Source organism: Streptomyces sp. NPDC048411 (assembly GCF_040704695.1).
Classification (GTDB): Bacteria; Actinomycetota; Actinomycetes; order Streptomycetales; family Streptomycetaceae; genus Streptomyces.
The window spans coordinates 1-57,121 of record NZ_JBEZKL010000036.1; the positions used below are offsets into that span (position 1 = coordinate 1).

51 protein-coding genes, 5 tRNA genes and 1 pseudogene (1 of these 57 cut by a window edge) are annotated in these 57,121 nt (G+C 69.8%); 17 read left to right on the top strand and 40 right to left on the bottom strand.

Annotated features, from left to right (window positions below):
• Positions 1-992 (bottom strand): aminoacyl--tRNA ligase-related protein (locus AB0915_RS15450; protein ID WP_366691572.1); only part of this gene is annotated, 992 nt, incomplete at its 3' end.
• Positions 993-1,221: 229 nt separating this feature from the next.
• On the opposite strand from AB0915_RS15450, the gene AB0915_RS15455 reads away from it, so the two are divergent.
• Positions 1,222-2,091 carry a methyltransferase domain-containing protein gene (locus tag AB0915_RS15455; protein WP_366691573.1) on the top strand — a complete coding sequence of 290 codons (870 nt, stop codon included), beginning with the start codon at positions 1,222-1,224 and terminating at the stop codon, positions 2,089-2,091.
• A 27-nt stretch (positions 2,092-2,118) separates the two neighbouring features.
• Here the strand turns inward: AB0915_RS15455 and ftsH are convergent, their stop codons facing one another.
• From ftsH to AB0915_RS15485, 6 genes are all read right to left on the bottom strand, one after another.
• Entirely contained in the window at positions 2,119-4,032 is a 1,914-nt protein-coding gene (gene ftsH / locus AB0915_RS15460) for an ATP-dependent zinc metalloprotease FtsH (protein ID WP_366691574.1), read from the bottom strand.
• A 179-nt stretch (positions 4,033-4,211) separates the two neighbouring features.
• Complete coding sequence (ffh, locus tag AB0915_RS15465; protein ID WP_366691575.1) at positions 4,212-5,762, bottom strand: signal recognition particle protein; 1,551 nt, start codon at positions 5,760-5,762, stop codon at positions 4,212-4,214.
• A 134-nt stretch (positions 5,763-5,896) separates the two neighbouring features.
• Positions 5,897-8,350 carry a [protein-PII] uridylyltransferase gene (locus AB0915_RS15470; RefSeq protein ID WP_366691576.1) on the bottom strand — a complete coding sequence of 818 codons (2,454 nt, stop codon included), beginning with the start codon at positions 8,348-8,350 and terminating at the stop codon, positions 5,897-5,899.
• Between the two features lie 31 nt (positions 8,351-8,381).
• The gene (locus tag AB0915_RS15475; RefSeq protein ID WP_358860104.1) at positions 8,382-8,720 is read right to left on the bottom strand and encodes a P-II family nitrogen regulator; all 339 of its coding nucleotides are present in this window, start codon (positions 8,718-8,720) and stop codon (positions 8,382-8,384) included.
• Positions 8,717-10,072, bottom strand: a complete 1,356-nt coding sequence (locus tag AB0915_RS15480; protein ID WP_366691577.1) for an ammonium transporter — start codon at positions 10,070-10,072, stop codon at positions 8,717-8,719. Before AB0915_RS15480 ends, AB0915_RS15475 begins: the two co-directional genes overlap by 4 nt.
• A 407-nt stretch (positions 10,073-10,479) precedes the next feature.
• Positions 10,480-11,955, bottom strand: a complete 1,476-nt coding sequence (locus tag AB0915_RS15485; protein ID WP_366691578.1) for a hypothetical protein — start codon at positions 11,953-11,955, stop codon at positions 10,480-10,482.
• Between the two features lie 424 nt (positions 11,956-12,379).
• On the opposite strand from AB0915_RS15485, the gene AB0915_RS15490 reads away from it, so the two are divergent.
• A complete protein-coding gene (locus tag AB0915_RS15490; protein WP_366691579.1) occupies positions 12,380-13,045 on the top strand; it encodes a bifunctional DNA primase/polymerase in 666 nt (221 codons plus the stop codon).
• Positions 13,046-13,488: 443 nt separating this feature from the next.
• Here the strand turns inward: AB0915_RS15490 and ftsY are convergent, their stop codons facing one another.
• Complete coding sequence (gene ftsY, locus AB0915_RS15495; protein WP_366691580.1) at positions 13,489-14,700, bottom strand: signal recognition particle-docking protein FtsY; 1,212 nt, start codon at positions 14,698-14,700, stop codon at positions 13,489-13,491.
• A gap of 289 nt (positions 14,701-14,989) precedes the next feature.
• On the opposite strand from ftsY, the gene AB0915_RS15500 reads away from it, so the two are divergent.
• Complete coding sequence (locus AB0915_RS15500) at positions 14,990-15,193, top strand: hypothetical protein (protein WP_366691581.1); 204 nt, start codon at positions 14,990-14,992, stop codon at positions 15,191-15,193.
• A 498-nt stretch (positions 15,194-15,691) separates the two neighbouring features.
• A complete protein-coding gene (locus AB0915_RS15505; protein ID WP_366691582.1) occupies positions 15,692-16,651 on the top strand; it encodes an LLM class flavin-dependent oxidoreductase in 960 nt (319 codons plus the stop codon).
• Between the two features lie 79 nt (positions 16,652-16,730).
• Here AB0915_RS15505 and AB0915_RS15510 read toward each other — a convergent pair whose 3' ends face one another.
• The 4 genes from AB0915_RS15510 to AB0915_RS15525 all read right to left on the bottom strand — a co-directional run bounded on the left by AB0915_RS15510 (position 16,731) and on the right by AB0915_RS15525 (position 23,635).
• Positions 16,731-18,149 carry a sugar porter family MFS transporter gene (locus AB0915_RS15510; RefSeq protein WP_366691583.1) on the bottom strand — a complete coding sequence of 473 codons (1,419 nt, stop codon included), beginning with the start codon at positions 18,147-18,149 and terminating at the stop codon, positions 16,731-16,733.
• A 204-nt stretch (positions 18,150-18,353) separates the two neighbouring features.
• The gene (locus tag AB0915_RS15515; RefSeq protein WP_366691584.1) at positions 18,354-22,199 is read right to left on the bottom strand and encodes an AAA family ATPase; all 3,846 of its coding nucleotides are present in this window, start codon (positions 22,197-22,199) and stop codon (positions 18,354-18,356) included.
• 504 nt (positions 22,200-22,703) lie between these two features.
• Positions 22,704-22,916: a hypothetical protein gene (locus tag AB0915_RS15520; protein ID WP_018551753.1), complete on the bottom strand. Its 213-nt coding sequence runs from the start codon at positions 22,914-22,916 to the stop codon at positions 22,704-22,706.
• 437 nt (positions 22,917-23,353) lie between these two features.
• Positions 23,354-23,635, bottom strand: coding sequence for an acylphosphatase (locus tag AB0915_RS15525; RefSeq protein ID WP_358861072.1), 282 nt, complete (start codon positions 23,633-23,635; stop codon positions 23,354-23,356).
• Positions 23,636-23,783: 148 nt separating this feature from the next.
• Here AB0915_RS15525 and AB0915_RS15530 point away from each other — a divergent pair, with 148 nt between their 5' ends.
• Entirely contained in the window at positions 23,784-24,716 is a 933-nt protein-coding gene (locus AB0915_RS15530) for a CAP domain-containing protein (RefSeq protein WP_366691585.1), read from the top strand.
• A 117-nt stretch (positions 24,717-24,833) separates the two neighbouring features.
• Complete coding sequence (locus AB0915_RS15535) at positions 24,834-25,253, top strand: helix-turn-helix domain-containing protein (protein WP_366691586.1); 420 nt, start codon at positions 24,834-24,836, stop codon at positions 25,251-25,253.
• On the opposite strand, the gene mutM is transcribed toward AB0915_RS15535, so the two are convergent.
• From mutM to AB0915_RS15580, 9 genes are all read right to left on the bottom strand, one after another.
• The gene (gene mutM / locus AB0915_RS15540) at positions 25,246-26,112 is read right to left on the bottom strand and encodes a bifunctional DNA-formamidopyrimidine glycosylase/DNA-(apurinic or apyrimidinic site) lyase (protein WP_366691587.1); all 867 of its coding nucleotides are present in this window, start codon (positions 26,110-26,112) and stop codon (positions 25,246-25,248) included. The genes AB0915_RS15535 and mutM overlap by 8 nt on opposite strands.
• Positions 26,113-26,257: 145 nt before the next feature.
• Complete coding sequence (gene rnc / locus AB0915_RS15545; protein ID WP_366691588.1) at positions 26,258-27,082, bottom strand: ribonuclease III; 825 nt, start codon at positions 27,080-27,082, stop codon at positions 26,258-26,260.
• Positions 27,083-27,101: 19 nt separating this feature from the next.
• Positions 27,102-27,275 carry a 50S ribosomal protein L32 gene (gene rpmF, locus AB0915_RS15550; protein WP_003965982.1) on the bottom strand — a complete coding sequence of 58 codons (174 nt, stop codon included), beginning with the start codon at positions 27,273-27,275 and terminating at the stop codon, positions 27,102-27,104.
• Between the two features lie 2 nt (positions 27,276-27,277).
• Positions 27,278-27,946, bottom strand: coding sequence for a DUF177 domain-containing protein (locus AB0915_RS15555; RefSeq protein WP_366691589.1), 669 nt, complete (start codon positions 27,944-27,946; stop codon positions 27,278-27,280).
• Between the two features lie 189 nt (positions 27,947-28,135).
• Positions 28,136-29,206 (bottom strand): cell division initiation protein, encoded by a 1,071-nt coding sequence (locus AB0915_RS15560; RefSeq protein ID WP_366691590.1) that lies wholly within the window; start codon positions 29,204-29,206, stop codon positions 28,136-28,138.
• Positions 29,207-29,304: 98 nt separating this feature from the next.
• Positions 29,305-29,784: a pantetheine-phosphate adenylyltransferase gene (gene coaD, locus AB0915_RS15565; protein WP_366691614.1), complete on the bottom strand. Its 480-nt coding sequence runs from the start codon at positions 29,782-29,784 to the stop codon at positions 29,305-29,307.
• A gap of 26 nt (positions 29,785-29,810) precedes the next feature.
• Positions 29,811-30,395, bottom strand: coding sequence for a 16S rRNA (guanine(966)-N(2))-methyltransferase RsmD (gene rsmD / locus AB0915_RS15570; RefSeq protein ID WP_366691591.1), 585 nt, complete (start codon positions 30,393-30,395; stop codon positions 29,811-29,813).
• A gap of 137 nt (positions 30,396-30,532) precedes the next feature.
• Entirely contained in the window at positions 30,533-32,752 is a 2,220-nt protein-coding gene (recG, locus tag AB0915_RS15575; RefSeq protein WP_366691592.1) for an ATP-dependent DNA helicase RecG, read from the bottom strand.
• Positions 32,753-32,876: 124 nt separating this feature from the next.
• Positions 32,877-34,514 carry a DAK2 domain-containing protein gene (locus AB0915_RS15580; protein ID WP_366691593.1) on the bottom strand — a complete coding sequence of 546 codons (1,638 nt, stop codon included), beginning with the start codon at positions 34,512-34,514 and terminating at the stop codon, positions 32,877-32,879.
• A 257-nt stretch (positions 34,515-34,771) separates the two neighbouring features.
• Between AB0915_RS15580 and rpmB the strand changes: the two genes are divergently transcribed.
• Positions 34,772-34,957, top strand: coding sequence for a 50S ribosomal protein L28 (gene rpmB / locus AB0915_RS15585; protein ID WP_030928661.1), 186 nt, complete (start codon positions 34,772-34,774; stop codon positions 34,955-34,957).
• Between the two features lie 103 nt (positions 34,958-35,060).
• Here the strand turns inward: rpmB and thiD are convergent, their stop codons facing one another.
• Positions 35,061-35,876: a bifunctional hydroxymethylpyrimidine kinase/phosphomethylpyrimidine kinase gene (gene thiD, locus AB0915_RS15590; protein WP_366691594.1), complete on the bottom strand. Its 816-nt coding sequence runs from the start codon at positions 35,874-35,876 to the stop codon at positions 35,061-35,063.
• 10 nt (positions 35,877-35,886) lie between these two features.
• Positions 35,887-36,858 carry a thiamine-phosphate kinase gene (locus tag AB0915_RS15595; RefSeq protein WP_366134382.1) on the bottom strand — a complete coding sequence of 324 codons (972 nt, stop codon included), beginning with the start codon at positions 36,856-36,858 and terminating at the stop codon, positions 35,887-35,889.
• Positions 36,859-37,178: 320 nt separating this feature from the next.
• Between AB0915_RS15595 and AB0915_RS15600 the strand changes: the two genes are divergently transcribed.
• Together AB0915_RS15600 and AB0915_RS15605 are read left to right on the top strand one after the other, a co-directional pair.
• Positions 37,179-37,412 carry an Lrp/AsnC ligand binding domain-containing protein gene (locus AB0915_RS15600; RefSeq protein WP_358861084.1) on the top strand — a complete coding sequence of 78 codons (234 nt, stop codon included), beginning with the start codon at positions 37,179-37,181 and terminating at the stop codon, positions 37,410-37,412.
• A 20-nt stretch (positions 37,413-37,432) separates the two neighbouring features.
• Positions 37,433-37,921: a DUF3515 domain-containing protein gene (locus tag AB0915_RS15605; RefSeq protein ID WP_366691595.1), complete on the top strand. Its 489-nt coding sequence runs from the start codon at positions 37,433-37,435 to the stop codon at positions 37,919-37,921.
• A 7-nt stretch (positions 37,922-37,928) separates the two neighbouring features.
• On the opposite strand, the gene AB0915_RS15610 is transcribed toward AB0915_RS15605, so the two are convergent.
• The 3 genes from AB0915_RS15610 to AB0915_RS15620 are packed head-to-tail and all read right to left on the bottom strand — an operon-like array spanning position 37,929 to position 40,906.
• On the bottom strand, positions 37,929-39,086 hold the full coding sequence (locus AB0915_RS15610) for a D-alanine--D-alanine ligase family protein (protein WP_366691596.1): 1,158 nt from the start codon (positions 39,084-39,086) through the stop codon (positions 37,929-37,931).
• Positions 39,087-39,146: 60 nt separating this feature from the next.
• Positions 39,147-40,157 (bottom strand): NAD(P)H-dependent glycerol-3-phosphate dehydrogenase, encoded by a 1,011-nt coding sequence (locus tag AB0915_RS15615; protein ID WP_366691597.1) that lies wholly within the window; start codon positions 40,155-40,157, stop codon positions 39,147-39,149.
• Positions 40,154-40,906 carry a lysophospholipid acyltransferase family protein gene (locus tag AB0915_RS15620; protein ID WP_366691598.1) on the bottom strand — a complete coding sequence of 251 codons (753 nt, stop codon included), beginning with the start codon at positions 40,904-40,906 and terminating at the stop codon, positions 40,154-40,156. Before AB0915_RS15620 ends, AB0915_RS15615 begins: the two co-directional genes overlap by 4 nt.
• 163 nt (positions 40,907-41,069) lie before the next feature.
• On the opposite strand from AB0915_RS15620, the gene cofC reads away from it, so the two are divergent.
• Both cofC and AB0915_RS15630 read left to right on the top strand, forming a co-directional pair.
• Positions 41,070-41,753, top strand: a complete 684-nt coding sequence (cofC, locus tag AB0915_RS15625) for a 2-phospho-L-lactate guanylyltransferase (RefSeq protein ID WP_366691599.1) — start codon at positions 41,070-41,072, stop codon at positions 41,751-41,753.
• A 10-nt stretch (positions 41,754-41,763) separates the two neighbouring features.
• A complete protein-coding gene (locus AB0915_RS15630; RefSeq protein WP_326792733.1) occupies positions 41,764-41,967 on the top strand; it encodes a hypothetical protein in 204 nt (67 codons plus the stop codon).
• 121 nt (positions 41,968-42,088) lie between these two features.
• Here the strand turns inward: AB0915_RS15630 and AB0915_RS15635 are convergent, their stop codons facing one another.
• From AB0915_RS15635 to leuC, 4 genes are all read right to left on the bottom strand, one after another.
• On the bottom strand, positions 42,089-42,751 hold the full coding sequence (locus AB0915_RS15635; RefSeq protein ID WP_366691600.1) for an HU family DNA-binding protein: 663 nt from the start codon (positions 42,749-42,751) through the stop codon (positions 42,089-42,091).
• A gap of 144 nt (positions 42,752-42,895) precedes the next feature.
• Complete coding sequence (locus AB0915_RS15640) at positions 42,896-43,123, bottom strand: hypothetical protein (protein WP_072487271.1); 228 nt, start codon at positions 43,121-43,123, stop codon at positions 42,896-42,898.
• A 104-nt stretch (positions 43,124-43,227) separates the two neighbouring features.
• Entirely contained in the window at positions 43,228-43,821 is a 594-nt protein-coding gene (gene leuD / locus AB0915_RS15645) for a 3-isopropylmalate dehydratase small subunit (protein WP_366691601.1), read from the bottom strand.
• Positions 43,822-43,826: 5 nt separating this feature from the next.
• Entirely contained in the window at positions 43,827-45,251 is a 1,425-nt protein-coding gene (gene leuC / locus AB0915_RS15650) for a 3-isopropylmalate dehydratase large subunit (RefSeq protein WP_366691602.1), read from the bottom strand.
• A gap of 175 nt (positions 45,252-45,426) precedes the next feature.
• On the opposite strand from leuC, the gene ndgR reads away from it, so the two are divergent.
• Positions 45,427-46,143, top strand: coding sequence for an IclR family transcriptional regulator NdgR (gene ndgR / locus AB0915_RS15655; RefSeq protein WP_366691603.1), 717 nt, complete (start codon positions 45,427-45,429; stop codon positions 46,141-46,143).
• A 117-nt stretch (positions 46,144-46,260) separates the two neighbouring features.
• Here ndgR and AB0915_RS15660 read toward each other — a convergent pair whose 3' ends face one another.
• Positions 46,261-46,767 (bottom strand): DUF4188 domain-containing protein, encoded by a 507-nt coding sequence (locus AB0915_RS15660; RefSeq protein WP_366691604.1) that lies wholly within the window; start codon positions 46,765-46,767, stop codon positions 46,261-46,263.
• Between the two features lie 93 nt (positions 46,768-46,860).
• Here AB0915_RS15660 and AB0915_RS15665 point away from each other — a divergent pair.
• Positions 46,861-47,502, top strand: a pseudogene (locus AB0915_RS15665) (MerR family transcriptional regulator).
• 87 nt (positions 47,503-47,589) lie between these two features.
• Here AB0915_RS15665 and AB0915_RS15670 read toward each other — a convergent pair.
• The 6 genes from AB0915_RS15670 to AB0915_RS15695 all read right to left on the bottom strand — a co-directional run bounded on the left by AB0915_RS15670 (position 47,590) and on the right by AB0915_RS15695 (position 48,874).
• Positions 47,590-47,662: transfer RNA gene (locus AB0915_RS15670), tRNA-Glu, on the bottom strand.
• 19 nt (positions 47,663-47,681) lie between these two features.
• A tRNA-Gln gene (locus tag AB0915_RS15675) sits at positions 47,682-47,753 on the bottom strand.
• A gap of 12 nt (positions 47,754-47,765) precedes the next feature.
• Positions 47,766-47,838, bottom strand: a tRNA-Glu gene (locus tag AB0915_RS15680).
• Positions 47,839-47,898: 60 nt separating this feature from the next.
• A tRNA-Glu gene (locus AB0915_RS15685) sits at positions 47,899-47,971 on the bottom strand.
• 24 nt (positions 47,972-47,995) lie between these two features.
• Positions 47,996-48,067 (bottom strand) — tRNA-Gln (locus tag AB0915_RS15690).
• A gap of 87 nt (positions 48,068-48,154) precedes the next feature.
• Positions 48,155-48,874 carry an HAD family hydrolase gene (locus tag AB0915_RS15695; protein ID WP_366691605.1) on the bottom strand — a complete coding sequence of 240 codons (720 nt, stop codon included), beginning with the start codon at positions 48,872-48,874 and terminating at the stop codon, positions 48,155-48,157.
• Positions 48,875-48,959: 85 nt separating this feature from the next.
• On the opposite strand from AB0915_RS15695, the gene AB0915_RS15700 reads away from it, so the two are divergent.
• A complete protein-coding gene (locus AB0915_RS15700; protein WP_366691606.1) occupies positions 48,960-49,460 on the top strand; it encodes a tetratricopeptide repeat protein in 501 nt (166 codons plus the stop codon).
• A gap of 65 nt (positions 49,461-49,525) precedes the next feature.
• On the opposite strand, the gene gltX is transcribed toward AB0915_RS15700, so the two are convergent.
• The 3 genes from gltX to AB0915_RS15715 all read right to left on the bottom strand — a co-directional run bounded on the left by gltX (position 49,526) and on the right by AB0915_RS15715 (position 52,092).
• Positions 49,526-51,037: a glutamate--tRNA ligase gene (gene gltX, locus AB0915_RS15705; protein ID WP_366691607.1), complete on the bottom strand. Its 1,512-nt coding sequence runs from the start codon at positions 51,035-51,037 to the stop codon at positions 49,526-49,528.
• Complete coding sequence (locus tag AB0915_RS15710) at positions 51,030-51,815, bottom strand: fumarylacetoacetate hydrolase family protein (RefSeq protein ID WP_366691608.1); 786 nt, start codon at positions 51,813-51,815, stop codon at positions 51,030-51,032. Before AB0915_RS15710 ends, gltX begins: the two co-directional genes overlap by 8 nt.
• Positions 51,816-51,897: 82 nt before the next feature.
• On the bottom strand, positions 51,898-52,092 hold the full coding sequence (locus AB0915_RS15715) for a hypothetical protein (RefSeq protein ID WP_366691609.1): 195 nt from the start codon (positions 52,090-52,092) through the stop codon (positions 51,898-51,900).
• A 578-nt stretch (positions 52,093-52,670) separates the two neighbouring features.
• On the opposite strand from AB0915_RS15715, the gene AB0915_RS15720 reads away from it, so the two are divergent.
• From AB0915_RS15720 to AB0915_RS15730, 3 genes are all read left to right on the top strand, one after another.
• A complete protein-coding gene (locus AB0915_RS15720; RefSeq protein WP_366691610.1) occupies positions 52,671-56,531 on the top strand; it encodes a nitrate- and nitrite sensing domain-containing protein in 3,861 nt (1,286 codons plus the stop codon).
• Positions 56,532-56,540: 9 nt separating this feature from the next.
• The gene (locus AB0915_RS15725; protein ID WP_006127850.1) at positions 56,541-56,954 is read left to right on the top strand and encodes a roadblock/LC7 domain-containing protein; all 414 of its coding nucleotides are present in this window, start codon (positions 56,541-56,543) and stop codon (positions 56,952-56,954) included.
• Positions 56,955-57,087: 133 nt separating this feature from the next.
• On the top strand, positions 57,088-57,121 hold the 5' end (the start) of the coding sequence (locus AB0915_RS15730) for a DUF742 domain-containing protein (protein ID WP_266981123.1). The gene runs 374 nt beyond the window's last position; 34 of the gene's 408 nt are visible here — the first part of the coding sequence; it begins with the start codon at positions 57,088-57,090; its stop codon lies off the right edge, out of view.

Genomic DNA, 57,121 nt, shown 5'->3' on the forward strand with positions numbered 1-57,121 from the left:
CCGAACGGGGTGTCGGTGCGGTCGTCGATCCGGACCCTGATCCCGGCCTCCCGCAGCCGATCGCCGATCTCGCGGACCGCGGTCAGCACCGCGGCGTCCTCCTTGATCGCGAGGACGACCGCCTGCACGGCGGCGAGCCGCGGCGGGACCCGGAGTCCCCGGTCGTCACCGTGGGACATGATCAGGCCGCCGACCATCCGGGTCGAGGTGCCCCAGGAGGTCTGCCAGACCAGCTCCTGCCTGCCCTCCCGGGACAGATACTCGGTGTGGAACGCCTTGGCGAAGTTGGTGCCGAGTTCATGGCTCGTACCCATCTGCAGGGCCTTGCCGTCGCCCATCATCGATTCGAGCGTGAGGGTGTTGATGGCGCCCGCGAACCGTTCGCTCGGGGGCTTGCGGCCGAGCACCACATCGATGCCGAGGACCTGGGTCATGAAGTCCGCGTAGACGTCCCGGTGGATGTACGCGGCGTAGTCGCGGGCGTCCTCGTAGGTCGCGTGGGCCGTGTGGCCCTCCTGCCAGAGGAATTCGGTCGTACGGAGAAACACCCGCGGTCGCATCTCCCAGCGGACGACGTTTGCCCACTGGTTGATCAGCAGGGGCAGATCCCGGTAGCTCTGCACCCATTTCGAGAAATACTCATTGATGATCGTTTCGGACGTCGGCCGCACCACCACGGGCTCTTCGAGGTCCTTCCCGCCGCCGTGGGTGACGACGGCCAGCTCGGGTTCGAAGCCCTCGACGTGCTCGGCCTCGCGTGTCAGGTAAGACTGGGGGATGAAGAGCGGGAAGTAGGCGTTCTGGGCGCCCGCGCGCTTGATGCGGGCATCCATCTCCTGCTGCATCCGCTCCCACAGGGCGTATCCGTACGGTCGGATGACCATGGTGCCGCGCACCGGGCCGTTGTCCGCGAGTTCGGCCTTGTTGATCAGATCCTGGTACCAGCGGGGAAAGTCCTCGGCCTGGGGTGTGAGAACGGGTGCCTTTGCCATGGCGCGCATCGTACGGCGACATCGCCTTTCCCACGGAGTGACGGGACCGGTCACGGCCGACTGTCTGCGGGGGCGCACCACCGAGGCGCACAAGCATTGCCCTCCGCCCTCTGGACGCGGCCGCGGATGCGCAGTTCTCTGACATACGGGGGGAGTGTGGGACACGCACACACGGGGGCCGTCCATCACTCGGGAACGACCTACCTCTCGGCGGATTGGGGCGCTTTCCATGACACCAACGCTCGTCCGGCACCACGGGCAGACGGATCCGTCCGCCCCGGTGGACCCCGCAACCCGTGCTCGTGACTGGGCCGAGATCCAGGAGCGGATGCTCGCGCCGCTGTACGAAGCGGTGTACGACCGGCTCGAAGTCGGAGCCGGTGCGCGGATGCTCTCCCTCGGCTGCGGCTCCGGGCTCGCGCTGCTGATCGCGGCCGCCCGCGGGGCTCGCGTCACCGGCGTCGACACCGACCGTGAACGCCTTGACCTGGCCCGCGAACGGCTGCTGCCAGAAGCGGCGTGGGACGGCGGTCCCGATCCGGTCCCGGCCCGGCCGCCCCGGCTCTTCGCCGGTGATCCGTCCGCCGCCGCACCGGCCGACGGTGTCCCGTACAACCTGCTCACCGCGTTCACCCCGATCGGTTGCTCGGCGGGCGACTCCGAAGGGCTGCTGCCTTCCCTGAAGTCCGCCCTGCCGCTGCTCGCCCGGGGCAGTTCGGTGGTGCTGACCGGCTGGGGTCCCCCCGAGCGGTGCGCGACCGCGGCGGTGCTCCGGGTGGCGGCCCGGCTCACCGACGGGGCGCGGCCGCCCCGCGCGGGCGGCTGGCGCCCGGCGCGCAGGGACGATCTCGAGGACGTGGCGTTCCGGGCCGGACTGAATCCGAACGGCTCGGGGCGGGTGGCGTGCCCGTTCGGCTATGCGGACCTCGACAGCGCGGTGCGCGGGCTGCTGTCGACGCGGCTGTTCGATGCGGCGGTGCGGGCGACGGACCGCTCCCAGGTGGCGAAGGAGGTCGCGGAGGCACTGCACCCGCACCGGCGCCAGGACGGCACGGTGTGGATGCCGAATGTCTTCCGCTATCTCGTCTGCACCTCCTGAAGCAGGTGTCAGCGCGATGGGGCGGTCCTACTTGGCCAGGCGCGGGATGCCGGCCGCCCGGTAGGCCGCCTCCTCGTCCAGCGTCTCGTTCTGCAGCAGCGCCGACGCCAGCGCGTCCAGCTTCTCCCGGTGCTCGCGCAGCAGCCGTTGCGCCTCGATGTAGCACTCGTCGACGATCCGCCGCATCTCGTCGTCCACGGCGTCCAGCGTGGCCGGCGCCGCCGAGAGCCCGTACGCCTGCTGGACGTCGCCCGGGATAGCCGTCAGCCTGCCGACCTTGCTGCTCATCCCCCAGCGTCCGACCATTCCGCGCGCCAGAAGAGTGACCTGTTCCAGGTCACTCTCCGAACCCGTGGTGACCACGTCGTAGACCAGCTGTTCCGCGGCCATGCCGCCGAGGGCGCCGATGATGCGGCCGCGCAGATACTGCTCGGTGTACGCGTACCTGTCGGCGTCCGGCGTCGAAAGAGTGACGCCGAGAGCCCGGCCGCGCGGCACGATGGTCACCTTGCGCACGGGGTCGGCGCCCGGCTGGACCATGCCGAGCAGAGCGTGGCCGCTCTCGTGGTACGCGGTCCTGCGCCGCTCCTCCTCCGGCATGACGAGCGGTCGTTCGGCTCCGAGCTGGACCTTCTCCAAGGCGTCCGACAGGTCGGTCTGGCTGACCTCGGACTGCTTGCGCTTGACGGCGAGAAGCGCGGCTTCGTTGGCGAGGTTGGCGAGGTCGGCACCGGTCATGCCGGGGGTCGTTTGCGCCACCTGGCCAAGACTCACGTCGTCGGAGAGCGGGATCTGCCGGGTGTGGATCTTCAGGATGGCCTCCCGGCCGGTCCGGTCGGGAGGGCTCACATGGACGATCCGGTCGAAGCGGCCGGGCCGGGTGAGGGCGGGGTCGAGAACGTCGGCGCGGTTGGTCGCGGCGAGGACGACGACGCCTTCCGATCCGGAGAAGCCGTCCATCTCGGTGAGGATCTGGTTCAGCGTCTGTTCGCGCTCGTCATGGCCGCCCATGCCGGAGCCGCCGCCGCGGGCCCGGCCGATGGTGTCGATCTCGTCGATGAAGATGATGGCGGGGGCGACTTTGCGGGCCTCCGCGAACAGTTCCCGTACCCGGCCGGCACCGACGCCGACGATCATCTCGATGAACTCGGAGGCGGAGGCGGAGAAGAACGGCACGCCCGCCTCGCCGGCGACGGCCCGCGCCAGGAGTGTCTTGCCGGTGCCGGGCGGACCCGCGAGCAGCACTCCCCCAGGCATCCGGGCGCCCATCCTCCGGTACTGCTGCGGGTTCTTCAGGAAGTCGACGACGTCGTTGAGTTCGCCCTCGACCTCGTCGATGCCGGCCACATCCTCGAAGGTGGTGCGCTTGCCCTCCTCCAGTTCGACCGGTTTGGGCGGGGCCTTGCGGCCGAAGCCGCCCATCCCGCCGCCCATGCCCCGGGACATCCGCCGGGCGATGACCACCCAGAGCACGACGAGCAGCAGCATCGGCGCCAGCGAGATCAGCAGGTTGGCGAGGAAACTGCGTTCCTTGACGACCGGCTCGGCGGTGACGGTGACGTCTTCCTTGACCAGCTCGCCCCAGAGGTTGTCGTCGGCGAACGCGGGCCGCTGGGTGACGAACTTCGTGTACGTGTGGTCGGTGCCCGGGAGCTTCGCCTCCTTCCTGAGCTGCCCCTGAATGGAATCGCCCTTGGAGTAGATCTTGGAAACGTTGCCCGCCGTGACCTGCTTGCTGAACTCCGTGTACGCGATGGTCGGCTCGTGCCTGCCGTTGAAGAAGGACAGCACCAGGTTGGCGATCAGATAGACGGCCAGCGCGGTCAGCAGCAGTCGGCCCCAGCCGCCCGGCATCTTCCGGCCCTGCGGCGCGGGCGGTGGGGCACCTTCGGAGCGCCACGGCTGGTCGGTCCGATCGCGTGGCGGTACGGAATTGGTCACGCGCGCTCCTTTGCCGACAGCCGTTGAGCCGACATTAAAGGAGAAATACGATCAAAGCCCTCGGAGGAGCTGTCCACTGGGCCCGTGGAGGGACGCCGACGCGATACGGGCGGCAGGGGTAAGGGGCACCCGCCCATGGCGAATGCCCCTTGCCTGTGTGCCCCTGAGGGCGTCGGGTGTCAGCCCGTGAACTTCTTGAACGCGTCGGGAAGCTCGAAGTTCTGGCCCTCCTGCGCCGGAAGGCCGAACGCGCCACCCTGCGCCGCCGCCTGCTCGCGACGGGCGGCCGCAGCCTGCTCCTCGGCCTTCCGCTTCATCGGGTTGCCGCTCTTGCGCTTGCCCTTGGCCTGCTTGACCTGCTTCTTCTGCCGGCCCGCGCCGCCACCCATGCCCGGAATACCGGGCATGCCGGGCATGCCGCCGCCCTGCGCCATCTTCGACATCATCTTGCGCGCCTCGAAGAACCGCTCCACCAGGTTCTTCACGGCGGACACCTCGACACCGGAGCCCTTGGCGATACGGGCCCGGCGCGAGCCGTTGATGATCGTCGGTTCCTGGCGCTCGTGCGGCGTCATCGACTTGATGATCGCGGCGGTACGGTCCACGTCGCGCTCGTCGATGTTGTTGATCTGATCCTTGATCTGCCCCATGCCGGGCAGCATGCCGAGCAGCTTGGAGATGGAGCCCATCTTCCTGACCTGCTCCATCTGGGCCAGGAAGTCGTCGAGCGTGAAGTCCTTGCCCTTGCTGGACGCCAGCTTGGAGGCCATTTTGGCGGCCTCTTCCTGGCTGAAGGTCTTCTCCGCCTGCTCGATCAGGGTGAGCAGGTCACCCATGTCGAGGATGCGGGACGCCATGCGGTCGGGGTGGAAGGCGTCGAAGTCCTCGAGCTTCTCACCGTTCGACGCGAACATGATCTGCTTGCCCGTGACGTGGGCGATCGACAGGGCCGCACCACCGCGTGCGTCACCGTCGAGCTTGGAGAGCACCACGCCGTCGAAGCCGACGCCGTCGCGGAAGGCCTCGGCGGTGTTGACCGCGTCCTGGCCGATCATCGCGTCGACGACGAAGAGGATCTCGTCGGGGCTGACGGCATCGCGGATGTCCGCGGCCTGCTGCATCAGCTCCTCGTCGATACCGAGGCGGCCGGCGGTGTCGACGACGACCACGTCGTACTGCTTGGAGCGGGCGTGCTCGATGGAGTCCTTGGCGACCTGGACCGGGTCACCGACGCCGTTGCCCGGCTGGGGGGCGTAGACCGCCACACCGGCGCGGTCGGCGACGACGCTCAGCTGGTTGACGGCGTTGGGGCGCTGGAGGTCACAGGCGACGAGCAGCGGGGAGTGGCCCTGGCCCTTGAGCCAGAGCCCGAGCTTTCCAGCGAGGGTGGTCTTACCGGCACCCTGCAGACCCGCGAGCATGATCACGGTGGGCGGGTTCTTGGCGAACCGCAGCCGCCGGGTCTCGCCACCGAGGATGCCGACAAGCTCCTCGTTGACGATCTTGACGACCTGCTGGGCGGGGTTCAGCGCCTGGGAGACCTCGACGCCGCGCGCCCGCTCCTTGACGTTGGCGATGAAAGCGCGCACGACGGGAAGCGCGACATCGGCCTCGAGCAGGGCGATACGGATCTCGCGGGCCGTGGCGTCGATGTCCGCCTCGGACAAGCGGCCCTTGCCCCTGAGGTTCTTGAAAGTCGCGCTAAGGCGGTCGGAGAGAGTATCGAACACGGCGCTCGTCGGTCCTCAGGGTCGGGGTCGGGTGCAGGTCAGTCGTCCCCAAGGGTATCCGGACGCCGGGAAACGCAAAGCCCTCGCCCGGTTTCTCGTGACGGACGAGGGCCCTTCCGCGTGGCGTGCGGGAGTCAGCCCAGGGCCCGCTCGACCTCTCGGGCCAGCTCTGTTGCGCGTGCGTCGGACAGCGGCTCCCCGTCCGTCCCTGTGACGTAGAAGGCATCCACCGCGTTGGCGCCGAGCGTCGACACGTGCGCGCTGCGCACCCGTACCGCGCTCTGTTCCAGCGCCCGCCCGATCCGGTGCAGCAGCCCGGGGGCGTCCTGGGCGCGCACCTCGATCACGGTCGCCAGCCGCGAGCCCGCCGCCGCCACCGTCACCCGAGGTGGTGGCGCCTTCACCCCGCGGCGCCGCGGGTAGGCGGCTTCGCGTTCGGCGAGACGGGCCGGGACGTCGAGGGAACCGTCCAGGGCGCGTACGAGATCGGCGCGGAGCCGGGCTGCCTGCGGCAGGGATCCGTACTCCGCCGCCACCCGCCAGCTGAGCAGCAGCACGTCGGCGCACTCGCCGAGCTCGGTGGGGAGTTCGACGGCGCGCAGCTCGGCCGCGCGGACGGTCAGACGGTGCAGGGCGAGGACTCCGGCGGCGGCGGGCAGGACGCCCGGGCGGTCGGGGAGCGCGATGAGGAGTTCGACACCGACGGGTTCCGGTTCGCCGTCCTCGTGCGGGGTCTCGGCCTGGGCGTGCAGGGCGAGGACGGGTTCGCCGGTGCGCAGCGCCTCGATGGCCAGCCGTTCCTGTTCGGCACCGGGTTCGACGGGTTCCGGTTCGGTGGTTGCCTCGCCGGCGAGGACCGCGGCGACACGTTTGACGAGGTCGGCGACGAGGGAGGCACGCCAGGTGGACCAGGCGGCGGGCCCGGTGGCGAGCGCGTCGGCCTCGGTGAGGGCGTGCAGGAGTTCCAGCGTGGACGCGCTGCCGACGGCGGTGGCGACGGAGCGGACGGTGGCCGGGTCGTCGAGGTCACGTCGGGTGGCGGTCTCGACGAGCAGCAGATGGTGGCGTACGAGGGTGGCGATGACGCCCACGTCGTGCTGGTCGAAGCCGATCCGGGCGGCGACGTCGCGGGCGATGACCTCCCCGGCGGCGGAGTGGTCGCCTGGCCAGCCCTTGCCGATGTCGTGGAGCAGGGCGGCGACGAGCAGGAGGTCGGGGCGGCCGACGCGGCGGGTGAGCGAGGACGCGCGGACGGCCGCTTCGACGAGGTGACGGTCGACGGTCCAGGTGTGGACGGGGTTGCGCTGCGGGCGGCAGTGGACGCGTTCCCAGTCGGGCAGCAGCCGGGTGATCAGCCCTTCCGCTTCGAGGGCCTCCCAGACGGGGATGGTGGCCTCGCCCGCGCCGAGCAGGGTGACGAGTTCCTCACGGGCCTCGGCGGGCCAGGGCACGGGCAGCGGGCGGGCAGCCGCGGCGAGGCGGCGCACGACGTGGCGGGAGATCGGCAGTTCGGACTGGGCGGCCGCGGCGGCGGCGCGCAGGACCAGCACGGCGTCGCGTTCGGGGCGGGCGGTGCGGGCGAGGACGACCTCGCCGTCGGCCTCGACGACGCCTTCGGCGAGTGGGGTGCGTTCGGTGGCGGCGGTCCTGCCGCCGCCCAGCATGGCGCGCAGCCGGGGGCGTACGGACCGGGCGCGCAGGACGCGGTTGACCTCGCGCCAGGTGACGTCGGTGGCGTACGAGACGGTGCGCGCGGCCTCGTACACCTGGCGCAGCAGTGCGTCGGCGTCGAGGAGGCCCAGGGCGGTGGCGACCTGGTCCTGTTCCTGGAGGGCGAGGCGGTCGGTGGCGCGGCCCGTGGTCAGGTGCAGGGCGTCGCGGGCGTCGAGGAGAATGCGGCGGGCCTCGGTGAGGCCTTCGCGCGGGGCGTCGGCGACCCATGAGGCGGCAACCGCGCGCAGGGCGGTGGCGTCGCGCAGGCCACCGCGGGCCTCTTTCAGGTCGGGTTCGAGGAGAAACTGGAGCTCGCCCTGACGCTCGGCGCGTTCGCGGCAGAGTTCGTCGAGGGCGGGAAGCCGTTTGGGAGCCTGGTTCCGCCAGTCGGCGAGGACCATGGTACGCATCGCGGCGACCAGGCCGAGGTTTCCGGCGACGGGCCGGGCGTCGAGCAGTCCGAGCTGCACCTTGAGGTCGTCGGCGGCCGTCTTCCGGGCTTCGCCGGGGGTCCGTACGGAGTGGTCGAGGGCGAGGCCGAGATCCCAGACGGGGTACCAGATGCGGTCGGCGAGGGAGGTGATGGCTCCGGCGTCGGCTCTGCCGTCGTGCAGGAGCACGAGGTCGAGGTCGCTGCGCGGGGAGAGTTCGCCGCGGCCGTAGCCACCGACGGCGACGAGGGCGGCGCCGCGGACGCCGGTCTGTTCGGTGGCGGTGGCGAACAGGGCGGTCAGCCAGTCGTCGGTGAGTGAGGCGAGGGCCGCACGGCGCGGCGGCCCGGACCGCGCCTTCTCCTGGAGGAGGCGCAGCCGAGCCGCCGCGTAGCCGTTGGGTCCCGAGTCTTCGGATTCGGTGGTCACTTCGGTGCTCGTCACCCAGCTGCCTTTCCGTTTGCGAGGCCGTCGGTCAGAGTGCGTCCGGGCCGCGTTCGCCGGTGCGGACCCGTACGGCTGTCTCGACGGGAACGCTCCAGACCTTGCCGTCTCCGATCTTGCCGGTTCGGGCGGCCTTGACCACGACATCGATGAGCTGTTCGGCGTCCTCGTCCTCCACGAGGACCTCGATACGGATCTTGGGGACGAGGTCGACGGTGTACTCGGCGCCCCGGTAGACCTCGGTGTGGCCGCGCTGGCGCCCGTATCCGCTGGCCTCCGTGACCGTGAGGCCCTGGATGCCGAAGGACTGGAGGGCTTCCTTGATCTCGTCGAGCCGGTGCGGCTTCACGACTGCCGTGATGAGCTTCATGCGTCCACCTTCTTGGTCTGCGCTGCTGCCGTGGTCTCCGATGCCGGTGTGGAGGCCGTACGCGGGGCCGCACCGCCACCGGCGCCGCTGAAGTCGTACGCGGTCTCGGCGTGTTCGACCTGGTCGATGCCGGAGATCTCGTCGTCCTCGTCGACCCGCATGCCGATCGTCCTGTCGAGGAGGAGGGCGAGGACCGCGGAGACGACCAGAGAGTACGCGAGGACCGCGAAGACTCCGACGGCCTGCTTGCCGAGCTGGCCGAGGCCACCGCCGTAGAAGAGGCCCTTGGCGTCGGACTGGACACCGCCGGTGGCGAAGAAGCCGATGAGGAGCGAGCCCGCGACACCGCCGACGAGGTGGACGCCGACGACGTCCAGGGAGTCGTCGTAGCCGAACTTGTACTTGAGGCCGACCGCCATGGCGCAGAGGACACCGGCGATCGCACCGACGGCGATGGCGCCGAGCGGGCTGACCGCACCGCCGGACGGGGTGATGGCGACGAGTCCGGCGACCGCGCCGGAGGCGGCGCCGAGAGTGGTGAAGGAGCCGTGGCGGATCTTCTCGTAGCCGAGCCAGGCGAGCATCGCGGCGGCCGTGGCGACCTGCGTGTTGAAGAACATGACCGCGCCGACGCCGTCGTCGTTGCCGAGCCAGGAGCCGGCGTTGAAGCCGAACCAGCCGAACCACAGCAGACCGGCGCCGAGCATGACGAGCGGCAGGCTGTGCGGCCGCATCGGGTCCTTCTTGAATCCGACGCGCTTGCCGATGACGAGGATCACGCCGAGGGCTGCCGCACCGGCGTTGATGTGGACGGCCGTACCACCGGCGAAGTCGATGACGCCGAGCTCGAAGAGCCAGCCGCCGGCGCCCCAGACCCAGTGCGCGACCGGGAAGTAGACGACGGTCACCCACAGGGCGACGAACAGGGACCAGGAGGTGAACTTGACGCGGTCGGCGAGAGCGCCGCTGATCAGGGCCGGGGTGATGACGGCGAACATCAGCTGGAAGACGGCGAACACATAGACCGGAATGGTGTAGCCGTCCCAGAGCTGTGTGATGCCGATCCCGCTCAGGCCGGCGAAGTCCGAGCTCCAGCCGATGAACGAGCCGATGTCGGTACCGAAGGCGAGGCTGAATCCGTAGAGCACCCACAGGATCGTCACGACCCCGAGGCTGATGAAGCTCATCATCAGCATGTTGAGGGTGCTCTTGACGCGGACCATGCCTCCGTAGAAGAAGGCGAGGGCCGGGGTCATGATCATCACCAGGGCCGAGCAGATGAGCATGAACCCTGTGTTGGCGGCAGACAGCGTCGGGGCGTCTGCGGCAAGCGTCGTGATGCCTGGGGGCATCGGCGTCTCCTCGTCGTCGGTGCGGCCGCGTGGGGCGAAACCTGCGGGACCATGTGCGGGACCACTGCGGAAAAGGTGCGGGCCGGTTGTGCGCCATGAGATTCGCCCAGCGCGGTTTCCGCCGATGCCGCACGGTGTTTCGCCGCAGTGACGAAGAGGTGTGGCGTGTTACGTCCCCATGAACCGCAAGTGGCGTATCCGGGGCCGGCCCTACCCTGCGGCTGCGTATGCGGCCGCGGCCGCATACGGTGCGGTGACAACTCTGGAGTACGGGAACGGGAACGCGAACCGGCCACGCCGATCACCCGCTGACCTGGCAAGGGGGAGCCGAAGTCGGTCTGTGCAGGGTGGTCGTCGTGGCCGGAGTGAGGGGGTGCCCGGTCAGGCCGGAGTGAGGGGGTGCCCGGTCAGATCGCTTCGGCGGTCTCGGGCAGCTGCTCGGTGAGGAGATCGGTGAGTCGGGCAACCGCGGGAATGTCGCCGAAGTCCCTGGCAGCGGTGTCGACGGTCTTGCGCAGCCGGGTGTTGACGCGCTCGGAGCGGACCTTCTTGGCGACCCGCAGGGCCCGCTCGGCGAGCACCGTGGACTGTTCGGGTTCGCGCTTGAGGAGATGGACGGTGGCGAGGCCGACCAGGTTCAGCGCATACGACCGTTGGTGCTCGTCGTCCTCACCGAAGAGCTCGACGGCCTTCTCCATGATCGGCTCGGCGAGCGAGGCGTACGTGGGGCTGCGGCCGGCCACATAGGCGAGGTCACGGTACGAGTGGGAGTTCTCGCCGTTGAGTTCGGCCTCGGAGAAGAAGCGGATCCAGTCGGGCTCCGGCTCGCCGTCGATCCCGGCGTCGAGGAAGGTGTCCTCGGCCATTCGGACGGCTCGCTTGCACTTGCTGGGCTGGCCCATGTTGGCGTACGCGCGGGCTTCCATCGCATACAGCATGGCCTGGGTGCGCGGGGTGGCGCAGTCCCGGCTGCCGTACTGGGCGAGATGGATGAGTTCGAGGGCGTCGTCGGGCCGTCCGAGGTGGATCATCTGGCGGCTCATACTGGACAGGACATAACTGCCCAGCGGTTTGTCGCCGGCCTCCTTCGCGGCGTGCAGCGCGAGGACGAAGTACTTCTGGGCCGTGGGCTGGAGACCGACGTCGTAACTCATCCAGCCCGCCAGTTCGGCGAGTTCGGCCGCACACCGGAAGAGCCGCTTGGCGGTGGCCGCGGGCTGCGGTTCCTGCAACAGGTCGGTGACCTCGTGCAGCTGCCCCACGACGGCCTTGCGTCGCAGTCCGCCGCCGCACTGCGCGTCCCACTGGCGGAACATCACGGTGGTGGATTCCAGCAGGTCGAGCTCGGGGCCGGAGAGCCGGGAGGGGCGCCGGGCAGCGGCTGGCGACTCGGGCTCCGCGGGTGCCGCGGCGGCGACCGGCACCAGCCAGCGCTGCATGGGTTCAATGAGGGCCGGGCCCGCGGCAAGGGTGAGCGAGGTGCCGAGGAAGCCGCGGCGGGCGAGCATCAGGTCACTGCGGGAGAACTCGCTGAGCAGGGCGACGGTCTGCGGGCCGGCCCAGGGCAGGTCGACGCCGGACACCGACGGTGACTGGTGGGCGGAGCGCAGCCCGATGTCCTCCACGGCGACGACGGTGCCGAAGCGCTCGGAGAAGAGCTCGGAGAGGATGCGCGGGATCGGTTCGCGCGGCTGCTCGCCGTCGAGCCAGCGCCGCACCCGGGAGGTGTCGGTGCTGATGTGGTGGGCGCCCATCTGGCGCGCCCTGCGGTTCACCTGCCGTGCCAGCTCGCCCTTCGACCAGCCGCTGCGCACGAACCATGATCCCAATTGCCCGTTCGGGCGCTTACCGGCATTCGCATCGCCTGCGCCGCTGCCACTCACTGGAACGCCCCCTTCCCGCTGAATACTGTCGCGCGAACCACTGATCAAAATCCCGTGAGCCGAAGCCGTCCGTACGGAGGCTGTGCACCATCGAACAGGAAATCGGGTTGCCTCCGGCATACCCGCAGGCGCACATACTTCCATGGTTCGTGTACCGACGGTAATCCTACGATCACCGGCCCGCGACGGCATTCACAGAAGCGCCACCATTCGCCACCCCTTCGAATGAACGCGCCTGCCGCCCGGCGCGATTCACTTGACAGACGACGATCAGCAGCCGACGCAGTGATGCGCGCAGGGGCGCGTGGCTCGTGTCGCACGACCCCGGGCACCATCCGGGCGCTGCCGGATCGGCGGGACGACGGAGTGTCACAACGGTTCTCCGCGTCGTAACCACCGGCGAGCCGGACCCGTTGGAGGGGGTATGGGCTTCACGATCGGCGGCATCCGGGAGATGCGATCCGGCTCACGGCGTCGAGGCCGTGCGGCCGAGTGCACCGCGGTGGCCGAGTACACAGGACTGTGGGGCTGGGCCGTCGCGCCGGGGGCGCGGGCCGCGGCCGGGAGGTGCTCCTGCGGGGACACTGCCTGCCCCTCCCCCGGCGCTCATCCGCTGGAGTTCGCCGACGAGGTGCCGGCGGGCGCCACACTGGACACGGCGGCACGCGCATGGGCGGAAGTGCCAGGCGCTTCGATGCTGCTGCCGGTGGGGCGCACGTTCGACGTGCTCGACGTCGCCGAACAGGCCGGGCGACGGGCACTGGTGCGACTGGAACGGATGGGCCTGCCGCTCGGCCCGGTGGCCATGACGCCGTCCGGGAGGACGCAGTTCTTCGTTGCGCCGGGCGCCGCCGCCGAACTTCCGCAGCTGCTGTACCGGATGGGCTGGGACGACGCGGATCTGGATCTGCGGGCGCTGGGGCACGGCTGCCACATCACCGCACCGCCGTCGGACGAAGGAGGTCTCGGGCCGGTCCGCTGGCTGCGTCCGCCGGTACTGGACACGGCGGCCACGCCGCCGCAGGCGCGGCTGCTGCTGGGCACCCTGGCGTACATCTGCCATCGTTCCCAGGGCATGTTTCGACAGTAGCGTCGTCCGCCCGTAGGGCAGGCCAGGCGGCGTCTGGTGCGTGCGATCGCAAGGCGGAGGGCCGCCCCGACATTGGGCGTATCGGGGCGAGCCCGACAACGCAGCGAGCGTGCGTGTCAGACGCCGCCTGGCAGGCGGGACTTTCGACACACGCCTTTGTGCCCCTCCCGGCTAGCTTTGCCTCGTCGCGCCGCCCGGCACGCCCGCTCGCCGCGTCGGCCTGGGGCCCTGGCAGCTCGTTCCCCAAGCTCTCAGCTTCGTTCGAGCAGGGGGGAGACCCCACCCCAGGACCTCCGGCCGCCTCGCGATCGCACGCACCGGACGACGCTCCTCATGGGGCAGACACTGCCGGTCACGGCACGGGCGGCAGGAACGACGACGCCGGGCGGGCTCGCTGTCGAGCCCGCCCGGCGTTCGGGGGCGGAGGAGCCGCAGTCGGCCCGTCAGTCGCCGATCAGTGCGTCGACGAACGCCTCCGGCTCGAACGGAGCCAGATCGTCCGGTCCCTCGCCGAGACCCACGAGCTTCACCGGTACCCCCAGTTCGCGCTGGACGGCGATGACGATGCCACCCTTGGCGGTGCCGTCCAACTTGGTGAGAACAATGCCGGTGATGTCGACGACCTCGGCGAACACCCGTGCCTGAACCAGGCCGTTCTGCCCGGTCGTGGCGTCGAGGACGAGCAGGATCTCGTCGAGCGGGCCGTGCTTCTCGACGACGCGCTTGACCTTGCCGAGCTCATCCATGAGCCCGGTCTTGGTGTGCAGCCGGCCGGCGGTGTCGATGAGGACGACATCGGCACCCTCGGCGATACCCTCCTTCACCGCGTCAAAGGCGATCGACGCCGGGTCGCCGCCCTCGGGTCCGCGCACGGTCCGGGCGCCGACGCGCTCGCCCCAGGTCTGGAGCTGGTCGGCGGCGGCGGCACGGAAGGTGTCGGCCGCGCCGAGCACCACGCTGCGGCCGTCGGCGACGAGGACCCGGGCCAGCTTGCCCGTGGTGGTGGTCTTGCCGGTGCCGTTGACGCCGACAACCATCACGACGCCGGGCGTGTCGGCACCGCTCTCCGTCTTGACCGCACGGTCGAAGTCGGTGCCGAGCAGTGCCAGGAGCTCCTCGCGCAGCAGGCCGCGCAGCCCCTCGGGGGTACGGGTACCGAGGACGCGGACGCGCTCTCGGAGCCGCTCCACCAGCTCCTGGGTGGGGGCGACGCCGACATCGGCGGTGAGGAGGGTGTCCTCGATCTCCTCCCAGGTGTCCTCGTCGAGGTTGTCGCGGGACAGAAGCGTGAGCAGTCCCTTGCCGAGGGTGCTCTGCGAGCGGGCGAGCCGGGCGCGCAGCCGCACGAGACGGCCCGCGGTGGGCTCCGGGATCTCCAGCGCGGGGACTGCGGGCGCCGCCGGTTCGGCGACTGCCGGGGCTTCCTCGGCGGGAGCCTCGGCGCCGGCGGGACCGGCCTCCTCGATGGTGCGGCGCGGTTCCTCGCGCGGTGTCTCGGCTTCCTCGCCGACATGGGGTTCGGCGGGAGTGAGGGTCGGCGTGCTCGACGGTGCCGGGGGCAGCTGCTTCTTCTTGCGGCCGCTGACCACGAGCCCGCTGATCAGGCCGGCCACGACCAGGGCGGCGATGACTACAGCAAGGATGACGAATTCCATAACCCACCCAGTATCAGTCACATGCCCGCCAGTGGCTGCCCTGGAGGACTACTCCGAGATGCGAAAGGTCGTTATGGCCCTTTTGGCGGTAAAGGCACGATCCCGCTTGCGGAGACCCGCGGCCCGGACCCCGTCCCCGACAGCGAGCGCACCGGCCGGGTCCGCACCCTCTTCCCGGCCTGGGCCGCCGCCAAGCTGGGCACCGACCGCTCCGGACTCCACGCGCCGCCTGCCGCGGACCGCGTGGGGCGGGTCGCTGGCCGGGGCGGCGGCGGGCGGTGCGGTGCTCGTGGTTCTGCCACTGGTGGTAATGGGTGCGGTGACGGCGGTCGCGGCCCCGGATCTGGCGGTCAGCAATGCCCCGGTCGTCTCCCTCGGCGCCCTGCCGTATTTGCCGACTGCCGTGGTCGCAATCGCGATGATCAATGCGATGTCGATGCATTCGGCCGGTTTCACCGCACAGGCACCGGGATTCGCGTTCCCTCGCACCTGAGCGATCGGCGTGAATGCCGCGATCGGCCCCCTTCCGGTGTGTCTGCTGATGATGGTGGCGACGAGTTTCCTGGATTCATTCTCCCCCTTTCCGTCCGCGCTCGCCGTTCCGTTCTCGGCGTGGATCGGCGCATTCGGAGTGGATCAGCTGCGGGGGCGTGCGCACGATGCGGCGGCGCCACTGGACACCAGTCCCGTGTGCACCTACCAGGGCGCGTTTCGAAAGTAGCACCGTCCGCCCGTAGGGCGGGCCTGGCGGCGGGGCTGACGGTGGGACTGCTGTTCACGGGCGCGACGTGGTTCTCCGGCCGGCCCGCCCGCCGCCACCTGGATCGGACGCAACGGTCTGGGCCGGACGGCCACGATCGCTGTCTCCGGGGGTTGCACGCACTGCTTCCGTGGCCCGCCGGGCACGAGGACGACGCACCCCTACACTTCTGACGCCACGTCAGCTACTGTCCCGCCTCGCCAAACCCGCCCGGCGAAGGGGACACGCGTCATGGCCTTCACAGTGGTCCGGTTCAATCTCGTCGATCCCGATGCCACCCCCGCGTCCCTGTCGGACCGCTACCGCGCGGCGCTCGAGATGGCCGCGTACGCAGACGCGCACGGCGTGGACACCGTGCAAACCGAGGAGCACCACGGCGCGGCCAATTCCTGGCTGCCCTCCCCCTTCGTCTTCGCCGGGTCGGTCTTCGGCAGCACCCGCCGGATCGCGGTCACGGTCTCGGCGGTCATCGGGCCGTTGCACGATCCGCTGCGGCTGGCCGAGGACATCGCGGTCCTCGACCTGCTGAGCGCGGGCCGGCTGGTCACGGTCGCGGGTATCGGCTACCGGCCCGAGGAGTACGAACAGGCGGGCGTCGAATGGGGCAGGCGCGGCCGGCTCCAGGACGAGCTGCTGGAGACCCTGTTGCAGGCGTGGACCGGTGAGCCGTTCCCGTACCGCGGCCGTACCGTCCGGGTCACCCCGCGCCCGTACACCCAGCCGCATCCGCTGCTGCTGGTCGGTGGCAGCTCGCGGGCGGCGGCGCGGCGGGCGGCCCGGTTGGGGCTGCCGTTCTTCCCGAGCGCGCATCTGCCGGAACTCGAGGCGTACTACCACGAGCGGCGCGCGGAGCACGGGACGGAGGGCTTCTGCATGATGCCGGCGGCGAAGACGCCGTTGCTGCATGTGTCGGAGGATCCGGAGCGGACGTGGGACCGGTACGGCGAGCACTTCCTGCACGAGGCGCGGACCTACGCCTCCTGGCAGTCGAAGGACATCCGGTCGGCCGTGCGCTCGGCGGCCACGACGGTGGCGGAGCTGCGGGACGAAGGGGTCTACCGGATCGTCGCCCCGGAGCAGCTGGCCGCGCTGGACGCCGACAGCCTGGTGCTGCATCCGCTGTGCGGCGGAATGCCCGTCGAGGAGGGGTGGCGCAGCCTGCGGCTGTTCTGCGAGGCGATCACCGGCTGACGTACGCAGGGACGATCACGCGTCCCCGGCCCGCGGGCGCGGGCCGGGGACGCGTGATCGAGGAGAGGGGCAGCGGGGATCAGCCCATCTCCTCCAACGCCTTGCCCTTGGTCTCCTTCACGAACGTGAGCACGAAGGGGATCGAGAGCACGGCGAAGCAGCTGTAGATGATGTAGGTGCCCGACAGGTTCCAGTCGGCCAGGCTCGGGAAACTCGCGGTGATCGCCCAGTTGGCGATCCACTGAGCGGACGCGGCGACACCGAGCGCGGCGGCGCGGATCTTGTTCGGGAACATCTCGCCGAGGAAGACCCACACCACCACACCCCATGACAGGGCGAAGAAGAGCACGAAGACATGCGCCGCGATGAGGGCGACAACACCCTGAGTGGTGGGGAGTTTGCCGTTGACCAGCTCGGCGGAGAAGGCCCAGGCCTCACAGGCCAGTGCGATCGCCATGCCGGTGGAGCCCGCGAGCGCGAGCGGCTTGCGGCCCACTCGGTCGACGAGGACCATCGCGATCACCGTACCGATGATGTTGACGATCGATGTGGTGAACGACCAGAAGAACGAGGTGGTCGGGTCGATACCGACGGACTGCCACAGCGTCGCCGAGTAGTAGAACGCCACGTTGATGCCGACGAGTTGCTGGAACACCGAGAGACCGATGCCGACCCAGACGATCGGCAGGAAGCCGAAGCGGCTGCCGAGCAGGTCCTTGAAGGTGGACTTGTGCTCGCGGTGCATGGCTGCCTGGATCTCGGCCACGCGGGCGTCGAGGTCGACTTCCTTGCCCTCGACCTCGGAGAGGATCTCCTTGGCCATCTCGTTCTTTCCGACGGAGATCAGGTAGCGCGGCGACTCGGGGATCGCGAACGACAGCAGGCCGTAGAGGAGCGCCGGTACGACCATGACGCCGAGCATCCACTGCCAGGCCTCGAGGCCGCCGATCGTTCCGCGCTGCTTGCCGTCGGCGAGCTGCAGGATGCCGAAGTTCACCAGCTGCGAGATGGCGATACCGATGACGATCGCGGCCTGCTGGAAGGAGCCGAGCCGGCCACGGTAGGCGGCGGGCGAGACCTCGGCGATATAGGCCGGGCCGATGACCGAGGCCATGCCGATCGCGAAGCCGCCGATGATCCGCCAGAAGGCCAGGTCCCAGAGGGCGAACGGGAGCGCGGAGCCGATGGCGCTGATGGTGAAGAGTACCGAGGCGATCCGCATGCAGCGGATGCGGCCGATCCGGTCGGCGATACGGCCCGCCGTGGCGGCGCCGATGGCGCAGCCGATCAAGGCGATGGCGATCACCTGGGCCAGCGTTCCGGAGCCGATGTCGTAGCGGTCCCGGATCGCCTCGACGGCGCCGTTGATCACAGCGCTGTCGTAGCCGAAGAGGAAGCCGCCCATCGCAGCGGCTGCCGTAATGAAGATGACGTGGCCGAGGTGTTCCGGATGGGCCGCGCGGGCTCCGGATCCTGGTGTCTGCGATGTGCTGGTCACATGAACTCCTGGTGCCTGGCCGCGTCGTCAGGCGTGGGGGGAACTCCTCCAAGTGGCGCATACCTCCACAGGCGCCACCACTTGAAGTTAAAAAACAACGTTGGAGAGACTATGCCTTCAACTTTCGAAGTCAAATGGCGGGTACTGGAGCCGATACGCGGGACCACCCAAAGGCGTGTTGAAGACCTGAAGATTTAGTAAGCCTCAGCGGAGCCGCTGGCCGATGACCTTGGAGACGCCGTCACCCTGCATCGAGACGCCGTACAGCGCGTCCGCGACCTCCATCGTCCGCTTCTGATGCGTGATCACGATGAGCTGCGAGCTCTCCTGGAGCTCCTCCATGATCCGGATCAGCCGCTGCAGATTGGTGTCGTCGAGCGCCGCCTCGACCTCATCCATCACATAGAACGGACTCGGCCGGGCCTTGAAGATCGAAACCAGCAACGCCACAGCCGTCAGAGACCTCTCGCCGCCCGAGAGCAGGGAGAGCCGCTTGACCTTCTTGCCCGGCGGGCGCGCCTCGACATCGACCCCGGTCGCCAGCATGTTGTCCGGATCGGTCAGGATGAGCCGCCCCTCACCGCCCGGGAAGAGCCGTGAGAAGACACCCTCGAACTCACGTGCCGTGTCCCGGTACGCCTCCGTGAACACCTGCTCGACCCGCTCGTCGACCTCCTTGATGACCTGCATCAGATCGGCCCGGGTCTTCTTCAGGTCTTCGAGCTGCTCGGAGAGGAACTTGTGCCGCTCCTCCAGTGCCGAGAACTCCTCAAGGGCGAGCGGATTCACCTTCCCGAGTTGCTGATACGCCCGTTCGGCGGATTTCAGCCGCTTCTCCTGCTCCGCCCTGACGAACGGCTTCGGCTGGTTGCGCGGGTGCTCCGGGTCCTCCGGCAGCTCCTCACCCTCCGCGGCCGACGACGGAGGCACCAGCTGGTCGGGGCCGTACTCGGCGGCAAGCCCGGCCGGCTCCACGCCCAGCTCCTCAAGGGCCTTCGCCTCCAGCTGCTCTATCCGCAGCCGCTTCTCGGCGCCGAGCACCTCACCACGGTGGACGGAGTCGGTCAGCTTGTCCAGCTCGCCCTTGAGCTCACGTCCGTGGCCACGCTCGACGATCAGTTCCTGCTCGCGCTCCGCCTTCGCCGCCTCGGCGGCGACCCGTTCCTGCCCGGCCCGTTCGACGGACACCTCGACATGGGCAAGGAGCTGACGGGCACCGGAGGCAACGGCCGAGGCCACCGCAGCCTCGTGGCGCAGCCGGGCGCGACGCTGCTCGGCACGGGCACGGGCCTCGCGTTCGGCGCGGGCACCGCGGTCGAGTGAGTCCGCACGCCCGGCGAGTGCCTTGGCCCGTTCCTCGTGGGTACGGACCTGGAGTCGGGCCTCCATCTCGGTCTGGCGGGCATTGGCACCGTCGGCGGCGAGCCGGTCGCGCACGGAGTTGTCCGGCTCCTCCTCGACCGGCATCTCCTCTGCGACGAGCAGCCGTTCGGCCAGCTCCTCGGCCTCCTCGGTCGCCCGCTCCAGGGCGTCCTGGGCGCGGGCGGCGGAGGCGGCCGACCGCTCGGCCTCGCCCGCGGCCCCGCGAGCCTGCCCGCCGAGCCGGCCGAGCTGCTGGGCCACCCCCGACTTCTCCCGCTCGGCGGCCCTGCGCCGCTCCCCCAGCTCCTCGACGAGCGCGGCGCAGGCACTGCGTCGCTCCCCCGCGAGGCGCTGGGCCTCGGCCAGTTCGGTGCACCGGACAGCGAGGTCCGCAAGTTCGGCGGCTGCCTCGTCGACGGAGGCCTGCACTTCGAGCAGGCTGGGCGCCCCGGCGGAACCGCCGTGCGCGAAGTGCGCCCCGAGGACGTCTCCTTCACCGGTCACGGCGGTCAGCTCGGGATGCGCGGCAACAAGTTCCTCGGCATCCTCCAGGGTGGGCACGACGACCATGCCCCGCACGAGCCGGCGCACGGCAGCCATCAGCTCAGCGGGTCCGCTGACAAGATCGGCGACGGCGGCCGGGGCGTCCGGGACAGCGGCGCGGAGCACGTGGCCGGGTGCCTCGGGGCGGCCGGCGGGGCCGCGGGACGGGACGTCGGGGGCCGGACCCGGCGCGGGTACGTGGCCGACGTGGTGGCCGGGCGCGTGCGCCGCACCGGTGTGGGCCGCCGGGTCCTGCCCGGCAGCCTGCCCCGGTACGTGCCCCGCACCGGACTCGGCGGTCCGGGGCGGGACGTCCCCGGCCGCGGCGGGCGCCGAACCCTGCCCGGGTACCTGCTGCGTCGCGGCCCCGCCCTGGACGGGCACCTGCCCCGTATCAGCCTCGGGCGCACCCGCGCTCGCACCCCCCAAAAGCAATGCCACCCGCCCCGCGTCCTGCTTGCGCAGCAGCCGGATGGCGTTCGCTGCCGTAGCCGGGTCCGTCACCGCCACCGCGTCCGCCGCCGCGCCCAGTGCCGCCGCGACCGCGACCTCGCGGCCCGGGGCCACCGTCAGCAGTTCCGCGGCCGGGCCGAGCAGGCCCGACAGCCTGTCGCGCGAGGCGAGCAGCGCGCCCGTGCCGTCCTTGCGGCGCAGGCCCAGGGCCAGGGCGTCGTGCCGGGCCGCGACCGCCGCCCGCTTCCGTTCCGCGCCGGTGGCGGCCTCCCGGGCGGCGGAGAGGACCGACTCCGCCTCGACGAACTCCCGCTTGGCGGCGTCGTGGCGCTCGCCCAGCTCCGCGTCACCCGCGTCCAGCCCCTCCACCTCGGCCTTGAGCTGCTCGTATTCCTCCTGCGCCCTGACCGCCCGCTCCTGCGCCTCGTCACGCGAGGCGGCCAGCCGGTCGATCTCCGCCTGCGCCGAACCGGCCCGGCTGCGCGCCGCGTTGACCTGCCCGGTCAGCCGGGCGAGCCCTTCGCGCCGGTCGGCGATGGCGCGGGACGCGTCCTTGAGCCTGCGCTCCTCGGCCGCCAACTCCCGTTCCAGCTCGGCCCGGTGGGCAGCGGTGTCCTCCAGCGCGTGTTCCGCCGCCGCCAGCGCGGCCTCCAGCTCAGCCTCCTGCTCCCGGATCCGGGCGGCCTCGCGCTCCATGCTTTCCGGGTCCCTGAATCCCGTACCACGCCGCTCCTCCTCGGGTGCGGCGGTGGCGCTCTTCACCCGGGCGTCGGCCAACGAGATCGTGCCGCGTACCCGCTCGGCGAGCTGCGACAGCTCGTACCAGGTCTGCTGGGCCCGCTGCAGGCGCGGCGCCAGCCGTCGTACCTCGTCCTCCAGCTCCGCCTCCCGCGTCAGGGCCGCCTTCAGCTCCGCCTCCGCCGCCTCCCGACGCTGCTTCAGCGCCGCTTCGTCGGCGATCTCGCTGCGCAGCGCGTCGTGCAGCCGCACCAGGTCGTCGGCGAGCAGCCGCAGCCTCGCGTCGCGCAGATCGGCCTGGATGACGGCGGCCCGCCGGGCGACGGCCGCCTGCCGGCCCAACGGCTTCAACTGCCGCCGCAGTTCGTCCGTGAGGTCCTGGACACGGGCCAGATTGGCTCCCATCGCGTCCAGCTTGCGCAGCGCCTTCTCTTTCCGCTTGCGGTGCTTGAGCACACCAGCGGCTTCTTCGATGAATGCGCGGCGCCCCATCGGATCGGCATGGAGTACGGAGTCCAGCTGGCCCTGTCCGACGATGACGTGCATCTCCCGGCCAATACCGGAGTCGGAGAGAAGTTCCTGGATGTCGAGGAGCCGGCAGGTGTCGCCATTGATCTGGTATTCGCTGCCGCCGTTGCGGAACATGATCCGCGTGATCGTCACTTCGGCGTACTCGATAGGCAGCGCACCGTCGGAATTGTCAATGGTCAGCGACACCTCGGCACGTCCGAGCGGCGACCGCCCGGTGGTGCCGGCGAAGATCACGTCCTCCATCTTGCCGCCGCGCAGGGATTTGGCTCCCTGCTCACCCATGACCCAGGAGAGCGCATCCACCACATTGGACTTGCCGGAACCGTTGGGACCGACGACGCAGGTGATCCCGGGTTCGAACCGCAGGGTCGTGGCGGAGGCGAACGACTTGAAACCACGCAGGGTCAGGGCCTTGAGATGCACGCCGCCGGACTCTACCTTTCGCTCTCGGTTTCGCTGATGAAGGTGCAGGGCACATCAGACGGTAACGGCCTCCCCGCGGTAGGGAGTGGATCGGCGAGCGGCGTCGTGCGGCTTCGACGGCAAGGCGGAGGACGGAGTCGACGCGGAGCGTCGGTGACCGACGACAACGCCGAAGGGGGCCCTCCCTGCTCGAACGAAGCCGAGAGCTTGGGGGAGCAGTCGCACGACGCCGGGAGCCCACTCCCTACCGCGGGGGAGGCCGTAAGGAAGGGGTGTATGTCCGGGGCGGGTCTGTCGCAGTCGGGCAAAAGAAAGAAGGGACGCCGAAGCGCCCCTTGCAAATCTTGCGAAGTGCTGCGTGACGGATCAAAGAACGCGGCGGATCAAGAAGGCGACAGATCACAGTGATGATCTTCAATGATCCGGTGACGATTCCGGTGACGATCCGGTAATGAACTCAGACGGCTGACGCGAGCAGCCCGACTGGCCCCTGTGGGCCCTCGGTCAGGTCAGCGCCGGCTCCGCCTGAGGTACGTCGATGTCGATGCTGTCGAGCAGCGACTCTTGGTGCTGGGCGGCGGCGTTGAGCGCGTCGTTCTCGTCCTGGATCCGTACGAGCTCGGATTCCAGGTCCTGGACGCGCTGCTGGAGCCGTCGCATCTCGGCGAGGAGTCGCGGGTCGGAACCGCCGACGTAACCGAGAAGCGCCTTTGCCATGATGGATGGTCCTCCACACTGAGTGACCGACCGATGCGGTGTGGGTCGTGAGGGAATCGCACCCGCGGTGCTCGGCAGTGTTCTGTCATCACTGCGGTTCTGCTGCCAAAGAACTCTGCCAAACAGCTAAGGTGCGCGGGGTTTTCAGCGTCTCACCAAAAAGTTTGACGGTCAACACGATCACACCCCGTAGACGCGGGCACCCGGGGGCGCGCGGCTTGACGATCACGCGGCGCGACTCTCCTGCGGGGCCCTGGGGGGCGTGGAGATCATCCTTACTGCCGCAGCCTGGCACGGCAACCGAATCTTGGCAACTGTCCGGTCCTTCCGCAGGTCATTTCATGTGTACGCAGATGAGCGGCCCTTCTCGTCACCGTTCGCCGCCTGTCGAACACGGCCCGAACACGACCCCGAATTCGGACCTCACTCGGAACGGATCAGCGGATCGCAAACCCCTCGTAACCGCCGCGCGGGGTGCCCCAGATCTCGGTGACTCCATCCACGCGTCCGGGTGTGTCGTCGGAGCGCAGCCACTCCAGCAGGCGGTGGCAATTCTCACGTTGCCCCTCGGCGACAACCTGCACCCGACCGTCGTCGAGATTGAGGGCGAATCCGGTGAGGCCACCGATCTCCAAAGCATTTGCCCTGGTGAACCAGCGGAACCCTACTTGCTGTACTCGGCCGCGCACCCAGGCGGTGAGTCGTACATCTTCATTCATGGCCGAACGCTAACCGCCCAATTACCCAAGGGGCACTTCGCCTCGTTGAGCCATGGCGTACAGTCCCGTCGAAACCAGAGCCTCACTCGATCGGGTGAGGCGCATTGACGCCGATTCTGGCGTCCAGACCGTCAGAAGGGGACAGCAGATGGGACGCCATCGACGCTCCGCCGCAGGTCCCGTGGCCGGTTCGGCCGCTGACACGACCGCGGCCGCGAAAGCCCGAGCGTGCCGCGCCGCGCGCCGCAGGAAGCGGTCCGGCATGCCCGTGCGTACGGGACTGATCGGCGTCTCCGCTGCGATGGCCGTCGGAGCCGTGGCCGTGGCTTCGGGTCTGCTGCCCGGCGGCGGCACGTACCACGTGACCGGCGGCACGGCGACTAACCAGATCCGCTCCCAGGGAGCGCCGGACCTGCTGACGCAGGGCGGCTCCACCACCGCTCCGACCGACCGCGGTATCGCGTCGGCCGAGGCCGGCCGTAGCACCGAGCGTTCCCCGGTGCCCCGGAAGTCCGAGCGGCCGGGCTCCCCCAGCGCCTCGGCCACGCCGTCCGCCTCCCCTTCGAAGACGGCCGAGCAGACGGAGCGGACGAAGGCGCCCGCGCCGGCAGGAACGACCAGTTCCGCGCCGTCCGCCACGGCCTCGGCTGCGCCGACGACATCTGCCGCAGCTCCGGCGCGCAGCGCCACGACCCCGGTCGGCGACACCTCCGCCCAAACCGCCGTGCTCGCGCTGGTCAACCAGGAGCGCGCGAAGGTCGGCTGCAGCCCGGTCAGGGCCAGTGCCCCGCTCGCCTCGCTCGCCCAGAACTTCAGTGACGACATGGCGGCCCGCGGCTTCTTCGACCACACCGACCCAGACGGCCGGACCCCCTGGGACCGCGCGTCGAAGGCCGGTGTGACGGGGCTCGGCGGCGAGAACATCGCCCGCGGCCAGGCGGACGCACAGGCGGTGATGGACTCCTGGATGAACAGCGAGGGCCACCGCGCAAACATTCTCAACTGTGACTACAAGACCCTCGGCGTGGGAGTGCACTTCGGCTCCGGCGGCCCCTGGTGGACTCAGGACTTCGGTTTCTGATCCTTCCGGGGACCTCCGGGATTCCTCCCGGACCGCATGGGCCGCACTTCGCCTCATCACTTACGCCCGCATAGCGCACTCCAAGAGGGAGCGCTGTGCGGGCGTAAGCTGCTTCTCATGGACGAGACCACCCCGCGGGACGGCGCCGACAGCCTGCCCTTCGACGTGTTCTCCCGGCAGTGCCCCTCGCGCGGCACGCTGGAGCACGTCACCGGGCGCTGGGGCAGTCTGACGCTGACCGCGCTGTACGAGACGGGCGTCCGCTTCAACGAGCTGCGCCGCAGGGTCGACGGGGTGAGCGAGAAGATGCTCTCCCAGACGCTTCACGCACTGGAGCGGGACGGCCTCGTCCTCCGGGAGGCGCAGCCCGTCAATCCGCCGCGCGTCGACTACGAGCTGACCCCGCTGGGACGCGAGGTCGCCGGCCGGCTGCTCGGGCTGATCCAGCTCGTCGAGGGCCGGATGCCCGAGGTCCTCGACGCCCGCAGCCGTTACGACACGGCGCGGGCAAAGCCTGCCGGGAGGGGCACTAGCTAGGCGTGTTGGCCCGCGGCGGCCGCTGGCAGCGCGGGCAGTAGTAGCTGGAGCGGTTCATCCACGGGCGGCGGCGTATCGCCGTACCGCAGCGGTGGCAGGGCTCGTCCTCGCGCCCGTACGCGTCGAGCGACCGGTCGAAGTAGCCCGACTCGCCGTTCACATTGACGTAGAGGCTGTCGAAGCTGGTGCCGCCCTGCGCGAGCGCAGCGTTCATCACGTCGCGGACATGGCCGAGCAGCTCGGCCGACCTGGGCCGGGTCAGGGTCGCGGTGGGCCGGTCGTAGTGCAGCCTGGTGCGCCAGAGCGCCTCGTCCGCGTAGATGTTGCCGACGCCGCTGATCAGCGACTGGTCGAGCAGGGCACGCTTGACCGTCGTACGGCGCAGACGCAGAGCGGTGTGAAACGCCGCGTCGTCGAAGGCGGGGTCCAGCGGGTCGCGGGCAATGTGCGCGATGGTGTCGGGCAGCCCGTCCGGGGTGTTCTCGTGGACGGAGAGCCCGCCGAAGGTCCGCTGGTCGACGAACCGCAGCTCGGTGCCGAGGGTGTCGTCGAAGCGGATCCGGATCCGCAGATGCTTCTCGTCGGGGGTGTCCTGCGGCTGTACGAGCAGCTGACCGCTCATGCCGAGGTGGCCGAGGAGCGAGCAGGAGTCGTCGTCCAGCGGAACCCACAGGTACTTGCCGCGGCGCATGGCCGTACCGAAGCGGCTGCCGCTGAGCCGCGCCGCGAAGTCCGTGGAACCCGCGATATGGCGACGGACCGCGCGCGGGTGCAGGACCTCGACCTCACCCACCGTGCGGCCGGTGACCCAGCGATCGAGACCGCGCCGTACGACTTCGACCTCAGGCAGCTCGGGCACGGAGTGGCTCCTCAAGAGACTGAACAGTTTAAGGGGTGTACGGCCCTGATCCGCCGGACGGACCCAGGGCGTGACTGTGCGGTCACGCCCTGGGTCCGGACAGGAAGAACCCCCCGGTGCACAAGGCACCGAGGGGGTTCCCGGGTCAGGCCGGAGTGACGTCCGTGGACGGCAGCGGGCCGGCAGGGGTGTCGGCGGCCCCTCCGTCGGCTGCGGCCTTCGCCGCGGCCTCCCGCTGCTCCGCAGCGGCGCTGATCTCGCGCCAGGCGGACTCCGCCGCCTGCTGCTCCGCTTCCTTCTTGCTACGGCCGGTGCCGGTGCCGTACGAGACACCACCGACGCGAGCAGCAGCAGTAAAGGTCTTCTCGTGGTCCGGGCCGGTCTCCGTGACGAGGTACTCGGGGACTCCGAGGCCCTCGCTCGCGGTGAGCTCCTGGAGGCTGGTCTTCCAGTCCAAACCGGCGCCGAGATTGGAGGACCTGTCGATCAGCGGGTCGAAGAGCCGGTGAACCAGCTCCGAGGCCGCACTGAGGCCCTGATCGAGATAGACCGCGCCGATCACCGCTTCAAGCGTGTCGGCGAGGATGGATGCCTTGTCCCTGCCGCCCGTACCCTCTTCGCCCCGGCCGAGCCGGATGAAGGAGCCGAGGTCGAGGCCACGGCCGACCTCCGCAAGTGCACGCGAGTTGACCACCGCGGCCCGCAACTTGGCCAGCTGGCCTTCGGGCAGGTCGGGGTGGGTGCGGTACAGCGTGTCCGTGACCACCAGGCCGAGTACCGAATCCCCGAGGAATTCGAGCCGCTCGTTGGTGGGCAGGCCGCCGTTCTCGTATGCGTAGGAACGGTGGGTCAGCGCACGCACCAGAAGGGCGGACTCAAGGTGATACCCGAGCCGCCCTTCCAGAAGCGTGTGGGACGAGGCTGTGTTGACGTTGTCTGCCTGCTTCTTGGCGTGGGACAACTCAGACATCGGGCCTCTCACCAGCCGCTCAGACTTCGAGGACCTGGCGCTTGTTGTACGTGCCGCAGCTGGGGCACGCGATGTGCTGCAGCTTCGGCTCCTGGCAACGCTCGCACGAAACCAGGGTGGGGACCGCAGCCTTCCACTGCGACCGGCGGTGGCGCGTGTTGCTGCGCGACATCTTCCGCTTCGGAACAGCCACGGCTACTTCTCCTGCTTCTCGTCGACGCCCGCTTCGGCGCCGCCCATGTTGTCCTTCTCGCCGTCCGAAACGGTCTCGGCGAGTCCTTGCAATGCCGCCCAACGGATGTCGACGGCATCGTGGTGGTGACCAGGGTTCTCGTCCAGCCTGATCCCGCATTCGGAACACAGACCGGCACAGGTCTCCCGGCACACCGGCTGCATCGGCAGTGCGAGCACCACCGCATCACGCAGCACTGGCTCGAGGTCGAACAGGCCGTCCTCGATGAAGAGCCTGTCCTCGTCGTCCTCGGCGTCGTCGGCCGGTTCCGCTTTGGCGCGGCCCCGGTCATCGGCGTCAGGGTACGAGAACATCTCCTGGAAATCCGCCACAACCTCTTGGCGCAGCGGCTCCAGACACCTTACGCACTCCCCCTCGGCCGACGCACGGGCGGTGCCTGTGACAAGCACCCCTTCCATGACCGATTCGAGGCGGAGCTCCAGCTCCACGGGGGAGCCTTCCGGCACACCGATGACCCCGTCGATACCGAGGTCCTGCGGCGCGTCCACCGAGCGGGTCAGCCGCAGGAGGGCACCGGGACGCCGACCCAGCTCGTGCGTATCGAACACGAGAGGGTTTCGGTGGTCGAGGTGGCCGTTCAGGGCTTTTCCTGCTTTCGAAATCGTATGCATGGCGCAAAGCGCACCGTGGGGAGGGGCCGACCGGATCGGAAGTCGAAGCGGGCAGCCGGGATCGCAGACCTACGCGCGACCGAAGAACCAGGATACTGGACGCGTTACCCTGCTCCCAACCGGGTCCGATTCCGGTCCCGAACCAGCCCCGGAACCGGTCGCGTTCGGTCTGCGTCCTGGCCGCCCCGGTCAGCGCTCCTGCTCGTACCGGCGGAGCTGATTGATGTCGATCATGCTGGTGTCGAAGAGGCTGGTCTCGTCGAGGGCGCTCTCGCCCTGCGGCGGAAGGGGCTGGTGCGCCGGCATCGGCTGCTGCCAGCCCTCATACCCCTGCGGCTGCAGCTGCGCCTGGCCCTCGCCGTAGCCCTGCTGCTGATAGACGGCGTACGGGTCCGGCTGCTGCTGGTACCCGTACATGTCCTGCTGCGGCTGCTCCTGGTACCCGTACGTCTCCGCGTAGCTCGGCTGCGCCTGTGCCGGGAAGTGCGGCTGGACCTGCTGGGGCACCGGCTGCGGCTCCGGGGTGGCGAGCTCGGCGAGACCGGCCCAGTGGTCCTCGTCGCTGGTGTGGCCCTGGCTGCCCGCGGCGTCCTGGGCAGCCATGTGCGCGCCGAGCTCGTCGGTGGCGACCCGGCCGTGCAGCTTCTGCCGGCCACGGCCGACCGCTTCCAGGGTCTTGGCGAGCACGGCCTCGAACGCGCCGAGCTTGGTGTCCACGTACTCGTCGGCGCGGCGCCGGAGCGTCTCCGGGTCGGCGCTGCGCTCGGGGGCCTCGGCGAAGTCGGGGTCCTCGTAACCCTGCTCGTCGAAGCCCTGGCCACGGCCGAGGAGCTTCTCGCGGCCCCGGTCGACGGAGCCGATGGTCTTGGTGAGGACGACCTCGAAGTTGGCGAGCTTGCTGTCGACGTACTCGTCGGCCTCGGCACGCACCTCGTCGGCCTCCCGGCGGGCCTCGCCGAGGATGCGGTCGGCCTCGGCCTGGGACTGCCGGGCGATCTCGGTGTCGGAGATCAGTGAGCCGCGCTGGGCGTGGGCGGTCTCGATGATCCGCTCGGCCTCCTGCCGGGCCTGCTCGACCATCTGCTCCCGGCCGCCGATGAGCTCCTGGGCGTGGGCGAGTGAGCCGGGGAGGGCTTCACGTACCTCTTCGAGCATGGCGAGCAGATCGGCGCGGTTGACCACGCACGACGCCGACATGGGCATGGACCGGGCGTTCCCGACCGCTTCGACGATCTCGTCGAGCTTCTTCTGCACGTCCACCGTGTGCTCGCCACTCTCTACTGCTGATTGGAGACGGATGGCACGACTGTACGGCCAGTCGGCGCCCGTCCGACACCGGGTGACGGACTGTCAGTGCATCACTGTTGGGCGAGACGTTCGACGAGTGCCTCGTGGACCGGCGGCGGCAGCAGGTGCGAGACGTCGCCGCCCCAGGCCGCGACCTCCTTGACCAGGGAGGACGACAGGAAGCTGTACGTGGGATTGGTCGGCACGAAGAGCGTCTCGACCCCGGAGAGGCCGTTGTTCATCTGGGCCATCTGCAGCTCGTAGTCGAAGTCGCTGACGGCCCGCAGGCCCTTCACGATCGCCGGGATGTCGCGCTGCTTGCAGAAGTCGACCAGGAGGCCGTGGAAGGACTCGACCTCGACGTTGCCGAAGTCCGCGGTGACCTGACGGATCAGCTCGATCCGCTCGTCGATCGTGAACAGGCCCTTCTTGGACTGGTTGATCATCACCGCGACGTGTACGACGTCGTACAGCTTCGAGGCGCGGCCAATGATGTCGAGGTGTCCATTGGTGATGGGGTCGAACGACCCCGGACAGACGGCGCGGCGCAACTTGAGTCCCTCGCTCTCCGGTGCGGTCATCGTGCGTCTTCGCACGTAGAGGCGGCGCGACCGTACCAAAGCGTTCCCTCGCCGTAGCGACGGGCCCGCAGTGGCTCGAATCCCTTGGGCCAGTTGAATTCTCCGCCTCTGGTGCTCCGTTCCACGGTGACGAGGGCATCGTCCGTGAGCCAGCCCTGAGCACGGAGTGTGAGCAGTATCTCGCCAAGATCGCCATCGGTGATGGCGTACGGCGGATCCAGGAAGACCACGTCGTACGGGTCCGCGGGCGTCGGTCCTGTCACGATCTGTTCGGCTTTGCCGGTACGGACTTCGGCGCCGGGCAGACCGAGCGCACGGACGTTGTCCCGGACCGTGCGGGCGGCCTTGGTGTCGGCCTCGACGAGCAGGGCGTGGGCCGCGCCGCGGGAGAGCGCTTCGAGACCGACGGCGCCGGAGCCCGCGTACAGATCAGCGATTCGGATGCCCTCCAGGGTGCCCAGGAGCGCTTCCCAGGTGGAGAACAGGCCCTCGCGTGCGCGGTCGGAGGTGGGGCGGGTGCCGGTGCCGGGCGGGACGGCCAGGCGGCGTCCGCCGGCCGAGCCGGCGATCACGCGGGTCATGGGTGTCTGATCCTCGGGTCGGGGGTGGCCCGCCGGGTGGGGCGGGCGCCGTGCATCCCACGATATGGCTTCGGGCCCGCTGACGGCCTCCCGCGGGGGAGGCCGTCAGGCCCGGGGGCCCCGTGCGTCCCCCGAACTCAGCCCTTGTCGAGGTACTCCTCGCGCTCCTTGTCGAGCAGGGCGGCCAGCGCGGTGCGCAGCTCCGGCAGGCGGGCCAGGTCCGGGTCCGCCGCGACGATCGTCACGGCCTCCTCGCGGGCTGCGGCGATGACCTCCTCGTCGTCGATGACGGAGAGCACCCTCAGGGACGTGCGGACCCCGGACTGGGCCTGGCCGAGGACATCGCCCTCGCGGCGCTGTTCGAGATCGATCCGGGACAGTTCGAAGCCGTCGAGGGTGGCGGCGACGGCGGAGAGCCGGGCGCGCGCGGGGCTCGCCTCGTGCGCCTCGCTGACAAGCAGACAGAGGCCGGCGGCGGAGCCTCGGCCGACCCGGCCGCGGAGCTGGTGGAGCTGGGAGACGCCGAACCGGTCGGCGTCCATGATCACCATCGCGGTGGCGTTGGGGACGTTGACCCCGACCTCGATGACGGTCGTCGCGACGAGGACATCGACCTGGCCCGCGGCGAACCGCCGCATCACGTCGTCCTTGTCGTCGGGGTTCATCCTGCCGTGCAGCACCTCGATGCGCAGACCCGCGAGGGCGCCCTTGGTGAGCTGTTCGGCGATCTCCAGGACCGCGAGCGGCGGGCGCTTCTCCCCGTCCTCCTCGGCGGCCTTCTCCGCGGCCCTCTTCCTGTTCTTCTTCTCGGCCTCGTCGTCGGCGTCGTCACCGATCCGGGGGCAGACGACGTATGCCTGATGCCCGTTGCCGACCTCCTCGCGGACCCGCTCCCAGGCGCGGCTGAGGAAGTGCGGCTTGTCCTTGGCGGGGACGACATGGCTGGCGATCGGCGAGCGGCCCGCCGGCAGCTGGTCCAGGACGGACGTCTCCAGGTCGCCGAAGACCGTCATCGCGACCGTACGGGGAATGGGGGTGGCGGTCATCACCAGCAGGTGCGGCGGCTGCTTCCCCTTGGACCGCAGCGCGTCGCGCTGTTCCACTCCGAATCGGTGCTGCTCGTCGACGACGACCAGCCCCAGGTCGTGGAACTGCACCTTGTCCTCGATCAGCGCATGCGTGCCGATCACGATCCCGGCCTCGCCGGTGACCAGGTCCAGCAGCGCCTGACGGCGGGCCGCCATCCCCATGGACCCGGTCAGCAGCACCACCTTCGTACCGAGGTCGGAGCCGCCCAGCATCCCGCCTTCGGCGAGCTCGCCCATCATTTCGGTGATGGAGCGGTGGTGCTGCTGGGCGAGCACCTCGGTGGGGGCGAGCATCGCGGCCTGTCCGCCCGCGTCGACGACGGCAAGCATGGCGCGCAGCGCGACCATGGTCTTCCCGGACCCGACTTCGCCCTGCAGCAGCCGGTGCATCGGGTGCTCGGTCGCCAGGTCGTCGAAGATCTCCTTGGAGACTTTCTCCTGGCCCTCGGTGAGGGTGAACGGCAGTTTGGCGTCGAAGGCGTCGAGCAGTCCGCCGTGCCCGCGTCTGCGTGCCACCGCCGGGAGCTGGGTGTCCGCGTACCGTCGGCGGGCGAGCGCGACCTGCATGACGAACGCCTCGTCCCACTTCAGCCGGTCCCTGGCGTCGGCGATGTCCGCCTTGGTCTGTGGGCGGTGGATCTTCAGCAGCGCCTCGGGCAGCGGGGTGAAGCCGCGCCCCTCGCGCAGCGGGAGCGGCAGCGGGTCGACGGCGTCCCGGGCGCTGGGCAGCACGGTGTCGACGGCCTTGGCGATCCGCCAGGAGTCGAGCTGCTTGCAGGCGGGGTAGATGGGCAGCAGCCGTCCGGCGAAGGCGTCCACCGCCTCCGTGGCCTCGTCGGCGTCCGCGGTGTCGAGCAACTGGTACGTGGGGTGCGCGAGCTGCATCTTCCGGTTGAAGACGGACACCTTGCCCGCGAACATCGCCCGGCGGCCCGGCAGCAGCTCCTTGTGCGGCTTGTGCACGCCGTGGCCGAAGAAGACCAGCTGCAGCCGGCCGCTGCCGTCGGTGAGGGTCACCTCCAGGCGCTTTCCCCTGCCGTTGTTGAACACCATGATCCGCGCGTCGGCGACCTGGGCGACGACGGTCACGTGCTCGTCCAGCGGGAGGTCGGCCAGCGCGGTGAGCTGGCCTCGCTCCTCGTACCGCCGCGGGTAGTGGTGCAGCAGATCACCGACCGTGTGCAGGTCGAGGTGCTCGGCCATCACCTTCGCGGTGGCACCGCCGAGCAGCTTCTTCAGGGGTTCATCGAACGCGGACACGCGATCCATTGCACACCAAGCCACTGACAGAAGTCGCCCGCACCACCGGAATCCCCTGGTCGGAAACGTCTGCGCGCCCCTGGGACCGGTCCCGGTCACTCGCTCGCCAACGCCGCCCCGGGGGCGGGTTGGCCTATTCCACGCCGATCAGCAGCGGAGCGCACTGGCGGCCGCCCCGGTACACCACCGTGTCCACCGCCAGGTACCCCTCGCGCACATGCTCCTGCAGCGCCTCCGCCAGGCTGTCCGGCACGGCCTCGCCCAGGACCAGCGTCACGAGTTCACCGCCCGCCGACAGCATCCGGTCGAGGACGGCCCGGGCCGTGCCGAGCACGTCCTCCCCGATGACCGCCACATCGCCGTCGATCAGCCCCAGGATGTCGCCGGCCTGGCAGATGCCCGCCATGGTCCACGACTGCCGCTCGGCGACGGCCAGTTCGGCATACCGGGTGGCGCCGGCCGCGGCGGTCATCGCCACCACGTCCTCGTCGAAGCTGCGGTCCGGTTCGTGGACGGCGAGCGCCGCGATGCCCTGGACGGCGGCGCGGGTCGGGATCAGGGCGACCCGGATGCCTTCCGTACGAGCCTGCTCCGCGGCCGCCGCGGCGGTGTGGCGCAGCTCCGCGTCGTTGGGCAGCAGGACCACCTCGCGGGCGTGGGCGCGACGGATCGCATCGACCAGTTCACCGCTGGCGGGCGGCTCTCCGGGGCGGGCGAGCACCGTGGTCGCGCCGGCCTCCGTGCACAGCCCGGAGAGCCCGTCGCCCGGGACCACCACGACGACACCGCGCTGCGCGGGCTCGCTGTGGTGGGGGTGGACCCGGTCGGCGCCGAAGTGGGTGATCCGGATCCGGTACGGCCTGCCCGCCTCGACCCCGGCCTCCACCGCCGCACCGGCGTCGTCGACATGGACATGGACGTTCCACAGCCCGTCGCCGCCGACCACGACGAGCGAGTCGCCGAGCCCGTCGAGCCGGGCCCGCAGCCGGTCGACGGCGTCGTCCCGGGCCTCCAGGAGATAGATCACCTCGAAGGCGGGTCCTTCCGCCGGCCCGCCTGCCGCGCAGTCTTCAGCGGCGGCAGCGGTCACGGGGGCGATGTCGGGCGTCACCCAGGTCCCGCGTGCGGGCGCCTCACCGGAGACCGCTTCGACAAGCGCCCCCAGGACGGTCACCAGGCCACGGCCTCCGGCGTCGACGACTCCCGCCCGCCCGAGGACGGCGAGCTGCCCGGGGGTCGCGTCCAGTGCCGTACGCGCCCCTTCGTACGCCGCCTGCGCGACCGTTTCCGGTCTCGGGTCGCCCGCCGTGCGCCCCGCGGCCTCGGCGGCCGCCGTGGCCACGGTCAGCACCGTGCCCTCGACAGGGTGCGCTACGGCCTGCCGGGCGGCCTCGGCGGCCCGGGTCAGGGCGCGGCGCAGATGGTCCGCGTCGTGCCCGTCGGCCAGCACCCCCGCCATGCCGCGCAACAGCTGCGCAAGGATCGTGCCGGAGTTGCCGCGGGCGCCGATCAGCGCCCCGTGTGCCATGGCCCGTACGACATCGGCGAGGGCGGGCACGGACGTACCGGTCTCGTGGGCGGCGAAGACCGCCTCGACGGCGGCCGCCGCCGATTCCACCGTCAGATAGAGGTTGGTGCCGGTGTCCCCGTCCGCGACGGGGTAGACGTTGATCGCGTCGATCGCCTCACGCTCCCGACCCAACGCCTCCAACGCCAGTGAGCACCAGGTACGCACCGCGACGGCGTCCATGTCGTCGGCGGTCTGCGGCACCTGGTGTTCCTCCTGGAGAGCGGCCGTGCGGGCGGACTGAACCGCAGACTAGTCGCGCCCGCTGCGTCCGGCAGGGACAGGGGCGAGGCAGACGGCGGCGAAACCCATGGTAGTTTCGTTCTACCGACGCAGCCGTTGTATGCTGCTTCGGTTGCCCGATGAGAGTCGGGCCTTTCCTCCGGTACCGCCACTTCAGTCAAATGATTCCGGCGCGCCGGAATTCACTGTAAGTGCACCTGAAGTCTTTGGAGTGACCCGTGGCTGCCAACTGCGACGTCTGCGGCAAGGGGCCGGGCTTCGGCAACAACATTTCGCACTCGCACCGCCGTACGTCCCGTCGCTGGAACCCCAACATCCAGCGCGTGCGTGCCGTGGTCGGTCGGACGCCGAAGCGGCTCAACGTCTGCACCTCGTGCATCAAGGCCGGCAAGGTCGCGCGCTGACGTTCCCGTCGTAGCGCAGCCTTCCGGTTGCCCAAAAAGCCGGTCCACCTCGGTGGACCGGCTTTTTGCTGTGCTCCCCCACTCCCTGTCGCGGGGAAGGCCGTTACAGCTGCCAGCCGTGCCGCACCGGGCCGATCCCGGTGCCCAGCGGGAAGCCCGCCGCGATCGCCCCGGTGACGTACGCCTTCGCGGCCCGCACGGCCGCCGGTACGTCGTTGCCCTGAGCCAGCCCGCAAGCGATCGCGGAGGCGAGGGTGCAGCCCGTACCGTGCGTGTGCCGGTTGTGGTGGCGGGGGGCGCGCAGCCAGTGCTCCTCGGTGCCGTCCGTGAGGAGGTCGACCGGTTCGCCGGGCAGGTGACCGCCCTTGATGACGACCCAGCGCGGCCCGTGTCCCAGGATCTCCGCCGCGGCCTGCCGCATTCCGGTCTCGTCCGTGACCGTCACGCCGGTGAGCTGCGCCACCTCGTCGAGGTTGGGGGTTGCCACCGTGGCGACCGGCAGGAGCTTCGCCCGTACGGAATCGAGGGCTTCGGCAGCGAGCAGTGGATCACCGTGCTTGGAGACCCCCACCGGGTCGACGACCACTGGCGCGTCCGTTGCCGCGAGGAGTGCGGCGACGGTCTCGACGAGGGCGGCCGACGCGAGCATGCCGGTCTTCACCGCCTGGACGCCGATGTCGTCGACGACGCTGCGGTACTGGGCCCGTACCGCCTCCACGGGCAGCTCCCATGCGCCCTGGACGCCCAGCGAGTTCTGAGCGGTCACCGCGGTGATCACGCTCATGCCGTGCACGCCGAGCGCCAGCATCGTCTTGAGGTCGGCCTGGATGCCCGCACCGCCACCGGAGTCGGATCCGGCGACGGTGAGCACACGGGGTGGAACGAGCGGTACCTGCGGTGCGGCAGAAGGTACGGGCATACGCCTCAATCTACTGGGCGTCCTCGATGCCGCCGAAGTGGTCCCAGCCGCCCTTGCTGGTCCAAGGGGCCCCGTCGACCGTCACCTGGGGCAGCGCCGACGGGTTGAGGACCTCGCCGATCACCTTCCAGCGAGCGGGCAGCTTCACGTCCTGGGGGAAGGTCGCGACGATCGCGTGGTCCTCTCCCCCGGTGAGCACCCACTGGAGCGGGTCCACGCCGACCGCCTGACCGATGTCGGACATCTGCGAGGGGATGTCGATCAGCCCGGACCGCAGATCGATCCGGACCTTGCTGGCCTCGGCGATGTGGCCGAGGTCGGCGACGAGTCCGTCACTGACGTCCGTCATGGCGGTGGCTCCGAGTCCGGCGGCCGCGGGGCCCGCGTGGTACGGCGGTTCGGGGCGCCGGTGGGCCTCAACGAAGGCGCGCGGCGAGCGGAAGCCGCGGGAGAGGACCGCGTACCCGGCGGCGGACCAGCCGAGCCAGCCGGTGACGGCGACGACATCGCCGGGTCGGGCGCCGGCCCGGGTGACGGGTTCGTGGTTGCGCAGATCGCCGAGTGCGGTGATCGCGACGGTGATGGTCTCCCCGCCGACGACGTCACCGCCGACCACGGCCGCCCCCGCGACCTGACACTCGTCACGGATGCCGTCCATCAACTCGCCCGCCCAGGTGACCGGGAGTTCGGCCGGGACGACCAGGCCGAGGAGCAGCGCGGTGGGGACGGCGCCCATAGCGGCGATGTCGGCGAGGTTCTGTGCGGCGGCCTTGCGTCCGACGTCGTACGCCGTCGACCAGTCGCGGCGGAAGTGCCGCCCCTCCACCAGGATGTCCGTACTGGCCACGACCCTGCGGTCCGGAGCGGCCACGACCGCGGCGTCGTCGCCAGGTCCGAGCCGTACCGCCGGAGTGCTGGTGAGCCGGGACGTGAGCTCCTTGATGAGCCCGAACTCCCCCAACTCGCCCACGGTTCCCTTCACCGAGTCTCACCTCTCATCTGTCGCGCCGGACGGACGTCCGGTCTGGGTCGGCGGCCGGTGGTCCGGGCGGTGGCCCGGCCGCCGCCGGGAGCAGTCTGCCCCCGTTGTCACCGGCATGCCTGTCCCCCGTCCGCACCGCTGCGCTTGCGGTCGCGGACCTTCAGTGCTGTCGGTACTGTCAAGGCATACGTCAACTCATGGCATCCGTGCGCCACGCTGTGGACGTCATCCGTTCCACAGGTCTCCCCGCCGCCCTCGGCAACGCGATACCGTGGCGTCTCTTTCCCCCACATGATCCTCGTGGCCGCCCTGGAGGTTCCGTGGTACAGGCGTACATCCTTATTCAGACCGAGGTGGGCAAGGCGTCGACCGTCGCCGAGACCATCGCGAAAATCCCGGGAGTGATCCAGGCAGAGGACGTCACCGGCCCCTACGACGTGATCGTGCGCTCGCAGGCCGGCACAGTCGATGAACTCGGCCGCATGGTGGTCGCCAAGGTCCAGCAGGTGGAAGGCATCACCAGAACCCTGACCTGCCCGGTCGTCCACCTGTAGCCCCCGTCTACGCTGGGCCGGTGACGTCCTTCCGCCGCCGGCTCCGCCGCCCCGTGTTCCTCGGTCCGTCCGCTGCCGTTCTGATGCTGGCCGCGGCGGGCTGCTCCACAACGGACGCCGCGGCGTCGATCACGGTCCCCACCCCGATGCCGGAAGTCGCAGCCTACTGCGGTGCCCTGCACAAGGAGCTGCCGGAGACCGTTGCCGGACAGAACCGTGACGACTCCGGGCCGAAGTCCGTGCTGACCGCCTCATGGGGGGACGGGGCGATCGTACTGCGCTGCGGTGTCGACCGGCCCGCGAAGATGGACGATCCCATGGCCAAGGGGACCGAGGCGGACGGCGTCAACTGGCTGCTGGAGCAGCCGGAGGACGCCGGTCCGCGTTTCACCACGACCTATCGCAAGGCATATGTCGAGGTGACGCTCTCCACGGCGTACGCCCATGACGCCAGCCCGCTCGCGACGTTCGCCCCGGCTGTCAGGAAGACGATCCCCAGCAGCGTGTAGCGCCGGGTCAGCGCAGGCCGGTGGGCCGGGTCAACGCCGCCTGGATCAGCCGGTCGACCAGCTCCTGGTAGCTCACACCGCTCTCCTGCCACATCCGCGGGTACATGGAGATCGGGGTGAAGCCCGGCAGCGTGTTGATCTCGTTGATGACGAACGTGCCGTCCTCGGTGAGGAAGAAGTCGGCGCGCACCAGGCCCTCGCAGGACGCGGCCTCGAACGCGTCGATCGCGAGCCGCTGGACCTCGGCGGTCTCCTCCTCGGTGAGCGGGGCGGGCACGATCCCGGACGCCGAGTCGATGTACTTGGCCTCGAAGTCGTAGAAGTCGTGCGAGGTGACCGGCGGGATCTCGGCGGGCACGCTGGCACGCGGTCCGTCCTCGAACTCCAGCACCCCGCACTCGATCTCGCGGCCGCGCAGCAGGGACTCGACGAGGAACTTGGGGTCGTGGCGGCGGGCTTCCTCGATCGCCTCGTCGAGTCCGGAGAGGTCGTCGACCTTGGTGATGCCGATGGACGAGCCGGCCCGCGCGGGCTTGACGAAGACGGGCCAGCCGTGTTCCCCGGCGAAGTCCACGATGCGCTTGCGGGCGGCGAGGCGGTCGTTGTCCCATTCGCGGGGGCGGACGACGACGTACGGGCCGACGGGCAGCCCGAACGACGTGAACACCCGCTTCATGTATTCCTTGTCCTGGCCGACCGCCGAGGCGAGCACACCGGCACCCACGTACGGCACACCGGACAGCTCCAGAAGTCCCTGAAGAGTGCCGTCCTCGCCGTACGGGCCGTGCAGCACGGGGAAGACGACGTCGACCTCGCCGAGCGCCTTGGGGACCGAGCCGGGCTCGCTGTACACCACTTCACGGCTGCCGGGGTCGACGGACAGCACCACGCTGCCCTCGGAGGACTCGGCCAGTTGGGCCACGTCCGGCATCTTCCGGTCCGTGATGGCCATGCGTTCGGGCTCGTCGGCGGTGAGCGCCCAGCGGCCGTCCGTCGTGATGCCGATCGGCAGGACGTCGTACTTCGTCCGGTCGATGGCATTCAGGACGGCGCCGGCCGTGACGATCGAGATGCCGTGTTCGGAGCTGCGGCCGCCGAACACGACGGCCACACGCGGCTTGCGGAGCTGCTGCTCCGGGCTCTGGGGGAGGTTCTCGCTGCTCATATCACGATGAGCGTACCTGCTGGTACAGGTCGCGTCAGCGTCACCGGGGCCGGTCGGGCATCAGTGCCGCTCGGCCTTCGCGCTGCGCGACATCAGCTCGCCCAGAGCGACCATCGGCGGCTTGCCCTCGTGGACGATGGAGACGACCGTCTCCGTGATGGGCATGTCGACGCCGTGCCGGCGTGCCAGATCGAGCACCGATTCACAGGACTTGACGCCCTCGGCGGTCTGCTTGGTGACGGCGATGGTCTCTTCCAGCGTCATGCCGCGGCCGAGGTTGGTGCCGAAGGTGTGGTTGCGCGACAACGGCGAGGAGCAGGTCGCCACGAGGTCACCGAGGCCCGCGAGTCCGGAGAACGTCAGCGGGTCGGCGCCCATGGCGAGACCGAGCCGGGTGGTCTCGGCGAGGCCGCGGGTGATGAGCGAGCCCTTGGCGTTGTCGCCGAGCCCCATCCCGTCGGCGATACCGACAGCGAGACCGATGACGTTCTTCACCGCGCCACCGAGCTCGCAGCCGACCACATCGGTGTTGGTGTACGGGCGGAAGTACGGGGTGTGGCAGGCGGCCTGGAGGCGCTGGGCCACCGACTCGTCCTGGCAGGCGACGACGGCCGCGGCGGGGCGGCGTTCGGCGATCTCCTTGGCCAGGTTGGGTCCGGTGACGACGGCGACGCGGTCCGCGGAGGCCTTGGTGACGTCCTCGATGACCTCGCTCATCCGCTTCGCGGTGCCGAGTTCGACGCCCTTCATCAACGAGACGAGGACCGTGTCGGGGTCGAGGTGCGGGGCCCAGTCGGCGAGGTTGGCGCGCAGCGTCTGCGAGGGCACGACGAGTACGGCGAAGTCGGCACCGCGCAGCGCCCGGACGGCGTCGGTGGTGGCCCGGATGGACTCGGGGAGTTCAATTCCCGGCAGATATTCGGGGTTGGTACGGGTCGTGTTGATGGCCTCGGCGACCTCGGCGCGGCGGCCCCAGAGGGTGACCTCGCAGCCGGCGTCGGCGAGGATCATGCCGAAGGCCGTACCCCATGAGCCGGTTCCGAAGACGGCTGCCTTTACGGGGTGCGTCACTTGGGTCCCTCTCCTTCGGCCTTGCGCCGCTGTTCGGCACGCGCCTTGCGGTGGTCGTAGAGCTCGGCGGGCGCCTTCTCGCCGCGGATGTCCTCCAGCTGTGCGGTCACCGCGGCCATGATGGCCTCGGTCGCCTCGCGCAGGACGTCGGGCGTCGGCTCCTTGTCGTAGAACCGGGAGAGGTCGACGGGCGGACCGGCCTGCACCTGGAGGGTCTTGCGTGGGAAGAGTTGGAGCTTCTTCTCCTTGGCGTACGGCGGCATCACCATGTTCGCGCCCCACTGGGCAACGGGGATGACCGGGGCCTTCGTCATCAACGCGACGCGGGCGGCTCCGGTCTTGCCGGCCATCGGCCACATGTCGGGGTCGCGGGTCAGGGTCCCCTCCGGATAGAAGGCGACGCATTCGCCGCGCTCGATGGCGTCGACAGCGGCCCGGAAGGCGTCCAGCGCATTGGTCGTCTCGCGGTACACGGGGATCTGTCCGGTGCCACGCAGCATCATTCCGACAAAGGGGGTCTTGAAGAGCCCCGCCTTGGCGAGGAGCCTCGGCACCCGGCCGGTGTTGTACTGGAAATGACCGTAGGAGAGCGGGTCCAGATACGAGTTGTGGTTGACCGCAGTGATGAATCCGCCTTCGGCCGGAATGTGCTCCATTCCCCGCCAGTCACGCTTGAACAGAACCACCAGCGGCGGTTTCGCGATGACCGCCGCCAGGCGGTACCAGAAGCCGATTCTGCGGCCGGACACTCGGACACCTTCCTCTACGGACCTGACGCGTTTGCCTGCCTGTGGCGGTCAAGTGTCACCCCAGGCCCCTGCTCTGTCGAGAACACCGTACGCCCCAGCCCCGGGGCCACCCCTCCGGGTTGTCGCACCGGGTTGTCGTACCGGCAGGCGAGAATAGGCGGCGATGCGCACCGAGGGGGAGATCGCCACGAACACCGACCGGACCGGGGTGTGGTCCCTGGTCGTCCCGTTGAAGCCGCTGGCACGGGCCAAGAGCAGGCTGACGCAGGCAACGGGCCCCTTGCTGCGCCCCCGGCTCGCTCTGGCCTTCGCCCAGGACACCGTGGCCGCCGCGCTGGCCTGCCGAGGCGTACGGGATGTGGTGGTCGTCACGGACGACCCGGTGGCCGGGGCCGCGCTCTCGGCGCTCGGCGCGCGCATCGTTCCCGACCGGCCGGCCGCCGGACTGAATGCCGCGCTGGCCCACGGCGAGCGGGCGATACGCGACCGAAGGCCCGCCACGGCAGTCGCCGCGCTGAACGCGGATCTGCCCGCGCTGCGCCCCGCGGAATTGACCCGGGTGCTCGAATTCGCCGCTGAATTCCCGCGCGCATTTGTTACGGATATGGCGGGAATCGGCACGACTTTCCTGTCGGCTTCGGCGGGGGCGGAATTGCGCCCGGCTTTCGGGGGCCCGTCCCGGGCCCGGCATCTTGCCTCCGGCGCGGTGGAAATAGTCCCGGCCGGTATCGAATCGGTCCGCCAGGACGTGGACACCGGCGCCGATCTGCGGGCCGCGCTGGCCCTCGGGCTGGGTCCGCACACGGCGGGCAGCTTGGCCTCGGAAGTGCCCGCGAGGGACCGATAGGCTGCCGTTCATGCAGGCGACCTCGTACACGTACGACCCCGAGACCCGCACCGGCAGTGTGCTGCTCGACGACGGCACCCCGGTGGAATTCGACGCCCCGGCCTTCGACGCGGGCGGCCTGCGGCTGCTGCGCCCGGGGCAGCGGGTGCGGATCGAGGTGGAGGGCGAGGGAGCGGCCCTGCGGATCACCCTGGTGACGCTGCAGACGTTCTGAGCTCCTCTAAAGGGCGCGTCCGGCCCGCGGGGCCGCTGAGCGCACCCCGGACAGCCCGCGGGCCGGGCTCCCCGAGGGGAGCCCGGCCCGGCGCGTGTGAGTAGCCCTGCGCTGCTCGGTCTCACTTCTTCCGTGCGACGGCCTTCTTGGCGGTGGTCTTGCGCGCCGTGGCCTTCTTCGCGGGCGCCTTCTTCGCCGTGACCTTCTTGGCGGGCGCGGTCTTGGCGGCGACGGCCTTCTTGGCAGCCGTCGTCTTCTTCGCCGCCGCGGTGGTCTTCGCGGCCGCCGTGGCCTTCTTCGCCGCCGCGGTGGTCTTCTTCGCGGTGACCTTCTTCGCCGCCGCGGCCTTCGCCGCCGGCACGGTCTTCTTGGCGGTGACCTTCTTCGCCGCGACCTTCTTGGCGGCGGCCTTCTTGGCCGCGGCCTTGGTGATCGCGCGGGCGGAAACACCGCCCGTGAGGCTGCCCTTGGGCGCCTTCTTCACGGCCACATCGTGCTTGGGGAGCTTCTTCGAGCCGCTCACCAGGTCCTTGAAGCCCTGTCCCGCACGGAAGCGGGGCACGGAGGTCTTCTTGACCCGCACGCGCTCGCCCGTCTGCGGGTTGCGGGCGTAGCGGGCCGGGCGGTCGACCTTCTCGAACGAGCCGAAACCGGTGACCGAGACCCGGTCTCCCGCGACCACTGCACGGACGATCGCGTCGAGTACCGCGTCGACCGCGTCCGCGGCCTGCTGACGGCCGCCGACCTTGTCGGCAATCGCTTCTACGAGCTGTGCCTTGTTCACGTCTTCCCCTTCGGAGACATTGCCAGAACGTAAGTGTTCAAGCGTTTTCGCACGTTAGGCAGATATATACCGCAAATCAAACACGAAACGGGCTAATCACCCTAGTGCCGCAACGAAGTCGACCACTGCGCAGTTCCGCAGAGGTCAGTCACCTTCGGGGAATCGGCCCTCATCGAGGTCCTTCATCAACCGGTCCAGACGCCTTGCCGCATCCGGGAGATCGTGCTTCGCCGCGGCCGTGATGACCAACAGCTTCCGGGACAGCGCCATCCGTACGCCCTCCGGGACTTGTAGTGCGCGCACTCTTGTGTGCGCTTCCTTCAATCGGTCGGCGACTTGGCCGTAAAGCTTGAGTTGGCTGTCGCGTTCCATGCACCGATTGTGCCATCTGGGGCGAGTTGTCGCCCGATGGGGTCTCAACAAGCGACTGCGCCCCCTACCAGAAGGTAAGGGGCGCAGTACTGGAAACGCGCTGCTCAGGCGTTAATTGTACGCGGCTTGAAGGTCGGCCTTGCCACCTCATAAGACGCGATGTCCGCTTCGTTCTGAAGGGTGAGGCTGATGTCGTCCAGCCCGTTCAGCAGTCGCCAGCGGGCGTTCTCGTCGAGCTCGAAGTCGGCGGTGATGCCCTCGGCTCGGACCTGGCGTGCCTCCAGGTCGACGGTGACCTCGGCGGCCGGGGCGGCCTCGGTCAGCTCCCACAGTGCGTCGACGACCTTCTGGTCGAGGACCACGGTCAGCAGCCCGTTCTTCAGCGAGTTGCCGCGGAAGATGTCGGCGAACCGGGAGGAGATGACGGCCTTGAACCCGTAGTTCTGCAGGGCCCAGACGGCGTGTTCACGGGAGGACCCGGTACCGAAGTCGGGACCGGCCACCAGGACCGTTGCGCCGTCCCGCTCGGGCCGGTTGAGGACGAACTCGGGGTCCTTGCGCCACGCCTCGAAGAGCCCGTCCTCGAAGCCGTCGCGGGTGACCTTCTTCAGCCAGTGGGCGGGGATGATCTGGTCGGTGTCGACATTGCTGCGGCGCAGCGGGACGGCCCGGCCGGTGTGTGCGGTGAAAGCTTCCATGGTTCTCAGACTCCGGCGGACGTAAGGGCGTCGGACAGGTCGGCCGGCGAGGCCAGGCGGCCCAGCACGGCGGTGGCGGCGGCGACCTGCGGGGAAACCAGGTGGGTACGGCCACCCTTGCCCTGCCGGCCCTCGAAGTTACGGTTCGAGGTCGACGCGGAGCGCTCGCCGGGGGCCAGCTGGTCGGGGTTCATGCCGAGACACATCGAGCAGCCCGCGTGCCGCCATTCCGCGCCGGCCGCGGTGAAGACCTTGTCCAGGCCCTCCTCGACGGCCTGCAGGGCGACCCGGACCGAGCCCGGGACGATCAGCATCCGTACGCCGTCGGCGACTTTGCGGCCGTCCAGGATCGCGGCCGCGTTGCGCAGGTCCTCGATCCGGCCGTTGGTGCAGGAGCCTACGAAGACGGTGTCGACACTGATCTCCCGCAGCGGCTGGCCGGCGGTCAACCCCATGTATTCCAGGGCCTTTTCGGCGGCGTTCCGCTCCGAGGCGTCCTCGTACGAAGCCGGGTCGGGGACGTATCCCGACAGGGGCGCGCCCTGGCCGGGGTTGGTGCCCCAGGTGACGAACGGCGCCAGTTCGGCCGCGTCGATGACGACCTCGGCGTCGAAGACCGCGTCGCCGTCCGTGCGCAGCGTCTTCCAGTACGCGACGGCGGCGTCCCAGTCCTCGCCCTGCGGAGCGTGATCGCGACCCTTCAGGTAGTCGAACGTGGTCTCGTCCGGGGCGATCATGCCGGCCCGGGCGCCTGCCTCGATCGACATGTTGCAGATGGTCATCCGGGCTTCCATCGAGAGCTTCTCGATGGCGGAGCCGCGATATTCGAGGATGTAGCCCTGGCCGCCGCCGGTGCCGATCCGCGCGATGATCGCGAGGATCAAGTCCTTGGCCGTGACACCGTCGGGCAGTTCGCCGTCGATGGTGATCGCCATGGTCTTCGGGCGGGCCAGCGGCAGCGTCTGCGTGGCCAGGACGTGCTCGACCTGGCTGGTGCCGATACCGAACGCCAGCGCACCGAAAGCGCCGTGCGTGGAGGTGTGGGAGTCGCCGCAGACGACCGTGGTGCCGGGCTGGGTCAGACCCAGCTGCGGGCCGACCACGTGCACGACGCCCTGCTCGACGTCGCCCAGCGGGTGCAGCCGTACGCCGAACTCCGCGCAGTTCTTGCGCAGGGTCTCCAACTGGGCGCGGGAGACCGGGTCGGCGATCGGCTTGTCGATGTCGAGGGTCGGGGTGTTGTGATCCTCGGTGGCGATGGTGAGGTCGAGGCGCCGCACCCGGCGTCCGGCCTGCCGGAGGCCGTCGAAGGCCTGGGGGCTGGTCACCTCGTGCAGCAGGTGCAGATCGATGAAGAGAAGATCGGGCTCGCCGTCCGCGCGCCGGACGACGTGGTCGTCCCAGACCTTCTCCGCGAGTGTCCTACCCATCGCTTTCCCTCCGGCCGGCGTCTTCGCCGGCCCAACTAGAGATTTCGGTGCACCGCCGTCCGGACCCCCGTGCGGGGCGGTGGCTACGGGCCGTTGTGCGGCCGCCCCTACAGGTTCGCAACTTCCGCCGGAAATTGAACTTGCGTTTCACAGAGTGAGACGCAAGTATCGTCGTATGGACAACTCTAGCGGCGTCGGCGTTCTCGACAAGGCGGCTCTGGTATTGAGCGCCCTGGAGTCCGGCCCGGCCACCCTCGCCGGGCTGGTCGCGGCGACCGGGCTTGCACGACCCACGGCTCATCGACTGGCCGTGGCACTGGAACACCACCGGATGGTGGCGAGGGACATGCAGGGCCGATTCATCCTCGGCCCCCGGCTGGCGGAGCTCGCGGCCGCGGCAGGCGAGGACCGCCTGCTGGCGACGGCGGGCCCGGTACTCACGCATCTGCGGGACATCACCGGCGAGAGCGCGCAGCTCTACCGCCGGCAGGGCGACATGCGGATCTGCGTGGCCGCGGCGGAGCGGCTGTCCGGACTGCGGGACACCGTGCCGGTGGGCTCCACCCTGACCATGAAGGCGGGCTCCTCGGCCCAGATCCTGATGGCCTGGGAGGAGCCGGAGCGCCTGCACCGCGGCCTCCAGGGCGCCCGCTTCACGGCGACGGCGCTCTCGGGCGTCCGCCGCCGGGGCTGGGCCCAGTCGATCGGCGAGCGGGAGCCGGGCGTCGCCTCGGTCTCGGCTCCGGTACGCGGGCCGTCGAACCGGGTGGTAGCCGCGGTCTCGGTCTCCGGACCGATCGAGCGGCTGACCCGCCACCCGGGCCGGATGCACGCCCAGGCGGTCATCGACTCGGCGGTCCGGCTGAGCGAGGCCCTGCGCCGCACCGGCTGACGTACGGCTCACCTACTGGCACGGCGCTCGGACCCGCCGGACCGTCCTGCCGCACAACCCCGGCCGGCACAGCAAGAAATCGTTCCCCGGCCGTCCCAGCGTCGTGACGGCCCCCTCTCAGCCCTTCCGCTCCGTGGACGAGCGGTGCGCGAGACGGTCCGCCGCACGGCGTCCCCGCTCCTCGATCGGCAGCCCGCCCGTCGCCGCAGCCAGTCCGTACGGCGGCATGTCGGCGTAGATCGATTCGTACGACCCCTCGGGCGCAATGTATGTCTCGTGCCACAGCCCCACGTGCTGCCGGGACTTCTTCTCCTTGCGGTTCATCATCGCCCAGGCCCTGCGGTGCAACATGTCGGGCGCGGCGGCGTACGCGTAGAGCTTCTCCTTGGACTCCCAGTACTGGACGACGTAGTACGTCCTCGGCGATCCGGACAGCAGGGTGTAGCCGAGCAGCCCGCGGCTCTTGTCCCGGCTCAACTCCCGAAGCATGCGCGGCATTGCCACAAGGACCGGCAGCCAGTGGTGCACGCCCCAGAAGTGATTGATGCGCATCCCGATGAGCAGGACGACCACGTCCCCCTCGGCTGCCGCGGTCGACCGCCCCGGTATCGGCTTCACACGCATACCATGCCCCCCTGATCACTGTTGGAGAGTGAAGCTGTCCACCCCTTGGACAGTGGCACTGCCCAAGGGGTGGCGCAAGGGAAGGCGCAGAACATGCGGCTCTCGGAACTGAGCGAGCAGAGCGGCGTCTCGACGGCGACGATCAAGTACTACCTGCGTGAGGGACCGTTGCCGCCCGGTGAACACATCAGCGCGACCCAGGTCGAGTACGACGGGAGCCATCTGCGCCGACTGCGTCTGGTACGGGCACTGATCCGGGTGGGCCGCTTCCCGGTGGCAACGGCCCGCGAGGTGCCGGCCCATGTCGACGACGAATCCCTCGGCCGTACGATGCGGCTGGGCGCCGCCCTCTGGTCGCTGCCGCACCGCCCCGAGCCGGACGACGACGCCCCGGAGACGGAATCAGCGCGCCGGGAGGCCGACCGGCTTCTCGACCGGCTCGGCTGGGCGTTCGTGCGGGAACTCGGTCCCTTGGACCCCACGTACCGCTCACTGGCCGCCTCGATGGCCACACTCATCCGGCTCGGCTACCCCTGCGACATCGAGTAATTGACCGAGCAGGCCCGCCTCATGGAGCAAGTCGCGGTCCGCGACCTGGACATGATGGAGTCCTATCCGGCAGGAGCGGAGGAGGTGGAGATGGCGGTGGCCTCGGTCGTGCTGTACGAACCGCTGTTGCTGTCGCTGCGTCGGCTGGCCCAGGAGGAGGAGTCGAACCGGCGGCACGGAATCTGAGTCCGACGGGCTCGGGCGCAACGGGCCCGGGCGCATAGCCAAGGGCCCCTCACCGAAGTGAAGGGCCCTTGGTTTCTTACTCTGTTGTACCCCCGACCGGATTCGAACCGGCGCTACTGCCGTGAGAGGGCAGCGTGCTAGGCCGCTACACAACGGGGGCTTGATACTGCGATCTTGCGCTGGGCTACCAGGACTCGAACCTAGAATGACGGTACCAGAAACCGTAGTGTTGCCAATTACACCATAGCCCATGGTGTTACAAGTACCCCCGACCGGATTCGAACCGGCGCTACTGCCGTGAGAGGGCAGCGTGCTAGGCCGCTACACAACGGGGGCCCTAGCGATCCTGCATCGAAATCGTGGGTGCGACCCAGATGATCTCGCGGGAAGGATCTGTACCCCCGACCGGATTCGAACCGGCGCTACTGCCGTGAGAGGGCAGCGTGCTAGGCCGCTACACAACGGGGGCGTGTTGTACAGATGAAGATCTGCGCTGGGCTACCAGGACTCGAACCTAGAATGACGGTACCAGAAACCGTAGTGTTGCCAATTACACCATAGCCCACCAAAACTCAACCCCCTGAAGGGGTTTTGTTCGGCTTGCGCTTCCCGGCCGGATCTTTCGGCCCGCCCGGGCGGCGCAGAAAGAACATTACCCGAAGGTGTCCGGCGCTCCAAAACGGGTATCGCCCGCCAGCAGTCCGGGGAGCTGATCGAGACCGGTGATGCGCTCCAGTTCGGGCCGCCCGCCGCGCCCGCCCCGGTCCAGCCAGACCCCCTTCAGCCCCGCCGCCACCGCGCCGGCCGCGTCGATGTCCGGGTGATCTCCGACGTACACGACGTCCTGCGGCTCCAGCCCGAGCGCGTCGCAGGCGGCGTGGAATGCGCCGGCCTCGGGCTTGGAGATGCCGAGCTCCACGGCGCACACCACGGCCTCGAAACGGTCCCGCACGCCAAGGGTGCGCAGCTTGCGGTCCTGGTTGTGGATGCTGGAGTTCGACAGGACAGCCTGCCGGTACCGACCGGCCAGTATGTCCAGGACCGGCAGAGTGTCAGGGAAGAGCGACCAGGCGGCCTCGTAGTGCGCGAGGTGCCGGGCAAACCACTCGTCGGCCTCCGCGTCCGTGAGCGGCCGTCCGAGGAACGAACGGACCCGGTCCCGGCGCTGCCCCTGGAAGTCGGTCTCCCCGGCGGCGAAACGCGCCCAGTGGACGTCGGTGATCGCCCGCCAGGCATCGAGGGCCTGTGTGGCGGAACCGTATCCGCCGGGCAGGCCCTCGCTCTCCAGATGTTTCTGCAGGCCGACGCGGTCGGCGCCCGTGTAGTCGAAGATCGTGTCGTCGATGTCCCAGAGCACGGCTCGGATCGGCATACGGCCACGCTACCGCCCGCCCCGCGAGGGGGCCGGGAAATGCCCTGAACGCCGTCCGCGACGCCCGGCCTGTGACAATGCGTGCATGAGCGAGCACAACAGAGACGGTCTGCTGGCCGAGGCCGTCGGGCTGCGCGAGCAGGGACAGGCGGAAGAGGCCCGGGAGCGGCTGCTGACGCTTGCCGCCGGGCATCCCGAGGACGCGGAAGTGGCGTACCAGACCGCCTGGGTCCACGATGCGCTGGGCCTGGAGGCCGCAGCGGTCCCCTTCTACGAACGCAGCCTGCGGGGCGCCGGGCTGTCGGAGGAGGACCGCCACGGTGCGCTGCTCGGGCTCGGCAGCACCTACCGGGTACTGGGGCAGTACACAAAGGCCGTCGAGACGCTGCGACTTGGCGTCGCGGAGTTCCCCGAGGACGGCGCCCTGCAGTCCTTCCTCGCGATGGCCCTGTTCAACACCAAGCAGCATCACGAGGCCGTACAGATCCTGCTGAGGCTGATCGCCACGACCAGTCAGGACGCGTATGTACAGCGGTACCGGCGGGCCATCGAGCACTACGCGCGGGACCTCGACGAGACCGTCTGAGGTATGCCGAAGGGGCGGTCATCGGTATGGACCGGTGACCGCCCCTTCGGGCGTACGGGAGACGCTTACGCGGCCAGCTTCGCCAGTGCCGCGTCGATCCGGGCTACGGTCTTCTCGCGGCCCAGGATCTCCAGGGACTCGAAGAGCGGCAGACCGATCGTGCGGCCGGTGACGGCGACGCGGACCGGGGCCTGGGCCTTGCCGAGCTTCAGGCCGTGCTCCTCACCGGCGGCGAGGATGGCGTTCTTGAGCGCCTCGGCGTTCCACTCGGCGCCGATCAGCTTGGCCCGGGCGGTGGCGAGCAGGGCGTCGGAGCCCTCCTTCATCGCCTTGTTCCAGGACGCCTCGTCCTCGACCGGCGCGTCGAGGAAGAGGAAGTCGACGTTGGCCGTGATGTCCGAGAGGACGGTGACGCGGGTCTGGGCGTGCGGGGCGATGGCCTCGAACTGCGCGGCGTCGAAGGCCTCCGGGGCCCACGGGGCGAACGGCGCCTTCAGCCAGGGGCCGCACGCCTCGGTGAAGGTCTTCACGTCGAGCATGCGGATGTGCTCGGCGTTGATGTGCTCGCACTTCTTCAGGTCGAAGCGCGCCGGGTTGGCGTTGACGTCCTTGATGTCGAACGCGGCCACCATCTCCTCGACGGAGAAGATGTCGCGGTCCTCGGCGATCGACCAGCCGAGCAGCGAGAGGTAGTTGAGCAGCCCCTCGGGGACGAAGCCGCGCTCACGGTAGAGGTTGAGCGAGGCCTGCGGGTCGCGCTTGGAGAGCTTCTTGTTGCCCTCGCCCATGACGTACGGGAGGTGGCCGAACGCGGGGGTGTCCTTGGCGAGGCCGAGTTCGATCAGCGCCTTGTAGAGCGCGAGCTGGCGCGGGGTGGAGGAGAGCAGGTCCTCACCGCGCAGGACGTGGGTGATCTCCATCAGCGCGTCGTCGACCGGGTTGACGAGCGTGTAGAGCGGGGCGCCGTTGGCCCGGACGATGCCGTAGTCCGGCACGTTCTCCGGCTGGAACGTCAGCTCACCGCGGACCAGGTCCGTGAAGGTGAGCGCCTCGTCGGGCATCCGGAAGCGGACGATGGACGTCCGGCCCTCGGCCTGGTACGCGGCGGTCTGCTCGGCGCTCAGGTCGCGGCAGTGACCGTCGTAGCCGGACGGCTTGCCGGCGGCGCGGGCGGCTTCGCGGCGGTCGTCGAGCTCCTCGGTGGTGCAGTAGCAGTGGTACGCGTACCCGCCGGCCAGGAGCTTCTCGGCGACATCCTTGTAGATGTCCATGCGCTGCGACTGCCGGTACGGGGCGTGCGGGCCGCCGACCTCGGGACCCTCGTCCCAGTCGAAGCCGAGCCAGCGCATCGAGTCGAGCAGCTGGTTGTACGACTCCTCGGAGTCGCGCGCCGCGTCGGTGTCCTCGATGCGGAAGACCAGGGTGCCGCCGTGGTGCCGGGCGAACGCCCAGTTGAACAGGGCGGTGCGGACCAGGCCCACGTGGGGGTTGCCGGTCGGGGAGGGACAGAAACGTACGCGAGGGGGTACCCCCTGCTCGAGCGGAGCCGAGAGCTTGGGGGAGTTCGTGTTAGCCACGCTTGATCACCTTGTTGGTGAGAGTGCCGATGCCTTCGATGGTGACGGCGACCTCGTCGCCGACGTGCAGGGGCCCGACCCCTGCCGGGGTGCCGGTGAGGATCACGTCGCCCGGGAGCAGCGTCATCGCCTCCGTGATGTGGACGACCAGGTCCTCGATGGAGCGGATCATTTCGCTCGTACGGCCCAGTTGGCGTTGCTCGCCGTTGACCGTGGCCTGGATGGCGAGGTCGCTCGGGTCGAGGTCGGTCTCCACCCAGGGGCCGAGCGGGCAGGACGTGTCGAAGCCCTTGGCCCGGGCCCACTGCTTCTCCCGCTGCTGGGCATCGCGGGCGGTGACGTCGTTGGCGCAGGTGTAGCCGAAGATGACGTCCTTGACCCGCTCACGCGGCACTTCGCGGCACATACGGCCGATGACGACGGCCAGCTCGGCCTCGTAGTGCACTTCGTTGGAGAAGGAGGGGTACTCGATGGCGTCCCCGGAGCCGATCACCGAAGTGGTGGGCTTGAAGAAGGCGACCGGTACGTCCGGGACCTCGTTGCCGAGCTCGGCGGCGTGCTCCGCGTAGTTGCGGCCGATGGCCACGACCTTGTTGGGGAGCACGGGCGGCAGAAGCCGGACCTTGCTCAGCGGGACCTTGGTACCGGAGAGCTCGAAGTCGGCGTACGGAATGCCCTTGATGATGTCGAGGACGAGGTCACCGGAGCCGACGGTGCCGCTGCCCTCGACCGCGCCGAAGGCGACATTGCCGTCGATGGAGAACCTGGCGATGCGCACGGGATGCTGTCGCCCCTCACTTGCTGGCTGGCTGAAGACTGACGCTCCAGGCTAACGCGGGCGAGGGGGACAACCGCGCCCATTACCCGGCGGTCGAGGCGGCTGCTGCGGCCGGGGCCACCATGAGGACGGTGCGCCGCGGGTTGGCCGTCTGTGCCGGCAGGTCGACGGCGTGCTCCGGCTGCTCCGGCGTCTGCAGCGCTTCGGCGTCCTTGAGGTGCGCCAGCGTCGTGCGCCGGGGGTTGGCAATGGTGCGGACCATCATCGTCGTCTTCATCTGCCGTTCGGACCTTGTCGGTACGGGCGCCGCCCGGAGGGGCGCCGGTTGTCGGATTTGCCATCCCTGTAAAGCGCCAGGCTAAACATCCAATTCCCTCCGGATCCCCGGAAGAGACGGCGATCATGATGTGAGTTTGCTCACGACCGTGTGGACAACTGCCTCATTTCGGGCGGTCGAGCCGGGTCGGAGAAACGGACATTGCACCACTGAATGAATCATTCCGCTCCCGATCGCCTCGACTGGGACACTCCCCGCTCCCACCTGTTTCGCTCCCTATCGCCCGCTTTGACCATGAACACTCTCCACGGTTGGTGACTCGACCATCACAACGTGTCACCCAGGTCGCAGCCCAGTACGCGGGCCTTGTTGGAGATCCGGCACTGTGCTGGAATTCCACGCACCGCCGCGGGTTTCAGGCCGGCGCGCAGGTGGCGCAACGCAGCGCCGAGTGGCGGCGGGAAGGGGAGAGCGCCGGTCACTCACGACCACCAGGGGGCGGGTACAACGCCCCACGACGCCGACACCGTCCCACCCGTCTACGCGGAGGGACGCCTGGTCCAGAGGTTGCGACGCTAGTGCAGGGACGTTTCAAGAGGGATGGCAGCGCTGCGGCGGAACAGGAGCCGCGCGGCGGGACCGACCGCGGTTCCTCGCCCCAGCACGCCCAGAACCCGGGACCGGCCGCGGCCGGCGACAACGGCGACCGCGCTCCGCGCTCAGGTGCCACGGCGAACAGCGGAACCGACCCGGTCGCCCCGCTCCAGCCCCGGGGGCCTGTCAGTACGGGTTCGCGCGTGGCTCTGCGCAACTGGCGCATCAGTACGCGCCTGGTCTCCCTGCTCGCTCTTCCGGTAGTCGCCGCGACCACCCTGGGTGGTCTGCGCATCAACGACTCCATGAACGAGATTCAGCAGCTGGACCACATGCAGCTGCTCACCGAGATGACCAAGCAGGCGACCACGCTCGCCCAGGCGCTCCAGGAGGAGCGCGACCGGTCGGCGGGTCCGCTGACCAACGGCGTGAAGGCCGACGACTTCAAGGTCACCGAGCCGCGGAAGAGGACCGACCGGGCGAAGACCGCCTTCCTGCAGGCGACGAACGATATCGGCGACACCCAGGGCGACGACGCCCTGCAGTCGATCCACGCGAGCGTCAGCCAGATCGCCACCCAGCTCAATCAGATCCAGGACATCCGCAAAACGGCGTACGCGAAGGGCAGCCCGAGTCTCCGGACCGTCGACCAGTACAGCCAGCTGATCACCTCGCTGCTGAGCCTCTCGCAGGACATGGCGCAGGCGACCAGCAACCCGGAGATGATCAAGCGGACCCGATCCCTGGCGGCCTTCTCCTCCGCCAAGGAGTACGCGTCGGTCGAGCGGGCGATCATCGCCGCGGCCCTGCCCGGCGGGGGCGGCACCCTCAAGGAATCGCACCTCGACGAGAACGACAAACAGTTCGGCCGTGCCGCCCTCCGCAAGGAGAGGCTGGCCATGGAGGCGTTCGCTTCGACCTACGCGGCCACCGGTCAGAACGCCGACCAGCTGACGGCGTCGCTGAAGAACGGCAACCCGGAGATCAAGGCCGCCGACGCCTACGCCTCGAAGGTGCTCGAAACCCCCAACGGCATGAAGGGGGCGCCGCAGCGTTCGTACCTGGACTGGTACGAACAGAGCTCCACCAAGATCCAGGAGATGAAGAGAATCGAGGGGACCCTCCTCAGCGACATGGAGGGCAAGGCCCGCGAGCTCCGCGACGCGTCGAAGCGCGAAGCCATCATCAGCGGTGCGCTCATCCTGCTCGTTCTCGGTGTCTCCCTGGTGGGTGCCTTCGTCGTCGCCCGGTCCATGATCCGCTCGCTTCGGCGGCTGCAGGACACCGCGACCCGGGTCGCCCAGGACCGGCTGCCCGAACTCGTCAAGCAGCTCTCCGAGTCGGACCCGCAGGACGTCGACACCTCGGTCGAGTCCGTCGGTGTGCACTCCCGGGACGAGATCGGCCAAGTGGCCGCGGCCTTCGACGACGTGCACCGCGAGGCCGTCCGCCTCGCCGCCGAACAGGCCCTCCTGCGGGGCAACGTCAACGCGATGTTCACCAACCTCTCTCGGCGTTCGCAGGGTCTCATCCAGCGTCAGCTCTCGCTCATCTCCGAGCTGGAGTCGCGCGAGGCCGACCCCGACCAGCTGTCCTCGCTCTTCAAGCTCGACCACCTCGCGACCCGTATGCGCCGTAACGGCGAGAACCTCCTTGTCCTCGCGGGCGAGGAGCCGGGCCGTCGGTGGACCCGCCCCGTCCCGCTGGTCGACGTGCTCCGTGCCGCCGCCTCCGAGGTGGAGCAGTACGAGCGCATCGAACTGGCCGCGGTGCCCGCCACCGAGGTGGCCGGCCGCGTGGTCAACGACCTCGTGCACCTGCTCGCCGAGCTGCTCGAGAACGCCACGTCGTTCTCCTCGCCGCAGACGAAGGTCCGGGTCACCGGCCACGCACTGCCCGACGGCCGGGTGCTCGTGGAGATCCACGACACCGGCATCGGCCTCTCCCCCGAGGACCTCGCGGCCATCAACGAGCGGCTCGCGTCGCCGCCCACCGTGGACGTCTCCGTCTCCCGCCGCATGGGTCTGTTCGTGGTCGGCCGGCTGTCCCTGCGTCACGGCATCCGGATCCAGCTGCGGCCGTCCGACTCCGGTGGCACGACCGCACTGGTCATGCTCCCCGTCGATGTCGCGCACGGCGGCAAGCAGCCGGTCTCGAAGCAGACGCCGGGTCAGCAGCAGTCCGCCCCGGGCGGTCTGCTCGCCGGTGGCAACGGCGCGGGCAACGGCAACCGTCCGGGTCCCGGCGGTGCTCCGCGGGGTCTCGGCGCGGCTCCCGGTGGACAGCGCGAGCAGGTCAGTGCGGGCTCCGGTCCGCGGGCGGCACTGCCGGCGCGCGACAACGGTCCCCGCCAGCAGCCGAACCAGCAGCATCAGCAGGGCCAGCCGAACCAGCAGGGTCAGCAGAACCAGCAGGGTCAGCAGAACCAGCAGGGTCAGCAGAACGCCGGTTTCCAGAACTCTGGTTTCCAGGACTCCGGTTTCCAGGACTCCGGTTTCCAGAACGCCGGTTTCCAGAACGCCGGGCTGCCGAACACCGGCCCGCAGGACGCTTCGCGGCAGGATCCGCCGCGCCAGGGCGGCGGACTGTCCGGCGCCTTCGGCGGCAGTGCCCGGCTCGGCGCCCCCGGCGACCAGGGCGATGCCGGTCGTGCGGAGTCGGGTCAGACCAACCTGTTCGGTCAGAACCGGCCGGGCCAACCCGGTCAGCAGAACGGTCCGGGCCCCCGGCAGGCCCCGCAGCAGCCCCGGTACAACGCTCCCGACGGCCAGGGCGGCTTCCAGCAGCCCGGCGGTCCGGGCAACCCCGGCCGTCAACTGCCGCCCGTCGGCGGTCCGCGTGCCGAGCTGCCCGGTGGCAACCCGCAGCCGCAGCGCCCGCAGACCACCAGCTGGGGCACCGAGGACCCGTCGGTCCCGCGGCGTGCTCCGCTCGACGCCCCGCGCGGTCACGAGGAGCCCGAGTCCACCGGCCAGTTCCAGCAGCCGATGAATCCATCATTGGACCGGCGCCCGCCGATGGACGACCGACAAGGGCCCGGCTCCACGGCCGAGTTCGCCCGCCCGGACTTCTCGGCCCCGGCCCCGCAGTACCAGGACCCCGCGAGCACCTCGCAGTTCGCCCGCCCGGACTTCGGTGTCCCGGCGCCGCAGCACCAGGACCCCGCGAGCACCTCGCAGTTCGCCCGCCCGGGCTTCGGTGTCCCGCAGTCCTCCCAGGACCAGGGGATGCCCGGGCCGCGTCAGCGCGGCCTGGACGCCGAGGACTTCGGCGCGCCGCGTCCGGCCGCCGCTCCCGCCCCCGAGGCGCAGTACCGCCCGGTGCTGCCGCCCCAGCCCCAGCCCGAGGCACTGCCTGCGGCAGGTCTCGGGGACGGTCGTACTCCGCTGTACGACACGCTGGAGACGAACTGGTTCCACGGCGCGCAGCAGGGCGGCCAGCAGCCGTCCGCCGAGCCGCAGGCGCCGGGCGCCCCTCAGCAGTCCACCCCTGAGCGTCCCGCTCCCCCCATGCCGCGCCGCGGCGCGGGCGACACCGGCACCACCAGCTCCTGGCGTGCCTCGCCGAACGACGAACTCGTACGGCAGGCAGAGCGGGCCAAGAAGCCCGCAGCAGGCGGAATCACCACTTCCGGACTGCCTCGCCGGGTGCCGCGTGCCAATCTGGTGCCGGGCACTGCCCAGCAGCAGAACCACCAGTCCGGTCCTCAGGTTTCGCGTGCGCCCGATGATGTGCGCGGGCGCCTGACCAATCTCCGCCGGGGTATCCAGCAGGGTCGGCAGGCCAACAACGACCAGTCGACCGGCAGTTTCCCACTCGGCCCCACTCACCAGCAGGAGCGTTAGTTGAGCCCGATGAGTCAGGCCGCGCAGAATCTGAACTGGTTGATCACCAACTTCGTGGACAACACCCCTGGGGTGTCGCACACGGTGGTGGTCTCCGCAGACGGCCTGCTGCTGGCGATGTCCGAAGGATTCCCGCGCGACCGTGCCGACCAGTTGGCGGCGGTCGCCTCCGGGCTCACCTCGCTGACTGCGGGCGCCTCCCGGATCTTCGAGGGCGGCGCTGTCAGCCAGACCGTGGTGGAGATGGAACGCGGGTTCCTCTTCCTGATGTCCATCTCGGACGGCTCCTCACTGGCCGTGCTCGCCCACCCGGACGCCGACATCGGTCTGGTCGGGTACGAGATGGCCCTCCTGGTCGACCGCGCGGGAACGGTCCTCACCCCGGACCTCCGCGCCGAACTCCAGGGCAGCCTGCTCCACTAGGCGGCGATGAACCGGTGACCGACACGGTTGCCCCAGGTACCGCACTCCAACCCTCGCCCGTCCGGCCGTTTCAACCCCCCACCGGCCCCTTCAGACGGCAAGCCGACCCCTTGCTGTCACGCCCGGAGGATTCATGACCCCGCCACCCGCCTCACCCGATCCGTACG

Coding starts and splice junctions, on each gene's coding strand:
- AB0915_RS15455 (WP_366691573.1), top strand. CDS start 1,222: ATGACACCAACGCTCGTCCGGCACCACGGGCAGACGGATCCGTCCGCC.
- AB0915_RS15475 (WP_358860104.1), bottom strand. CDS start 8,720: ATGAAGCTCATCACGGCAGTCGTGAAGCCGCACCGGCTCGACGAGATC.
- AB0915_RS15480 (WP_366691577.1), bottom strand. CDS start 10,072: ATGCCCCCAGGCATCACGACGCTTGCCGCAGACGCCCCGACGCTGTCT.
- AB0915_RS15490 (WP_366691579.1), top strand. CDS start 12,380: ATGGGCTTCACGATCGGCGGCATCCGGGAGATGCGATCCGGCTCACGG.
- ftsY (WP_366691580.1), bottom strand. CDS start 14,700: ATGGAATTCGTCATCCTTGCTGTAGTCATCGCCGCCCTGGTCGTGGCC.
- AB0915_RS15505 (WP_366691582.1), top strand. CDS start 15,692: ATGGCCTTCACAGTGGTCCGGTTCAATCTCGTCGATCCCGATGCCACC.
- AB0915_RS15520 (WP_018551753.1), bottom strand. CDS start 22,916: ATGGCAAAGGCGCTTCTCGGTTACGTCGGCGGTTCCGACCCGCGACTC.
- AB0915_RS15525 (WP_358861072.1), bottom strand. CDS start 23,635: ATGAATGAAGATGTACGACTCACCGCCTGGGTGCGCGGCCGAGTACAG.
- AB0915_RS15530 (WP_366691585.1), top strand. CDS start 23,784: ATGGGACGCCATCGACGCTCCGCCGCAGGTCCCGTGGCCGGTTCGGCC.
- AB0915_RS15535 (WP_366691586.1), top strand. CDS start 24,834: ATGGACGAGACCACCCCGCGGGACGGCGCCGACAGCCTGCCCTTCGAC.
- rnc (WP_366691588.1), bottom strand. CDS start 27,082: ATGTCTGAGTTGTCCCACGCCAAGAAGCAGGCAGACAACGTCAACACA.
- AB0915_RS15555 (WP_366691589.1), bottom strand. CDS start 27,946: ATGCATACGATTTCGAAAGCAGGAAAAGCCCTGAACGGCCACCTCGAC.
- rsmD (WP_366691591.1), bottom strand. CDS start 30,395: ATGACCCGCGTGATCGCCGGCTCGGCCGGCGGACGCCGCCTGGCCGTC.
- recG (WP_366691592.1), bottom strand. CDS start 32,752: ATGGATCGCGTGTCCGCGTTCGATGAACCCCTGAAGAAGCTGCTCGGC.
- thiD (WP_366691594.1), bottom strand. CDS start 35,876: ATGCCCGTACCTTCTGCCGCACCGCAGGTACCGCTCGTTCCACCCCGT.
- AB0915_RS15610 (WP_366691596.1), bottom strand. CDS start 39,086: ATGAGCAGCGAGAACCTCCCCCAGAGCCCGGAGCAGCAGCTCCGCAAG.
- cofC (WP_366691599.1), top strand. CDS start 41,070: ATGCGCACCGAGGGGGAGATCGCCACGAACACCGACCGGACCGGGGTG.
- AB0915_RS15630 (WP_326792733.1), top strand. CDS start 41,764: ATGCAGGCGACCTCGTACACGTACGACCCCGAGACCCGCACCGGCAGT.
- AB0915_RS15640 (WP_072487271.1), bottom strand. CDS start 43,123: ATGGAACGCGACAGCCAACTCAAGCTTTACGGCCAAGTCGCCGACCGA.
- leuD (WP_366691601.1), bottom strand. CDS start 43,821: ATGGAAGCTTTCACCGCACACACCGGCCGGGCCGTCCCGCTGCGCCGC.
- leuC (WP_366691602.1), bottom strand. CDS start 45,251: ATGGGTAGGACACTCGCGGAGAAGGTCTGGGACGACCACGTCGTCCGG.
- ndgR (WP_366691603.1), top strand. CDS start 45,427: ATGGACAACTCTAGCGGCGTCGGCGTTCTCGACAAGGCGGCTCTGGTA.
- AB0915_RS15660 (WP_366691604.1), bottom strand. CDS start 46,767: ATGCGTGTGAAGCCGATACCGGGGCGGTCGACCGCGGCAGCCGAGGGG.
- AB0915_RS15695 (WP_366691605.1), bottom strand. CDS start 48,874: ATGCCGATCCGAGCCGTGCTCTGGGACATCGACGACACGATCTTCGAC.
- AB0915_RS15700 (WP_366691606.1), top strand. CDS start 48,960: ATGAGCGAGCACAACAGAGACGGTCTGCTGGCCGAGGCCGTCGGGCTG.
- AB0915_RS15715 (WP_366691609.1), bottom strand. CDS start 52,092: ATGAAGACGACGATGATGGTCCGCACCATTGCCAACCCCCGGCGCACG.
- AB0915_RS15725 (WP_006127850.1), top strand. CDS start 56,541: ATGAGTCAGGCCGCGCAGAATCTGAACTGGTTGATCACCAACTTCGTG.